The 56,265-nt window shown below is 63.4% G+C and carries 53 protein-coding genes and 4 pseudogenes (1 of these 57 only partly in view); 32 read left to right on the top strand and 25 right to left on the bottom strand.

Features of this window, described 5'->3' with window-relative positions:
• The 3 genes from DLM46_RS30340 to DLM46_RS30330 all read right to left on the bottom strand — a co-directional run.
• Nucleotides 1-749, bottom strand: the 5' end (the start) of a protein-coding gene (locus DLM46_RS30340; RefSeq protein WP_115106847.1) for a sensor histidine kinase. 1,066 nt of this gene lie to the left of the window's left edge; the window shows 749 of its 1,815 coding nt (coding positions 1-749); the start codon lies at nt 747-749; the stop codon falls past the left edge of the window.
• On the bottom strand, nt 749-1,861 hold the full coding sequence (locus DLM46_RS30335) for an ABC transporter substrate-binding protein (RefSeq protein ID WP_115106846.1): 1,113 nt from the start codon (nt 1,859-1,861) through the stop codon (nt 749-751). Before DLM46_RS30335 ends, DLM46_RS30340 begins: the two co-directional genes overlap by 1 nt.
• Before the next feature lie 250 nt (nt 1,862-2,111).
• Nucleotides 2,112-2,591: an SET domain-containing protein gene (locus DLM46_RS30330; RefSeq protein WP_115106845.1), complete on the bottom strand. Its 480-nt coding sequence runs from the start codon at nt 2,589-2,591 to the stop codon at nt 2,112-2,114.
• A gap of 320 nt (nt 2,592-2,911) precedes the next feature.
• Between DLM46_RS30330 and DLM46_RS30325 the strand changes: the two genes are divergently transcribed.
• Together DLM46_RS30325 and DLM46_RS30320 are read left to right on the top strand one after the other, a co-directional pair.
• A complete protein-coding gene (locus DLM46_RS30325; protein WP_115106844.1) occupies nt 2,912-3,196 on the top strand; it encodes a hypothetical protein in 285 nt (94 codons plus the stop codon).
• Nucleotides 3,197-3,626: 430 nt separating this feature from the next.
• Nucleotides 3,627-5,636 (top strand): putative bifunctional diguanylate cyclase/phosphodiesterase, encoded by a 2,010-nt coding sequence (locus DLM46_RS30320; protein WP_115106843.1) that lies wholly within the window; start codon nt 3,627-3,629, stop codon nt 5,634-5,636.
• A gap of 216 nt (nt 5,637-5,852) precedes the next feature.
• On the opposite strand, the gene DLM46_RS41440 is transcribed toward DLM46_RS30320, so the two are convergent.
• Nucleotides 5,853-6,149 carry a CppA family protein gene (locus DLM46_RS41440; protein ID WP_482811937.1) on the bottom strand — a complete coding sequence of 99 codons (297 nt, stop codon included), beginning with the start codon at nt 6,147-6,149 and terminating at the stop codon, nt 5,853-5,855.
• A gap of 341 nt (nt 6,150-6,490) precedes the next feature.
• On the opposite strand from DLM46_RS41440, the gene DLM46_RS30310 reads away from it, so the two are divergent.
• Together DLM46_RS30310 and DLM46_RS30305 are read left to right on the top strand one after the other, a co-directional pair.
• Entirely contained in the window at nt 6,491-7,549 is a 1,059-nt protein-coding gene (locus DLM46_RS30310) for a type IV toxin-antitoxin system AbiEi family antitoxin (protein WP_115106841.1), read from the top strand.
• Nucleotides 7,524-8,420: a nucleotidyl transferase AbiEii/AbiGii toxin family protein gene (locus DLM46_RS30305; protein WP_115106840.1), complete on the top strand. Its 897-nt coding sequence runs from the start codon at nt 7,524-7,526 to the stop codon at nt 8,418-8,420. Before DLM46_RS30310 ends, DLM46_RS30305 begins: the two co-directional genes overlap by 26 nt.
• A 68-nt stretch (nt 8,421-8,488) precedes the next feature.
• Here the strand turns inward: DLM46_RS30305 and DLM46_RS40600 are convergent.
• Nucleotides 8,489-8,602 (bottom strand): annotated as a pseudogene (locus DLM46_RS40600) (MFS transporter); the annotation flags it as partial.
• 158 nt (nt 8,603-8,760) lie between these two features.
• Here DLM46_RS40600 and DLM46_RS30295 point away from each other — a divergent pair.
• The gene (locus DLM46_RS30295; RefSeq protein ID WP_115106839.1) at nt 8,761-9,417 is read left to right on the top strand and encodes a GntR family transcriptional regulator; all 657 of its coding nucleotides are present in this window, start codon (nt 8,761-8,763) and stop codon (nt 9,415-9,417) included.
• 18 nt (nt 9,418-9,435) lie between these two features.
• Here the strand turns inward: DLM46_RS30295 and DLM46_RS30290 are convergent, their stop codons facing one another.
• The 4 genes from DLM46_RS30290 to DLM46_RS30275 all read right to left on the bottom strand — a co-directional run bounded on the left by DLM46_RS30290 (nt 9,436) and on the right by DLM46_RS30275 (nt 12,445).
• On the bottom strand, nt 9,436-10,173 hold the full coding sequence (locus DLM46_RS30290) for an amino acid ABC transporter ATP-binding protein (RefSeq protein WP_115106838.1): 738 nt from the start codon (nt 10,171-10,173) through the stop codon (nt 9,436-9,438).
• Nucleotides 10,151-10,840 carry an amino acid ABC transporter permease gene (locus DLM46_RS30285; protein WP_115106837.1) on the bottom strand — a complete coding sequence of 230 codons (690 nt, stop codon included), beginning with the start codon at nt 10,838-10,840 and terminating at the stop codon, nt 10,151-10,153. The genes DLM46_RS30290 and DLM46_RS30285 overlap by 23 nt, the downstream gene beginning before the upstream one ends.
• The gene (locus DLM46_RS30280; RefSeq protein ID WP_115106836.1) at nt 10,840-11,508 is read right to left on the bottom strand and encodes an amino acid ABC transporter permease; all 669 of its coding nucleotides are present in this window, start codon (nt 11,506-11,508) and stop codon (nt 10,840-10,842) included. The genes DLM46_RS30285 and DLM46_RS30280 overlap by 1 nt, the downstream gene beginning before the upstream one ends.
• A gap of 109 nt (nt 11,509-11,617) precedes the next feature.
• The gene (locus DLM46_RS30275) at nt 11,618-12,445 is read right to left on the bottom strand and encodes a transporter substrate-binding domain-containing protein (RefSeq protein WP_115106835.1); all 828 of its coding nucleotides are present in this window, start codon (nt 12,443-12,445) and stop codon (nt 11,618-11,620) included.
• Between the two features lie 172 nt (nt 12,446-12,617).
• Between DLM46_RS30275 and DLM46_RS30270 the strand changes: the two genes are divergently transcribed.
• The 7 genes from DLM46_RS30270 (at nt 12,618) to treA (ending at nt 20,062) form a co-directional block, all read left to right on the top strand.
• The gene (locus DLM46_RS30270) at nt 12,618-12,905 is read left to right on the top strand and encodes a (2Fe-2S)-binding protein (protein ID WP_115106885.1); all 288 of its coding nucleotides are present in this window, start codon (nt 12,618-12,620) and stop codon (nt 12,903-12,905) included.
• On the top strand, nt 12,898-14,322 hold the full coding sequence (locus DLM46_RS30265) for a (2Fe-2S)-binding protein (RefSeq protein ID WP_115106834.1): 1,425 nt from the start codon (nt 12,898-12,900) through the stop codon (nt 14,320-14,322). Before DLM46_RS30270 ends, DLM46_RS30265 begins: the two co-directional genes overlap by 8 nt.
• The gene (locus DLM46_RS30260; RefSeq protein ID WP_115106833.1) at nt 14,319-15,521 is read left to right on the top strand and encodes an NAD(P)/FAD-dependent oxidoreductase; all 1,203 of its coding nucleotides are present in this window, start codon (nt 14,319-14,321) and stop codon (nt 15,519-15,521) included. The genes DLM46_RS30265 and DLM46_RS30260 overlap by 4 nt, the downstream gene beginning before the upstream one ends.
• Nucleotides 15,518-16,468 carry a dihydrodipicolinate synthase family protein gene (locus DLM46_RS30255; protein WP_115106831.1) on the top strand — a complete coding sequence of 317 codons (951 nt, stop codon included), beginning with the start codon at nt 15,518-15,520 and terminating at the stop codon, nt 16,466-16,468. Before DLM46_RS30260 ends, DLM46_RS30255 begins: the two co-directional genes overlap by 4 nt.
• The gene (hydA, locus tag DLM46_RS30250; RefSeq protein ID WP_115106829.1) at nt 16,465-17,892 is read left to right on the top strand and encodes a dihydropyrimidinase; all 1,428 of its coding nucleotides are present in this window, start codon (nt 16,465-16,467) and stop codon (nt 17,890-17,892) included. The genes DLM46_RS30255 and hydA overlap by 4 nt, the downstream gene beginning before the upstream one ends.
• Nucleotides 17,893-17,907: 15 nt before the next feature.
• A complete protein-coding gene (locus tag DLM46_RS41340; protein WP_115106827.1) occupies nt 17,908-18,126 on the top strand; it encodes an FmdB family zinc ribbon protein in 219 nt (72 codons plus the stop codon).
• Nucleotides 18,127-18,388: 262 nt separating this feature from the next.
• A complete protein-coding gene (gene treA, locus DLM46_RS30240) occupies nt 18,389-20,062 on the top strand; it encodes an alpha,alpha-trehalase TreA (protein ID WP_115106825.1) in 1,674 nt (557 codons plus the stop codon).
• Nucleotides 20,063-20,149: 87 nt separating this feature from the next.
• On the opposite strand, the gene DLM46_RS30235 is transcribed toward treA, so the two are convergent.
• Entirely contained in the window at nt 20,150-22,699 is a 2,550-nt protein-coding gene (locus DLM46_RS30235) for a penicillin-binding protein 1A (protein ID WP_115106822.1), read from the bottom strand.
• Between the two features lie 98 nt (nt 22,700-22,797).
• Entirely contained in the window at nt 22,798-23,679 is an 882-nt protein-coding gene (locus DLM46_RS30230) for a class I SAM-dependent methyltransferase (protein WP_115106820.1), read from the bottom strand.
• Between the two features lie 74 nt (nt 23,680-23,753).
• On the opposite strand from DLM46_RS30230, the gene DLM46_RS30225 reads away from it, so the two are divergent.
• The 4 genes from DLM46_RS30225 (at nt 23,754) to DLM46_RS30210 (ending at nt 27,586) form a co-directional block, all read left to right on the top strand.
• Nucleotides 23,754-24,191, top strand: a complete 438-nt coding sequence (locus tag DLM46_RS30225) for a helix-turn-helix domain-containing protein (RefSeq protein WP_115106818.1) — start codon at nt 23,754-23,756, stop codon at nt 24,189-24,191.
• A gap of 101 nt (nt 24,192-24,292) precedes the next feature.
• Entirely contained in the window at nt 24,293-25,489 is a 1,197-nt protein-coding gene (gene fabV, locus DLM46_RS30220) for an enoyl-ACP reductase FabV (RefSeq protein WP_115106816.1), read from the top strand.
• A 623-nt stretch (nt 25,490-26,112) separates the two neighbouring features.
• Complete coding sequence (locus tag DLM46_RS30215) at nt 26,113-26,406, top strand: hypothetical protein (protein WP_115106814.1); 294 nt, start codon at nt 26,113-26,115, stop codon at nt 26,404-26,406.
• A gap of 256 nt (nt 26,407-26,662) precedes the next feature.
• Nucleotides 26,663-27,586 (top strand): transporter, encoded by a 924-nt coding sequence (locus DLM46_RS30210; protein ID WP_115106812.1) that lies wholly within the window; start codon nt 26,663-26,665, stop codon nt 27,584-27,586.
• A 469-nt stretch (nt 27,587-28,055) separates the two neighbouring features.
• Here the strand turns inward: DLM46_RS30210 and DLM46_RS40595 are convergent, their stop codons facing one another.
• Both DLM46_RS40595 and DLM46_RS30200 read right to left on the bottom strand, forming a co-directional pair.
• Nucleotides 28,056-28,481 (bottom strand): hypothetical protein, encoded by a 426-nt coding sequence (locus tag DLM46_RS40595; RefSeq protein ID WP_115106810.1) that lies wholly within the window; start codon nt 28,479-28,481, stop codon nt 28,056-28,058.
• A 30-nt stretch (nt 28,482-28,511) separates the two neighbouring features.
• Nucleotides 28,512-28,946 (bottom strand): nuclear transport factor 2 family protein, encoded by a 435-nt coding sequence (locus DLM46_RS30200; protein WP_115106808.1) that lies wholly within the window; start codon nt 28,944-28,946, stop codon nt 28,512-28,514.
• A 75-nt stretch (nt 28,947-29,021) separates the two neighbouring features.
• Here DLM46_RS30200 and DLM46_RS30195 point away from each other — a divergent pair, with 75 nt between their 5' ends.
• Nucleotides 29,022-29,690, top strand: coding sequence for a TetR/AcrR family transcriptional regulator (locus DLM46_RS30195; protein ID WP_115106807.1), 669 nt, complete (start codon nt 29,022-29,024; stop codon nt 29,688-29,690).
• Nucleotides 29,691-30,224: 534 nt separating this feature from the next.
• Here DLM46_RS30195 and DLM46_RS30190 read toward each other — a convergent pair.
• Nucleotides 30,225-31,127, bottom strand: a complete 903-nt coding sequence (locus DLM46_RS30190; protein WP_115106805.1) for a LysR family transcriptional regulator — start codon at nt 31,125-31,127, stop codon at nt 30,225-30,227.
• 196 nt (nt 31,128-31,323) lie between these two features.
• Between DLM46_RS30190 and DLM46_RS30185 the strand changes: the two genes are divergently transcribed.
• Entirely contained in the window at nt 31,324-31,461 is a 138-nt protein-coding gene (locus DLM46_RS30185) for a DUF3563 family protein (RefSeq protein ID WP_115106803.1), read from the top strand.
• Nucleotides 31,462-31,835: 374 nt separating this feature from the next.
• Here DLM46_RS30185 and DLM46_RS30180 read toward each other — a convergent pair whose 3' ends face one another.
• Complete coding sequence (locus tag DLM46_RS30180; RefSeq protein ID WP_115106801.1) at nt 31,836-32,348, bottom strand: LysR family transcriptional regulator; 513 nt, start codon at nt 32,346-32,348, stop codon at nt 31,836-31,838.
• Nucleotides 32,349-32,568: 220 nt separating this feature from the next.
• On the opposite strand from DLM46_RS30180, the gene catA reads away from it, so the two are divergent.
• The 6 genes and pseudogenes from catA to DLM46_RS30150 all read left to right on the top strand — a co-directional run bounded on the left by catA (nt 32,569) and on the right by DLM46_RS30150 (nt 38,828).
• A complete protein-coding gene (gene catA / locus DLM46_RS30175; protein ID WP_115106799.1) occupies nt 32,569-33,489 on the top strand; it encodes a catechol 1,2-dioxygenase in 921 nt (306 codons plus the stop codon).
• Nucleotides 33,490-33,691: 202 nt separating this feature from the next.
• A pseudogene (gene benA, locus DLM46_RS30170) lies at nt 33,692-35,082 on the top strand (benzoate 1,2-dioxygenase large subunit).
• Entirely contained in the window at nt 35,079-35,570 is a 492-nt protein-coding gene (benB, locus tag DLM46_RS30165; protein WP_115106797.1) for a benzoate 1,2-dioxygenase small subunit, read from the top strand. The pseudogene benA and the gene benB overlap by 4 nt, the downstream one beginning before the upstream one ends.
• Nucleotides 35,571-35,652: 82 nt before the next feature.
• On the top strand, nt 35,653-36,672 hold the full coding sequence (gene benC, locus DLM46_RS30160) for a benzoate 1,2-dioxygenase electron transfer component BenC (protein ID WP_115106795.1): 1,020 nt from the start codon (nt 35,653-35,655) through the stop codon (nt 36,670-36,672).
• Nucleotides 36,673-36,677: 5 nt separating this feature from the next.
• Nucleotides 36,678-37,466, top strand: a pseudogene (locus DLM46_RS30155) (1,6-dihydroxycyclohexa-2,4-diene-1-carboxylate dehydrogenase).
• A 207-nt stretch (nt 37,467-37,673) separates the two neighbouring features.
• Nucleotides 37,674-38,828, top strand: coding sequence for an epoxide hydrolase family protein (locus DLM46_RS30150; protein WP_115106793.1), 1,155 nt, complete (start codon nt 37,674-37,676; stop codon nt 38,826-38,828).
• A 25-nt stretch (nt 38,829-38,853) separates the two neighbouring features.
• Here DLM46_RS30150 and DLM46_RS30145 read toward each other — a convergent pair.
• Nucleotides 38,854-39,024 (bottom strand): annotated as a pseudogene (locus DLM46_RS30145) (histone deacetylase family protein); the annotation flags it as partial.
• Nucleotides 39,025-39,156: 132 nt separating this feature from the next.
• Here DLM46_RS30145 and DLM46_RS30140 point away from each other — a divergent pair.
• The 4 genes from DLM46_RS30140 to DLM46_RS30125 all read left to right on the top strand — a co-directional run bounded on the left by DLM46_RS30140 (nt 39,157) and on the right by DLM46_RS30125 (nt 43,251).
• The gene (locus tag DLM46_RS30140) at nt 39,157-40,506 is read left to right on the top strand and encodes a glutamine synthetase family protein (protein ID WP_115106791.1); all 1,350 of its coding nucleotides are present in this window, start codon (nt 39,157-39,159) and stop codon (nt 40,504-40,506) included.
• A gap of 165 nt (nt 40,507-40,671) precedes the next feature.
• Entirely contained in the window at nt 40,672-42,030 is a 1,359-nt protein-coding gene (locus DLM46_RS30135; RefSeq protein ID WP_115106789.1) for an aspartate aminotransferase family protein, read from the top strand.
• Between the two features lie 64 nt (nt 42,031-42,094).
• Nucleotides 42,095-42,742, top strand: a complete 648-nt coding sequence (locus tag DLM46_RS30130; protein WP_115106787.1) for a GntR family transcriptional regulator — start codon at nt 42,095-42,097, stop codon at nt 42,740-42,742.
• Nucleotides 42,743-42,885: 143 nt separating this feature from the next.
• A complete protein-coding gene (locus DLM46_RS30125; protein WP_115106884.1) occupies nt 42,886-43,251 on the top strand; it encodes a hypothetical protein in 366 nt (121 codons plus the stop codon).
• Between the two features lie 105 nt (nt 43,252-43,356).
• On the opposite strand, the gene DLM46_RS30120 is transcribed toward DLM46_RS30125, so the two are convergent.
• Nucleotides 43,357-43,644, bottom strand: coding sequence for a copper resistance protein CopC (locus tag DLM46_RS30120; protein ID WP_279635238.1), 288 nt, complete (start codon nt 43,642-43,644; stop codon nt 43,357-43,359).
• Nucleotides 43,645-43,720: 76 nt separating this feature from the next.
• Here DLM46_RS30120 and DLM46_RS30115 point away from each other — a divergent pair, with 76 nt between their 5' ends.
• The gene (locus DLM46_RS30115; protein WP_115106785.1) at nt 43,721-45,079 is read left to right on the top strand and encodes a TAXI family TRAP transporter solute-binding subunit; all 1,359 of its coding nucleotides are present in this window, start codon (nt 43,721-43,723) and stop codon (nt 45,077-45,079) included.
• 112 nt (nt 45,080-45,191) lie between these two features.
• Here the strand turns inward: DLM46_RS30115 and DLM46_RS30110 are convergent, their stop codons facing one another.
• The 4 genes from DLM46_RS30110 to DLM46_RS40590 all read right to left on the bottom strand — a co-directional run bounded on the left by DLM46_RS30110 (nt 45,192) and on the right by DLM46_RS40590 (nt 48,223).
• Nucleotides 45,192-45,848, bottom strand: a complete 657-nt coding sequence (locus DLM46_RS30110) for a ProQ/FinO family protein (protein WP_115106882.1) — start codon at nt 45,846-45,848, stop codon at nt 45,192-45,194.
• Nucleotides 45,849-45,973: 125 nt separating this feature from the next.
• Nucleotides 45,974-47,314 carry an ATP-binding protein gene (locus tag DLM46_RS30105; protein ID WP_115106783.1) on the bottom strand — a complete coding sequence of 447 codons (1,341 nt, stop codon included), beginning with the start codon at nt 47,312-47,314 and terminating at the stop codon, nt 45,974-45,976.
• Nucleotides 47,311-47,973, bottom strand: a complete 663-nt coding sequence (locus DLM46_RS30100; RefSeq protein ID WP_115106782.1) for a response regulator — start codon at nt 47,971-47,973, stop codon at nt 47,311-47,313. Before DLM46_RS30100 ends, DLM46_RS30105 begins: the two co-directional genes overlap by 4 nt.
• Nucleotides 47,974-48,079: 106 nt before the next feature.
• Nucleotides 48,080-48,223 (bottom strand): hypothetical protein, encoded by a 144-nt coding sequence (locus tag DLM46_RS40590; RefSeq protein WP_244306420.1) that lies wholly within the window; start codon nt 48,221-48,223, stop codon nt 48,080-48,082.
• Between the two features lie 131 nt (nt 48,224-48,354).
• On the opposite strand from DLM46_RS40590, the gene DLM46_RS30090 reads away from it, so the two are divergent.
• Complete coding sequence (locus tag DLM46_RS30090; RefSeq protein WP_425274029.1) at nt 48,355-48,774, top strand: efflux RND transporter permease subunit; 420 nt, start codon at nt 48,355-48,357, stop codon at nt 48,772-48,774.
• 241 nt (nt 48,775-49,015) lie between these two features.
• Here DLM46_RS30090 and hpnI (DLM46_RS30085) read toward each other — a convergent pair whose 3' ends face one another.
• A complete protein-coding gene (gene hpnI, locus DLM46_RS30085) occupies nt 49,016-50,254 on the bottom strand; it encodes a bacteriohopanetetrol glucosamine biosynthesis glycosyltransferase HpnI (RefSeq protein WP_115106780.1) in 1,239 nt (412 codons plus the stop codon).
• A gap of 12 nt (nt 50,255-50,266) precedes the next feature.
• Nucleotides 50,267-50,617, bottom strand: coding sequence for a hypothetical protein (locus tag DLM46_RS30080; RefSeq protein ID WP_115106778.1), 351 nt, complete (start codon nt 50,615-50,617; stop codon nt 50,267-50,269).
• Between the two features lie 326 nt (nt 50,618-50,943).
• Between DLM46_RS30080 and DLM46_RS30075 the strand changes: the two genes are divergently transcribed.
• Nucleotides 50,944-51,603 (top strand): response regulator, encoded by a 660-nt coding sequence (locus DLM46_RS30075; RefSeq protein ID WP_115106776.1) that lies wholly within the window; start codon nt 50,944-50,946, stop codon nt 51,601-51,603.
• Nucleotides 51,603-53,000: an ATP-binding protein gene (locus DLM46_RS30070; protein ID WP_115106773.1), complete on the top strand. Its 1,398-nt coding sequence runs from the start codon at nt 51,603-51,605 to the stop codon at nt 52,998-53,000. Before DLM46_RS30075 ends, DLM46_RS30070 begins: the two co-directional genes overlap by 1 nt.
• Before the next feature lie 92 nt (nt 53,001-53,092).
• On the opposite strand, the gene DLM46_RS30065 is transcribed toward DLM46_RS30070, so the two are convergent.
• Nucleotides 53,093-54,124, bottom strand: a complete 1,032-nt coding sequence (locus tag DLM46_RS30065; RefSeq protein WP_115106772.1) for a lysylphosphatidylglycerol synthase domain-containing protein — start codon at nt 54,122-54,124, stop codon at nt 53,093-53,095.
• Nucleotides 54,125-54,986: 862 nt separating this feature from the next.
• Nucleotides 54,987-56,147 (bottom strand): bacteriohopanetetrol glucosamine biosynthesis glycosyltransferase HpnI, encoded by a 1,161-nt coding sequence (gene hpnI, locus DLM46_RS30060; protein WP_115106770.1) that lies wholly within the window; start codon nt 56,145-56,147, stop codon nt 54,987-54,989.
• Between the last annotated feature and the right edge of the window lie 118 nt (nt 56,148-56,265).

The following is a 56,265-nucleotide window of genomic DNA, read 5'->3' as shown; positions in this document are numbered from 1 at the left end:
CCTTCGAGCGAATTCTCCACGATGCTGCGGTACTTTCTTTCGCTCTCGCGCAGGCACGCCGTCGATTCGCGCAGCCGGTCTGCCATGACATTCACGCGCGTGGCAAGCCGCCCCAATTCATCTCCGGATTCCACTACGCAGCGCGCGTCAAGATCGCCGCCGGCGATCCGGTCGACCATTTCTTCCAGGCGATTGATCGGGCTGCGCACCATCCGCTTGAGCAGGATGAAAGTCGCGGCATAGAGTGCGGCGAGAACCGTCGCCATCGTCGCGAGAATGACCCGGCGGGCGCGCCCGAACGCCTGCTCGGCGACCGCCTTCGTCAGGACGACGCGGATCTCGCCGATCTTTTCCAGCGGCGCCGCGCCGGGCGGATCAAATTCGATCGACCTGATGCGCACCACGCTGTCGCCCGGGTCAGGATGAGGTGCGCCCTTGACGGAGGACACCGTGCCGTAATTCGCCGCCGTCACCGTGAATTCCGCGACCTCGGGATTGGGCGCAAGCGCGGCAAGCTGGCTGTCGATTGCGCCACGATCGACATTCCACAAAGGTTGCGCCAGCGAGCGGCTGTACAGATCGGCGATCCGTGTGGCTCGCTCCTCCAGCTCGACGAGCCGTCGCTCCCGCTCGTGTTCGACCAGACTGTACGAGGAGGTGCCGACCACCAGCGCGACGAGCACGACGAGGGCGAGCATCAGCTTGGTGTGCAGACTGAGCGAGCGCGCAAGCCGTGGAGACAGACGCATCAGGAATCCTTCGGTGCGGTGTTCAGGAGCCGTTCCAGGCCGAAGTCGTATGGGCCGGCACGTGGATACAGGTATTTGGAGTACGGAGCGAAGTCGAGCGTATTATGGCCGCGCCCAAAAAAGGCCTCATTGTACCGAGCGACGTTGTCATGGTGGATGACGCTCAGGTAGTCGAGCTTTTGCCAAACACCTCCGGACGCGGCAAAGTCCTTGCCGTGATGGTAGTCGTGCAGCAGGACCATGGCCCAGGCGCCGATGAAATAGTCCCCTGCCACCATGGCCGCCAGGCCGCCGTCGGCTACATTGGCCAGCGCCCCTTTCAGGGCTCCCACGCCGCCAACGAGGACGCGAGCGTTGCGCGCCTTGACCGCGTTCAACGCCCCGAGCGCCATCGAGTCGTTCGCGGCCCAGATCACATTGGCCTCCGGATACCGGGCAAGCAGCACGCCGGTCTTTTGATTGCTGTCGGCGTAGCTCCAGTCGCTGAAAACCAGTTGGCTGGTTCGCGCATTCGGCGTCTGGGCGAGGAACGTCTCGACACCGGCGGCACGCTCCTGCGAGACTGGCGTTTGGGGGTCTCCTGTAATGCCGATCACCTGCGCCCTGTTCTCGCCAAGCCGGTGGTACAGATACTCCATCAGCCGGTATGTGCCAAGCGCGGCGTTTGCCGTCGCCGTTCCGATCCAGTTCCGGATCTGCTGCCGTTCATTGCCGATCTCGCGCCGCTGCCCTGGCGTCAGATCGTTGTGAATGAGCAGCACCTTCGCCGGTGAACGCGCCAGCGTCTTCAGCATCTGCTGCGCCGCCATCTTTTCGTTGACGATCACGACATAGTCCGGCGCATCCGGACGTAGCGCGACCTCCTCGGCTTGCCGCAGCATCAACAGGTGATCGCGCTCCGCGTAAAGAACCTCCAGTTGCATATCGAAGGTCTTCGCTGCGACGGCCATGAATTGGGCGGTCAGTTGCCAATGCCGGCCGGTGCCACGTTCGACGGCCTCGCCCGGATTGAGAAATACCACACGAGGCGAAGGCCTGGAGGCAAAAGTGGGGCGCGTCATGCACAGCAGGCCGGCATGCGCGCAGGCGAGCAATGCTTTTCTGCGATTCATGAGACGATTCACTCGGTTACCACTGTGGGGCGCTGGGTGCTCGTCGTGCTGGGATCACGCTGGGACCGCTGGGATCACGTTGAGACCATGCTCGGACCATGGTTACGCGGCGGACACGCCCGCGTTCATTTTACGTGTGATCCGGGCGTGGACAATATTCGCCGCGCGAAATCGACGTGCCGTCGCGCCGGCGGTGTGGCCGGCGAAAGGAAGCTGCAATGTGCCTGACTCGGCTGCGGCAGCTACTGCCTTACCTGCGCCCGGGCTGACGCTCGCTGCGAGCTGTTTTCCTGGCGTGGCCTAGCATCGAGCCACGGCAGCCGGCCGCGCCGCACAGACAGCGGTAAGCCGCCCGCACTGCTTCGGTCCGGCGCCCTTCGACGCTCAGTTGATAGTCGATGAACAACTCGTCGCCCGTGCTGATATCCGCGGCAGCGATCACAAAAACCCGTTGCCCCTCCTCAACCGTTTCGCAGTTGGGGACACAGGCATGGTTCAGCCAGCGCGCACTATTGCCGCCGCGTTCGCCATCGATGACGCGCCCGTCGGACAAACCAAAGAAGAAGGTATGCCCGTCAGCGCGACCGTCACGCTGGTAGCGTTTGACCGCTCGATCCCACATAGTGACTTCACCCTTGTATTCGAGGATCCGTTCGCCGGCCTTGATCGTCCTCAGCGCAAATACGCCTTTGCCGTGCACCGGAGACCTTCGCACCACCACGCTACGCATGTTCGCTGGCTCAATGAAAGAGTAAAAATGAATAGGCCGATGCTCGCATGCCAAAATTCCTGCCGATGCCCGGCGACGTTCGGCGTGGTCTATCCGCGCTGTCCGGCTCACATCGACCTGGATAAAGGTGCTGCAAGCGTGGGTACGCCGTGGACTCGTCATTCGACGAGGAAATCACCGCCGTCAACTCAAACCTCAGCAGGATTTCCTGACAGACGGATCAGGTCATTCGACCGGTAATTTCCACCGCTCCTGACAGGAGCCCCACGATTGTTCCCCTACCATCGCAATCTTACTGTCCTCCCGAGTGTTGTAGCGTTATGTGTGCAGTTCCCTCTGAAGGCGTAAGTGACGCAGATCACATCGAGACGATTTGCCTGATTCTATTCGACGACTGGTGCGCCACGCGCAGCATCATTCCGCTTATCTACCTGATGCAATGCTGGCCTCTGCTGGACAGGAAGGTTGGGCGGATCAGTCTGCTGAGCAGCACGCTCGCCGAATTGCTGAAGTATCACGCCGACGCGCTCACACCTGAGCAAACCAGACTGCTGGGCGAATTGATTTATTACGCCAACAACCTGCTCATGCACATCACGCCCTAGCCGACGCGGCGCGACTGGCGCGCCGTCCGATTGCGTCCGATGGCTTCTTGACTTCGGCAAGCAAGCCGGCTTCAATTGCGCGCCAGGCATATCCTTACAAAGAACTCGGCAAATGCTGACAAGGGCGATCGAGACACGTCCACGCCCGCCCTCTTCCCAACCGATTGCCGCTCACGACCGCCAGGTTATGCCAGGGTGAGTCCTGGTTGAGCAGCAGCGACCACCGATTCTTTGATGGATCGCGGATTTCGTCCTTCAGTAATGACCAGGACTGCCGTATACCCATAATGAATGCGCGGTGCAACGCAGCCCGATCTTGCGAAACAGCCGCTACGGGAGACCCGACGTCCCCCGCTGTCAGCGAGACTGCGCGGACGATTGCCCACGTCCCCACATTCACGCGCATACCGGAATTCGCCAGCAAGGCATCATGACAAGTCGTCAACTTCATCGCCCGTGGTTCATTCGCAGCAAAGAGTTCTTCCGATCCGGCATCGGGCTATTTGCGGTATCGGTAGAAAACGAGGAGCTGAACCGATCGCAGTCGGTCGCCCTGTCTACTCAGATCCCGCTGCTGTACTTCATCCTCGTGACGAACAGCGTCGCATTGGCACTCACGCATCTTGCTTCCGCTCCACTCTTTCTGAGCGCCGTCGTACCGGCCGTACTGTCCGTCATTTGCCTCGTCCGTCTCGTCTGGTGGCGGCGCACCCGCCACGTCGACGCCGATGCCGCCACCCTTGCGAGGCGGCTGCGGATCACCGCGCGGCTCGTGCCCCTGCTCGGCGTGGTGTTTACGGCGTGGGCTCTGAGTCTGTACCGATACGGCGATGCCTACGCCAAGGTCCACGTCGCGTTCTACATGTCGATCACGGTGATCGGCTGCATCTTCTGCCTGATGCACCTGCGCGCTGCAGCGTTAACGCTGGCAGTCGTCGTGATCGTGCCGTTCTCGATCTTCTTTTCGTTGACCGGCAATGCGGTGCTTGTGCTGATCGCGGTGAACCTGTTGCTCGTATCGATCGCGATGACTGTCGTGCTGTTCGTGCACTACCGGCATTTTGCGCGATTGATCGAGTCATCGGCCGACCTGAAGATGAAGCAACTGGAGACGCAGCGTCTGAGCGACGAAAATTTCCAGCTGGCGAATCTCGACTCGCTGACCGGGCTGCCGAACCGGCGGGCGTTCCTCTCCTGCATCGCCGCTTCGACGCTGGCTGGTGAAAGCCGTGTGGCAATCGGGCTCATCGACCTCGACGACTTCAAGCTCGTCAACGATGCTTACGGTCATGCGACAGGGGATCGAGTGCTCGCCGAAGCGGGGCGCCGTCTCGTCGAGTTCAGGCAACCCGAGATATTCTTTGCGCGTCTCGGCGGAGACGAGTTCGGCATGCTGATTCGCGGCGATCTCTCCGCTGACGAACTGATGCGGTGCGGCGGGACAATCTGCCGGTTGCTTCGACAACCGTATCAAGTGGCGGATCTCACACTCAGATTATCCGCGTCGATCGGGTTCGCCGTATCGGATGCCGACACTGTGAGCTTCGAACTTCCGTTTGAACGTGCGGATCATGCGCTATACCACGCAAAGCAAAACGCACGGGGAGAACCCGTCATCTTTTCGCACGCGCACGAAAGCGAAAGGCGCCGCACGGCGCTGGTCGAGCAGGCGCTCGCCCATGCCAACCTCGAACGCGAACTCTTTGTCGTGTTTCAACCGATCGTCGAATTGCCTGACCAACGCATCGTGGGATTCGAGGCGCTTGCACGCTGGACACATGACAAGCTCGGTATCGTTTCGCCGGCGGAATTCATCAAGTGCGCAGAGCGGTCGAACCGGATCCTGCCGATGAGCGAAATCCTGCTGTGGAAAACGCTCAGGCACGCCAAACAGTGGCGAAACGCCACGTGCGTGTCGTTCAATCTGTCGGCTCGCGACATCGGCTCACTCGATGCGATCCAGCGCATTATCCGGATCGTCCTTGCGAGTGGTATGCCGCCACACCGTATCGAAATGGAAATCACCGAAACCGCGCTCGTGAGCGATTTCGGGGTGGCGAGCGAATCGCTTCGCTTGCTCAAGCAACTCGGCGTTCGCATTGCGCTGGACGATTTCGGCACTGGATTCTCGAGCCTTACGTACGTGCACCGTTTGCCGCTCGACAAGATCAAGATCGATCGCAGCTTCGTCAGGGATATTGTTGAGAATGTAGCCGGGCAAAAGGTCGTCAAGTCCATCATCGACCTGTGCCGCAATCTCGATCTCGACTGCGTGGTGGAAGGCGCGGAAGCCGAGGAGCAGGTGCAGATCCTCCATGAACTGGGTTGCAGCAAGATGCAAGGCTATCTGTTCGGCAAGCCCATGTCCGCCGAAGCCGTACTTGCTCTGGCCGCTGACGAACAGCATTCGGCACGGCCCGCGGCGCTGCGAACGGTATAACGGCGCAGACCAGCGTCATTGCGGTGACTACGATTGCGCATCCGGCTGGACGACACAGCTGGCGTACAGCCAAAGTCAGCGTCGATAGGCGTTAAAACGCCGAACCCGATACTCGGATCCAGCTGACCCTGGCGATTCACCCAAACGGTGCCAGCCTCGATGCCTCGGGACACCGTGCCGGCCACAGGCCTGAAGCTTTTAATGCCCCTCGATGTTTCACACGCTCCTGCCGCCGGCATATTGGCCGGAAGTGCGCCCTGCGGGCATTGCAGCCAGAATTTCGCGGATTGACGCGAGCGACTGTTCGGCGGTCGCAGTCGGTACGTGCGGGCTGTGCGTTCGAGATGCCCTGAATTCCGGAGGGCGCAGCCCGAGGCACCGGCAAACTTGCGACACGTAGGGCTTGGTCGGTCCGCTGCACCGCCTGGCGGCCTCAGACAGCGACGCATCGCTGACCTGCTGCCGCAACCAGGCCAGCGTCCGGCGGTCCCGGTCGTTAAGAACACGAACCATATGCTCCATATCGCCTCCAGTACTGTATGCATAAACAGTACTGTTAATATATACAGTAGTTGTGCCGGGTTCAAGGAGGATTTTGAGACGGCGATCAGGCGCCGGGAACTTGAATCGGGTACAGGATCGCGTCGCCTCCTTGCTGCGGGAAAAGAGGCTTTTGCGTTTTGCGTTTGGTGAGACGAGGCCGAGAGAAACGAACGCCTCAAAAAATCAGACAGCGAACGCCATGCTGTTCGAATTTTTCTCGACGCGAGTAGAGATGGCTATATGTTTGTACGATTTTTGACTGATGTACGATTTTTTCATACACTGTCTATAAATCGTACACGAGAAGTCAGATGCCACGTACTCTCTCTCTCAACGAGCAGCAGCTTCTCGAAGACGCATGCGCAGCTTTCGGGCGCTCGACGCGCATCTTCAAAGCCATACCCGGTCGCGCGCGGCGCGCATCGGACGGCCTGACCGACGGCACGATCCGGTTCGAACTCGCCGGAAAGAAGTTCGAGATGCCCGTTTTCATCAAGACCCGGGCTGATGCCTCAGGCATCCTTCTCGCGCAACATCGCCTGTATGCCACTAAACCGGGTGAGCATCGGCGCCGGCTCATGCTGGTCGCGCCGTACATCGGTTCCGAACTTGCCGCCCGTCTCATCGACGGGAACGTCCCGTTTCTGGACGCTGCCGGCAACGCGTTTATCAGCGAACCCGAGGGCACGGTCATGGTCACCGGCCGCGCCAAACCGCAGCTTCTGCACAGCGCTCCGACAGCGCGCGCCACCACGCGCAAAGGTCTGCAGGTGATGTTCGCCATCGCAACTCAACCAGGGCTCGTGTCACAGCCCTATCGAGCCATTGCTCAAGCATCGGGCGTGGCGTTGAGCACGGTGAACCAGGTCATCGACGACCTGCAGTCGCGGGGACTCGTCGCGCTCAGGAGCAACGGCGAGCGCATTTTCACGGACTGGCCAAAGCTGGTTCAAGAATGGATAAGCCTCTACCCTTCCCGCCTGCGCCCAAAGCTTGGCGCCAGACGATTCGCGAGCGCAACAGCAGACTGGTGGCGAACCTTTGACTTCGCTCAATTCAAGGGCCTGCTCGGCAGTGAAGCAGCCGCCGATGTCCTGACGCACGCGCTGAAGGCGGCCAGCGTCACAATCTACAGTCAGACGGCGCTGGACAGTCAGTTCATGCTGAAGGCCCGGCTTCGCCCGGATCCGCGGGGCGACGTCGAAATCCTCGAAGCATTCTGGCCCGGGACGACGGCGTCCGGCTGGCAGGCCGGCGATCCACCACTCGTGCACCCGCTTCTTATTTACGCCGATCTCGTCGCGTCGGGCGATGATCGCAACCTCTCTGCTGCGCAAAGGATCTATGAGCAGTACCTCTCCCAACCCTAACGCCAAGGTCAGCGAGGAACGGCCCGTTCATCCGGCCACCATCGCATTGCTGCGTCACGTTCGGGACGCAGCGGATCGGCGCGGCACTGATTTCGTGGTGGCGGGCGCGACCGCCCGCGACATCGTGCTCTGGCATGTACACGGTGTTCGCGCGGAGCGCGCAACCCGGGACATCGACGTCGCGGTTTGCGCGATCAGCTGGGAAGCTCATGGCGACCTCGTCGGGGAGCTCGAGGCAACCGGTCTCTTCAAGGCTGATAGCAAAGCGCAGCAGACATTGGTGTTCAGAGATCCGGCCGATGGCTGGGCCCTTCCGTTAGACCTAGTTCCCTTCGGTGATCTCGAAGCGCCAGCCGGATCGATCGCATGGCCGCCGAAAGGCGACTTTGTGATGAACGTGCTCGGTTTCCGCGAGGCCGTCGATCATGCGATCGCGATCGACCTCGGGGACAACCTCGCGGTACCCGTAGTGACGCTGCCGGCGCTCACGTTACTGAAGGTCCTCGCCTGGCACGATCGTCGCACGCGAAAGAATACAGATGCATCGGACCTCCTGCTCGTCCTCCGGAGCTACTTCAGGGCGGCAAACGAAGAGCGCATCTGGGAGGCCGCGGCCGATCTGCTGGTGGAGTACGGATACAACGTCGACCTCGCGGCGTCGGCATTGCTCGGCCGGGAGGCACGCCAGATAGCATTGCCTGCCACGCTCGACGCAGTCACGGCAATCCTCGCGGACGAGGCAAGTTACGAGACACTCAGGCGTGACATGTTGGCGCGCGCGGCCGCGCAGTTGCTGGACGATTTTGCGGACGCGTCCGATAAGACGCTTGCTGCATTCCGGCACGGTTTTTTGGCCACTTCGGCTCGCTAAATCTACGAGGCGACTGCCCGCACCTCACGCCGGCATCGTCGGCACGTCGTCCATCAGCCACGCCGAAGTACCATCGTGCTGCGAATTCTTCGCGGCGAGTACTCGGACATTTGCGCCACGACGGTCGGCATCACGCCGCCTATGCCAGGTCCGGCGACGAACTGGAAAGCACCGAACGTCACCGCTCATGTTCGAGACAGGGGCTAACGGCGTGCGCAAGTCGCGCGGGTACTGGGGGTCCTGAAAGGATCTGCGCCAACCGGCCCGAAATCGCGAGGGAGCAAGGCTTGCGCATCCGCATACAGTTCGTATACTTCGCATATAACTTTTGCGAGACAGCGTGAACACAACCTCCCCTGCCAGCGCCGAAAAACTGGGCGAACTGGCGTATCAGACCCTGCGCCGCATGATTCTCGACAAGGCGCTGCGCAGCGGCGGCCCGGTCGTTGAAGGACGGCTTGCCGAAGAACTCAACATCTCCCGCACCCCCATGCGCGAGGCCTTGCTGCGTCTCGAAGGCGAAGGCCTGCTGGTGCGCGCCGGCGCACGCTCCTATTCCGTGCGCTTCGTCAGTGCCCAGGAATACTTTCAGGCCATGAAAGTGCGCGAACTGCTGGAGCCCGAAGCGATCGCGCTCGCCATCGGCAAGATCGACAAGAAGCAAGTTCAGCAGTTGATCAAGAAGATCAAGGCGCTAAGCAGCGGCCAGCAGGAACAGGCGCACTGGCAGATCGACGACCAGGTCCATACGATGATGGCTCGCGCAAGCGGCAACGACGTGCTGGCCCGCACGATCGACGTGGTCCGCACCAACAGCCGCCTGTTCGAACTGGTGACACCGTTCAACCGCATCGAGGAAGATCGCGCGGAGCATCTCGCGATCCTCGAAGCCTATGCGGCCGACGACGCCGACGCGGCGCGCGCCGCGGTGCGCACCCATCTGCAAAACCTTCGCCGCTTCGTACTCGAGCGGCTCAGCGAAGGCACCTACATCTGACTTTGCGCAACAGCCGCGTCAGTGACGCAGTATCTTGCCGACGAATTCGCGCGTACGTGCTTCCTGCGGCGCGTCGAACACCTGTTTCGGCGTGCCGGTCTCGATCACGTGGCCGCCCGCCATGAAAACCACTTTCGACGACACCTCGCGCACGAAGCTCATCTCATGCGACACGATGAACATCGTGATGCCATCCGAGGCGAGCGCGCGAATCGTATCGAGCACTTCGTTCACGAGTTCAGGATCGAGCGCGGCCGTGACTTCGTCGAGCAACAGCACCTTCGGCTTCAACGCCAGCGCGCGTGCAATCGCCACCCGCTGTTGCTGGCCACCCGAGAGCTCGTCGGGATAGGCACGCAACCGGTGCGCAAGACCGACACGCGTCAGCAGCCTGATGGCGTCTTCCTCGACTTCCTTGCGCGGCCAGCCCTTGATTCTGGTCGGCGTGATCATGACGTTGTCGAGCACCGTCATGTTCTGGAACAGGTTGTACTGCTGGAACACGATCGCGATATCCGAGCGCAGCGCGCGCACCGCGGCCTTGTCGGCATAATTTACGGCCGCGCCGTTCAGATGCACGCTGCCGTGCGCCGGCGGGAGCAGCCCCATCAACACGCGCAGCAAGGTGCTCTTACCCGATCCTGACGGCCCGATCAGACTGACTATCTCGCCCTTTTCGACGCAGAGGTTGATTCTTTCCAGCACCGTGTGCGGCCCATACGACGCCTTCAGGTCAACGATTTCGAGTTGCGGCAAGTTTCCTCTCCATGCGCTTACCGAAGCGCGACAGCGGATACGACATCAGAAAATAGAGCGCCAGAATCGACCCGTAAACGATCCACGCGGAAAAGCCCTTGTTGTTGAGCACTTTCCCGGCCGACGTGAGTTCCATCACACCGATCTGCGAGGCCAGCGCGGTGTCCTTGATGAACATCACGAAGAAGCCGAAAGTGGGCGGTACGATTACGCGCCATGCCTGCGGCACGATCACGTAGCGCAGCGTCTGAACATAACTGAAGTTCAGCGTGCCGGCCGCTTCCCATTGATTGACGTGAACCGACTCGAGGCCGCTTCGCACGATCTCGCCGAGATAGGCCGACGCGATCAGACACACGCTGACGAGCGCCACCGCGAAGGTGGGCAGATTGGCGCTCAGCGCCTGGCTCGCGAAAAACACCAGCATCAGCGTGACGAGAAACGGTATGCGCCGGAACAGTGCGCAGTAGACGAACATGATTGCGCGCACCGGCGCCATGGCACGCGAACGCGTCACCCTCAGCACCGCGACGAGAAAACCCGCAACGAATCCCGCGAAACAACCGATCGACGACAGCACGAAGGTGGCGGCGAAACCTTCGAGCAACAGCAACAGGTTGTAGTACGAAAACAGCTGGGTGAGTTGAGCCATGGACGAAGCGAACATCAGAACACCTTTATCTTCGCGCGGCAGACATGGCGCCCGAACATCGCCAGCGCGAAGGTGGCCAGCACCGTCACCGCGATGTACATGAGCGCGGCTACGCTGAACGCTTCGACCGACAGATAGGTCTGCGAGCTGATGTTATACGTGCGCCCGGTCAGCTCCTCCACGCCGAAGATCGCCGCCATCGAGGTGCCGAGCGTCATCACGATGAACTGGTTCGACAGCGGCGGAAACATCACCTTCATCACGTGCGGAAAAATCACATGACGTACGATTTGCGGCGTCGAAAAACCCAGCACTTCGGCGGCTTCGAGCTCTGCCCATCGAACCGACGCGAAGCCGGCGCGCTGGATCTCGCACAGGTAAGCACCCGCATTGAAGGTCGCGCCCAGCACCACCGCGGTGAGCGGCGAGAGCGTGATGCCGATCTCCGGCAACGCGAAGAACAGAAAGAAGATCTGGACGAGCTGCGGCGTATTGGTCGCGAACGTGACATAGGCTTTGACCACGCGCTGCAACGCGCCCGGCCCATAGCGCAGGATCGCGGCGCAAACGAGGCCGATCAGCATGCCGAGGCCGAATGCGAGCACCGCGATCTGCAAGCTGAGCCACGCGCCGCCGAGCAGATACGGCCATTGCTCGAGGACGGGCCCGAAGTGAAGCGTCATCGAAACAGGCCTCCTTGCGGCGAAATTGCGGGGCGCCCATCGCCCGCTTGCGGCGCGCCGCGCTGCGTTCGTTCGATCACGCCTCGCCGGTCACGGTCATGAGTCACGCTCACTGGGCGGCGGCCATCGGCGGAGCCGCAGTCGGATCGTGCAGCATCGGACTGCCGAACCATTGCTTCCAGCGCGCCGCGACGAAACCGCTCTTGTGCAGTGTCGCAATCTCCTTGTTCAGCCGCTCGGTGAGCGCGGCGTTGCCCTTTTTCACGCCGATACAGTCGTAATCGACCTCGATCGGCTCATCGACCACCCGCCATTTCGTCGAATAGTTCTTCGTATAACTGAGCATGAAATCGAGTACGTCGATCAGCGCGTCGGCGCGCCCCTGCGCAATCGTGCGCACGGCGTCCGGATAGTTGTCGAGCAGCAGCAACTGCGCCTTCGGCAACTTCTCCTGAATCAGCTTGACCGGTGTCGTGCCGCGCACCTGAACCAGCCGCACCGACGAATCGTTCAACTGTGTCCAGTCTTTATAGGGTTTGTCCTGGGTCGTCAACACGCCGAGCACTTCCGTATTGACCGGGTCGGTGAAGTCGATGACCTTGAGACGGTCGGCGTTGCGCGTCATGCCGCCCATCACCGCGTCGATCTTGTCGGTCATCAGGAACGGCACGCGATCGTTCGAGCCGACCGGCACGATTTCCAGTTTCACGCCGAGCGAGTCCGCGATCTTCCTCGCGATATTGACGTCGAAACCGTCGATATTGTTCTTTGCGTCGTAGCTGCCGAGCGGCGGCAGATTCGGATTGATGCCGAATACGATCTTCTTCGACGCCAGAATCTCGTCCAGCGTGCGTGCGCCGGCATCGAGTGAACCGAGCAGTGCGCATGCCGCAAAACCAGCGGCGAGCATGCGGCCCAGGATGATCGAGAGTTTCATTCGTGGACTCCGTAAGCGTTACATGATGAAGGTTTGAAGCATCCGGACGAGGCCTTCGCAAAGCCGGTCCTTTTTTGGCGACTTTGCGTATACGTATCGTATACGTTAGTATCAAAACATCGCCTAAATTACTTGTCAAGCGAGGTTGGGACCGATGTCCGGAGAACACGCCATGCGTATCGACAGTGCGGAAAGCTCGCCCACGGTCGAGCTTTTTCTTGATGGTCAGCGCCTCCCGGCGCGCACCGGCGAGAGTGTGGCCGCGGCCCTGTTTGCTTGCGGCAGGAAGGCGCTGCGCGTGAGCCCTCGCCTGCATCAGGCGCGCGGCATGTTCTGCCTGATGGGTTCCTGCCAGGAGTGTCTCGTGATGGTGAACGGCCGCCGCGTGCTGGCCTGCCAGACGCGTGTCGTCGACGGCCTGCGTGTCGAAACTGTTCCGGAGACTGGCGCCGATGTCTGAGTTCGACGTGGCGGTGCTCGGCGGCGGCCCGGCCGGCGCCCATGCGGCGATGGCGGCTGCGGCTGCGGGACTGAGCGTCGCGCTGTTCGACGAGAACCCGGCCGCGGGCGGTCAGGTGTACCGGGCACCGGTCGAAGGCGCCGCGGCGTCCGGCGGAGCGGATCAGGAGGCCGGCAACACTCTGCGCCGCGAGCTGGCCGCAAGCGGCGTCACGACATTCTTCGGCCATTCCGTATGGGCCGTCACCGGCGACTATCGCATCGACGCAACCGGCCCGCACGGCGCGGCGCATTACACCGCACGCGCACTGATCGCCGCAGCCGGCACGACCGAGCGGGTCGTGCCATTCGAAGGGTGGACCACGCCTGGTGTAATCGGTCTGGCTGCCGCCACCATCCTGTTGAAGTCGCAGCACATGCTGCCTGGCCAGTCGACGCTCGTCGCCGGCTGCGGTCCGCTGCTCGCGGCCGTGGCGGCCAAAACGATCGAAGGCGGCGGCAGGGTCGAGGCCATCGCGGATCTCGCCGGCATCGGCGACTGGTTGCGCACCGTGCCCGCCCTGCTCGCGCGTCCCGATCTGTTGCGCCAGGGTCTGCGCTGGTGGAACACGATCCGCCGTGCAGGCACACGCCGATATGCGCGTCATACGATCGTGCGGGTCGAGGCGGCCGGCGCTCAGCTGCGCGCGACCCTCGCCCCTTGTGATGCAAGCGGGCGTCCCGTCGAAGGAAAGCGCAAAACCGTGATGGCCGATTGCGTCGCCGTCGGTCACGGGCTCACGCCGTCTACCGAGGTGACGCGTCTGTTGCGCGCACAACATCGCTACTCGCGCGAAGCGGGCGGCTGGATTGCCGTCGCCGACCAGGACGGGCGTACTTCGCGCCCCCGTCTCTATGTCGCGGGCGACGGCGCCGGGATCGCCGGCGCAGCCGCCGCCGCGAAGCACGGCACGCTGGCCGGTCTCGCCTGTGCGCTCGATCTCGGTGCGCAAGCGCCTGCACGACTGCAAAGCCTCGTCGAGACGGCGCGCGACGAATTTCTCCAGGCTGCGCGTGCCGGTCACGCGATGGCGAATCTGATGGCCCTGCGCCCCGGACACGTGGACAGCATTGGCCCCAGCACCATCGTCTGCCGCTGCGAGGACGTGACACGCGCCGAAATCGACGCGGCCTTCGACTCGGGCGCTCATGACGTCAACCAGCTCAAGGCATGGACGCGATGCGGCATGGGCCCCTGCCAGGGGCGCACCTGCGGCGATATTGCGGGCGAATTGCTCGCCCGCCACGCTGCCGATGCATCGCGCGAGCGCGTCGGCTGCTTTTCCGCGCGCACGCCACTGCGCCCGGTGACGGTCGAAGCGCTCTCCGGCGACTACACCTACGACAGCATCCCGATCCCCAAGGCGGCGCCGCTATGAACGCACCGTCTGAAGCGTTGCACGGACCTTTCGATGTCGCCGTGGTCGGCGGCGGCGTGATGGGCTGCACGAGCGCATTGTTCCTTGCACGCGCCGGCATGCGGGTGGCCGTGATCGAGCGCGGCGCGCTGTGCCGCGCCGCTTCCGGCGTGAACGCCGGCACGCTGACTCTGCACATGACGCGGGCGGCGCTCGTGCCCTACGCGATCCGCGCATGGAAGATGTGGATGGAGACGGACCAGTGGCTCGGTCAAGGCGTGCTGGCAACCGCCGCGCCGGGTCTCTCGCTCGCCTTCACCGAAGCCGAACGGGAACTGCTCCGGGCTCGCGCCGCTGCCCGCCGCGAATACGGCGCGCAGATCGACCTGCTCGAGCGCGACGCCGCACTCGCCGTCGAGCCCGGACTTAATCCTGCGATGCTGGAGGCCGCGTTCTGCGCGACCGACGGTTTCGCGAGTGCTTACCTGACCGGCCGCGCCTATCACGCGGCATTGCGCGAAGCCGGCGTGCGGATTGTCGAGCAGACGCCGGTCACGCGGATCGATCGGGTGAACGGACGCTATCGCGTATTTGGCCAGGCGCGCGATCCTGAAAGCGGCCCTGAAAGCGCCGCCGCTTCGCTTCGCATCGACGCGAAGCGGCTCGTCATGGCCGGCGGCGTATGGCTCGAGCCGCTGCTGGCGATGCTCGACGTGCACATTCCCGTGAAGACGCTCGTCAACCAGCTGATCGTCACCGAACGCATGCCGCCCATCATGCGTTCGGTGCTGAGCATTGCGAACGGGCTGCTCTCGATGAAGCAATTCGCCAACGGCAGCGTGCTGATCGGTGGCGGCTGGCAAGGCGTCGGCGATCGTATTCGAGGCCCCGTCGAAACCATTCCGCAGAACCTGACCGGCAATCTTCGGCTGGCGCAGCACGTGATCCCGGCGCTCGCCAAAGCGCGCGTGGCGCGCATCTGGCTGGGACTCGAAGCCGAAACCGCCGACGCTATGCCGATGCTCGGCGCGCTGCCCGGTCTCACGGATGCCTGGGTCATCGGCTGCGTGCACTCCGGCTACACCAGCGGCCCCTATATGGGAAAACTGCTGGCCCAGACGATGCTCGGCGAGGCGCCCGAGTTGCCCTTATTCGATCCGGCGCGGCTCGTGGTTCAAGCCGCCGCGCCCGCCCTTACTCCTCGAGAAAACACTGAATGATTCCCTCACACGACGCCCCCTTCAACGGCATCTATGCCGCCACCCTTTGTCCGCTCGACGCGCAGGGCCGTCGTCTGGACGAAGCCGCGCTCGCCCGCCATCTGGAGGACGTCGCCGCAGTCGACGGTATTGTCGGCTTGCTGATCAACGGCCACGCCGGCGAGAACTTCGTGTTCTCGCGCGACGAAAAGCGGCGCGTGGTGGAGATCGCGCACAGCGTGTGCGGCGAGCGCTCGATCATCGTGGCCGGCGTGAATTCCGAAGACAGCTACGAAGCACAGGCGCATACCGACGACGCAAAACGTGCGGGCGCCGACGCGATGCTGCTTTTTCCGCCTTTCTCATGGGCGCTCTCGACAGATCTCGACACTGTCGTCGCGCATCACCGGATCGCCAATGCCAACGCGCGCCTGCCCATGATGCTGTACCAGGCGGGCGTGAGCACCGGAGCCATGGCCTACACGGAGCCCATGCTGCGTGCGCTGATCGGACTGCCGGAGGTCGTGGCCATCAAGGAAGGCAGTTGGGAGACCGCGGCCTATGAGGGAAACCGGCGCTTCGTCAAATCGACGGCGCCGCACGTCGCCGTCATGGCATCCGGCGACGAGCACCTGTTCACGTGCTTTGCCGTCGGCACCGAAGGCAGCCTCGTGAGTCTCGCCGCCGTCGTGCCGGAGTTGATCGTGGCGCTCTATCGCGCGGTCCTGCGCGGCGACCTGGCCGAAGCGCAGCGGCTTCATGCCCGCATCTATCCGCTCGCCAAGGCCATTTACGGCACCGCGCCGGGATCGCATGCGAGCGCCCGGCTCAAGGCCTGTCTTCATCTGCTCGGAAAATTTCCGCACGCGTCGATGCGCCCGCCGATTCCGCCGCTGTCCGCCGCGGAAACCGGCCGCCTTGAAAGCGCGCTCTCGATTGCCCTCGAACACGACCGGAGCCCCTCATGACTCACAGCACGACCCGCACGCTTATCCGCGGCGGCCGCCTGATCACCGCGGTGGACGACTACAGCGCCGACATCATGATCGAAGGCGAACGCATTGTCTGTATCGGGCAGCAGCTGGAAGCCGGTCCGGACACGTTGGTGATCGACGCGAGCGGCCTGCTGGTGTTTCCCGGCGGCGTCGATTGCCATACGCATATGGAGAATACGTTCGGGCCGTCGGTGACCTGCGACAACTTTGCCTCCGGCACACGCTCGGCCGCTTTCGGCGGCACCACGACGATCGTCGATTTCGCGTTGCAGAATGCCGGAACCAGTCCGCTCGACGCCATCGCGAGAGCGCAGTCGAAGGCGGGCTCAGCGGCCAGCATCGACTATGGTTTCCACGTGATCGTTACGCACGTCGACGAAGACGTGCTGGCCGACATGCAATACGCGATCCGCCACGAGGGCGTGTCGAGCTTCAAGATGTTCATGGCGTATCCGGGCACCGTCATGTCCGACGACGCCACGATTTTTCGGGCGATGCGGATGGTCGGGCAGCACGGCGGCATGATCGCGCTGCACGCCGAGAACGGCACGGTCATCGACCTGCTGATTCGCGAGGCGCTCGCGCAAGGGCACACCTCGCCCCGCCATCACGCGCTGACGCGGCCCGCGATCATGGAAGGCGAAGCCACGCATCGCGGCATCAAGCTCGCCGAGCTGGCCGAGGCTCCCGTGTACTTCGTTCACCTGTCGGCGAAGGAAGCGCTCAAGCATGTCATCGAGGCACGCGATCTCGGCATTCCGGTATTCGCCGAAACCTGCCCGCATTACCTGTTCTTCGACGAATCCGCGTATGCCGACGACAGCTTCGATCTCGCGCGCTATGTCATGAGTCCGCCGCTGCGCTCGAAGGACGCCCAGAACGCGTTATGGACCGCGCTCAAGACCGACGACCTGCAGCTGATATCGACCGATCATTGCCCGTACTGCATGAAGGAAGGCCATCTCGGCAAAGTGAACCAGAAGCCGCTCGGGCGTGATGACTTTTCGAAGATTCCGAACGGCGTGCCGGGCGTCGAAACGCGCATGACGGTGGTGTACGACGGTGGCGTACGGAGCGGACGCATTTCGTTGAACCGCTTCGTAGAATTGACGTCGACCGCGCCCGCGAAACTGTTCGGGTTGTTCCCAAAGAAAGGCACGCTCGCTATCGGCAGCGACGCGGATATCGTGCTATTCGATCCCGACGAACCGCACACGATCAGCGCCCGGACACAACACAGCGACTGTGACTTCACGCTGTTCGAAGGCCATCAGGTGACGGGCCGTGTGAAGAAGGTGCTGCTGCGGGGTGAACTGCTGATCGACGGCGGCGCATGGGTCGGCCGTACCGGACAGGGCCAATTCGTCGCGCGCGGCGAGCTAGGTGCGTACTGGTAACACCGGCCACGCGCGATGCCGATCTACGACTACCAGTGCACGCAGTGCGGCGCGTTCGACCAGATGCAAAGCGTGGCGGCTCGCCACAGCGCGCTTTGCCCTCGGTGCGGCGAGCCTGCGCCCCGGATCCGGAGCGGGTTGCCCGTGGTATTGACGCATACCCACAACACACCGCCGGCGGAAGACGCGGCTGCTTCGTCCAGCGGACGATACCGGTGCGCTTGCTGCCGCTGACCTGCCGCTGACCTGCCGCTGACTTTCCGCTGACCATGTTGCCCGGGCAAACCGTGCGGCAAGCGTTCCGCGCTAACCGGCAAATGGTGCTGTGCGGCAAACGTGCGCAGAGGCAGACAAAGGCAGGCATGCCTATTGCGTCGCGTGCAATCGTTTGAAACGCGCCGGCTTTTATGCGATGCTTCCTCCGCCTCAGCATCCATCAGAAGAATGCGAGGCCGCGCCGGAGACCAATCCTGTTGTCCACTTCTCAGGAGGAGACATGATTGAGCCGTCGCAAGTCCGTCGCAAGATTGCCATCCCGCTGATCTCGCCCCGCCGCGCAGCCGGCACGCTTCGGCATCGAAGCGTTCATCGGGCGGCCCTTGCAAGTTTTGTGTTCGTAGCCAGCGCCGCCAGCGTCTGCTTCGCGGACACTCAGGTCGGCGCAACGCTGCCGCCTGCGCCGAGCGTGCTGTACGGCGACCTGTTCGTCGCGGTGCAAACGGCGCAGATCTATCCCGATCAGAAGACCTTCGTCGACGCCACGCCGAATGCGGACCCTGCCGCGATCGTGCAACTGTATGAGCAGCAGAAGAACAATCCAGGCTTTTCGCTGGCGAGCTTCGTCAACCAGTACTTCACGCCACCGAGCGAGCCGGTCATCACGCCGCCGGCGAATCAGACGCTGCGCGAGCATATCAACTGGCTGTGGCCCGCGCTCACGCGCACCACGACGAGCGCGCCGCCGAACAGTTCGCTGATTCCCTTGCCGAAGCCCTATGTCGTGCCGGGAGGACGCTTCCGCGAAGGCTACTACTGGGACACCTGGTTCACGATGCTGGGGCTCCAGGAGGCCGGCCGCGAAGACCTCGTCGACAACATGCTCGATAACTTCGCGTATGAGATCGACACCTTCGGCCACATCCCGAACGGCAATCGCACGTATTACCTGGATCGCTCGCAGCCGCCGTTTTTCTCGTACATGGTGACGCTCGCGGCGAAGGTCGAAGGCGGCAAGGTCTACCAGAAATATCTGCCCGCCCTGCGCAAGGAGTACGCGTACTGGATGCAAGGCGCGGACTCGACCAAACCGGGCGACGCGACGCGCAACGTCGTGGTGATGCCGGACCATACGGTGCTCAACCGCTATTGGGACGAACTCGACACGCCGCGTGACGAGTCGTATCTCGAGGACGTGAAGACCGCGCAGCAGGCCACGGGGCGCTCGCCAAACGAGGTCTACCGAGAACTGCGCGCGACCGCGGAGAGCGGCTGGGATTTCAGCTCGCGCTGGTTCGGCGACAACATGACGCTGGCGACGGTGCGCACCACGTCGATCATTCCGGTCGATCTGAACAGCCTGATGTTTCACCTCGAAACGACCATCGCCAGAGGCTGTGGCGAGACCCGCGATGTCCGCTGCGTGGGCGAGTTCGCCGAACGCGCGGCGAAACGCGCGATGGGCATCAACCGGTATCTGTGGAATGCCAAGGGCTATTACGGGGACTACGACTGGCAACTCGCGAAGCCGCGCGAGAACAAAACGGCGGCGATGCTGTATCCGCTATTCGTGGGAGCGGCGTGGCCGGAACGTGCACGCAAAACGGCCCGGCAGGTGCAATCGACGCTTCTGCAACCCGGCGGCCTCGTGACGACCACCTACAACACGACGCAGCAGTGGGACGCGCCGAACGGCTGGGCGCCGTTGCACTGGATCGCGGTCGAGGGTCTGAAGCGCTATGGACACGACGCGCTCGCGCAGCAGATCGGCACGCGCTTTCTGGCCGACGTCAAGGGCGTCTACGCGTCCGACAGGAAGCTGGTCGAGAAGTACGTTGTCGAAGGCGCGGGAACCGGTGGCGGAGGCGGTGGCGAGTATCCGTTGCAGGACGGCTTCGGTTGGACCAACGGCGTGACGCTCAAGCTGCTCGATCTGTATAGCCCGGGCGAGTAGCGTTCGGACCAACGTCCCGGCATGGCGCGGGGCGCACACGGTTGCGGCTGGCGTGTGCGCCTCTCGTGCATGCAACGGGATCGACCGTCAAGGCGACGTGCCGGTACTTGCCGGCGCGTTCACGGGATCGTTAGCCGTGCTGTTAGCCGCGCTGTTAGCCGCACTGCCTGCGTCGGCCGGCGTGATGTCGTCCGGCGTGGGCGTCGGCGCGGAGGCCGGCACGCCGCCCGCGGGCGCCTGCCCGTCGACGTGCTCGCTGGCCGGCTGCGGCGCAGAGGCCGGCGCCGGGGCAATGAGCGGCGGCTGCGGCAGCGGTTGCAGTTCAATCGCGGCAGTGGAAGCAGTGGAAGCAGTGGAAGCAGTGGAAGCAGCAGAAGCAACGGAAGCGACTGAGGCAGCCGGCGCACGCCGCGTCGCATCACGGCTTGCGCTCGGCGCCTCGGGCCTCACCGGCGACGCAAACAGATGCTCGAACCACGCGCGGATCTTGCCCGACAGTTCGGCGAACCTGCCCGGTTCCTGCTCCGTCGCGAACCTGGCGCGAACGTCGACCAGCCTCGAGCGCTGCGCACGCTGGAAAAAATCGCCGACGATCGGCAAGGCACTGTGCGCCCCCTGCCCCCAATAGTCGCTGCGCAACGTCACGCGGCTGTCGTTGAAGCCGACCCAGGCGCCGGCCACGAGTTGCGGATGGATGAGAATGAACCAGCCGTCCGCGTAACCCTGCGTCGTGCCCGTCTTGCCGGCGACATCGCCGCGCACGCCGAAGCGGCTGCGAATGCTCGAACCCGTCCCCCGGCTGACCACGTCGCGCATCACGTCCACCAGCGTTCGAGCGGTGTCGGCCGGCAATTCCTGTCTCGGCGGCACCGGCGCGAACTCCGCCAGCACTTCGCCGTTGCGATCCTCGATGCGCGTGACCATCACCGGCTCCACATAGCCGCCGAGGTTGGCAATCGTGCCGTACGCCGAGACCATTTCCTTCAGCGTCACGGGGCTCGTGCCCAGCGCCAGCGACGGCACCGGATTGAGCTCGCTGTCGCGCACGCCCATCGCGCGAGCGAGCCGCGCAACCTTGGCCGGACCGACTGTCTCCATCAACTGCGCCGTAATGCGGTTGCGCGAATAAGCGAGACCGTCGCGCAGGCTGATGGCGCGCCCGCTCGGTTCGTCTTCGTCGCTCGGGCGCCAGATTTCGCCGCCGGCCAGCGGGATTTCGATGGGTTTGTCCACGAACGTATCGGCCGGTTTGGCGCCGCCTTCGAATGCCGCGGCATAGACGAACGGCTTGAAAGTCGAGCCCGGCTGGCGGCGCGCCTGCTGGACGTGGTCGAACGGATCCTGGCTGAAGTCGCGGCTGCCGACCCATGCCTTGATCTGTCCGTTGCGCGGATCCAGCGCGAGGAAATCCGCCTGCACCCGGGTCTTGCTCTCACACACCGTCTGCACCAGATTGCGATCGGACGACAGCCGTTTCAACGCTTCGCTGTCCGTCAGACCCGAGTCTTTCGCCGCGCGATAGTCAGGCGTCTCGCGCAGGAAGACCTGCAACAGGTCACGGCCGTTCGCGCAACCCGCACGTGCTCCCCATGCCGAGTTCGCGATGCCCTGCAACTGGTTGCCCTGCCACACCACGGCCTGGGTCGCCATGGCCTGCAAGCGGGAATCGATGGTGGTGCGCACCACCAGTCCATCGGAGTAGATGTTGTAGTCGTTGCGATCCGCCCATGCGGCGAGCCATTTGCGCAGTTGCTGCGCGAAGTGCGGCGCGGGTCCGGGCGGCTCGGTTTGCCGCTCGAAATCGATGCGCAGCGGACGGCGCTTCAGCGTCTCGTAGGCCGCGGGTGTCAGCTTGCCGTACTTGACCATCTGGGCCAGAACGATGTTGCGCCGCTGCACGGCGCGCTCCGGGTTGAGCACCGGGTTGTAGTAGCTGTTGCCCTTCAGCATGCCGGCCAGCGTCGCGCTTTCCAGCACGTTCAGCTCGGCGGCCGATTTATCGAAATAGGTACGCGCCGCCATTTCGATGCCATAGGCGTTGTAGAGGAACGGCACCGTGTTCAGATACGTCTCGAGAATCTCGCTCTTGGTGTAGAGCGCCTCGATCTTGAAGGCGGTGATCGCCTCCTTCAGCTTGCGGGTCAGCGTGGGAGCGCGGCCGATTTCGTCGGGATACAGGTTACGGGCCAATTGCTGCGTGATGGTCGAGCCACCCTGGCGGTCGCCGGAAAACGTATGCAGCGCGGCCGATGCCGTACGCCGCCAGTCGAGGCCGAAATGCTGGTAGAAGCGATGGTCTTCCGTGGCGATCAAGGCGTCCACCACGTGCGGCGAGATATCCGCGAGCTTCACCCACTCGCGGTTGGACGGCTTGAATTCGGCAAGCAATTTGCCGTCCGCCGAGAGTATCTGAGCGGGCTGCTCCACCTTCGCCTTGCGGATGTCGCCGATACTCGGGGTGAACGGAATCAGGATCAGCACGTAAAGGAACAGCAGCGCAGGCAGAGCGGCGCAGGTCAGCGCCACGCCGCGCCGCGTGGGGCGGCGCACGCGCCGCAGCGCGGCGGCGGCGACTGGCCGGAGCTCGGCCAGCCTTCCTGCACAGAACTCGAAAAATTGCGTGATGAGGCGTTTCACACTGGCATTCCATCAACCGGAAAGCCAGCATCGTACCAAGACGGGAAACGGGTCACTAAACGGGTCACTAAAGAGCGCTCATCAGATAGTCCGTTGCGTCACTCATGGGCTGCCTCCTTCGACACGGCTGACGCGGACGGCGCCCGGGCGCAGATCATCCAGCAGGCAGCGGTGTAGCGAACTTCGGTTCCATGCACATAGGGAGCAAAGGCCGCGCGGACCGTTTCGATGACTTGCGTGCGCGTCCGCTGGTCCGCCTCCTGAAGGATCCGGCCGACAGGGCCGAGCCGGGCGAAGTAGCCGACCAGCTCCTTCTCGGGCATGGTGCACTCCACATCGAGCGGCCGGATGTCGATCCCGGCCCAGCCGCTTGCTTCCAGGATGGACGACACGCGCTGCCGGTCTGCGAAGGAGAACTGCCCCGGCTCGCCCGGCCGGCGCGCGGGCAGATTCGGCAGCAGCGGCGCGGCGGCGCGCTCGGCGGTGGTCATGAAGGGATTGTCCGCGGCACTCCGCCAGACGATGCAGTGCAGTTCGGCGCCGTCGCTGGCGGCGCGCCGCAGGTTTGCGAAGGCCAGGACCGGATCGTCGAAGAACATCACGCCGAAGCGCGACATGATTGCTTCGAAGCTCGCCGGCTCGAAAGCATGGATCTGCAAGTCGGCACGAACGAAGCTTGCCGTCGAACCCTCCCGCTCGGCGCGCGCCTGGGCGGCGGCGATCATCGGAGCCGACACATCGGCGCCGATGCAATGGCCCTTCGCGCCGAGCCGCCGCGCGAGAGCCAGCGTCGTGGCGCCCGTGCCGCAACCGACGTCGAGCACGCGGCGCCCGGAGCCGGCGCAAATCATGTCGGCGAGCAGGTCTTCGAACGGCTTGTACATCTGGTCGAGCATCTCCTGCGCCGCCACCCAGGCGCGTCCGGCGCTGCCGTTCCAGAGCGCCGCCTGCTCGTTTTCGGTCCCGCGTGTGAGATCCATGGTCGTTGTCCTTTGCTTGCCCCCGGGGAGCGGAAGCTAAACTATGCAAGTTCAAGTCGACTTGAGGTCAAGAGGTGATCAAGCTGGACATCGCCGAGGTGGCGCAGCGATCGGGCATTCCCGCATCGACGCTGCGCTTTTACGAGGAAAAGGGGCTGATTGCCTCTACCGGCAGGCGAGGACTGCGCCGCCTGTTCGATGCGGGCGTGCTGGACCGGTTGGCGCTGATCGCGCTGGGGCGTGCCGCCGGTTTCTCGCTGGATGAGATTGCCCTGATGTTCGGGCCGGAGGATCAGCCGCGCATCGACCGGCAGATGCTCGCGGCCAAGGCGGAGGAACTGGACAGGACGATCCGCAAACTGAGCGCGATGCGCGACGGCCTGCGGCACGCCGCTGCCTGCCCTGCGCCGAGCCATATGGAATGCCCTACCTTCCGCCGCATCCTGCGGGCCGCCGCGTCCGGCGCGATAGGAACGAGAAGCAGGAGCGTTCCGCTGCCGCCAGGGAAGTAGTTGCGGGTACATCGATATCGTACATATCGTACGTTTAAGCCCATTTCCGGCGATCGTCGGCTCCCAATATAATCGCGGAATCTCAAACAACAGGGGGCTTCATGATCATCAAACCGCGCGTGCGTGGCTTCATCTGCGTGACTACGCATCCTGTCGGCTGCGAGGCCAACGTCAGGGAACAGATCGACTACGTCACCGCACGCGGTCCCATCGCCCATGGTCCGAAGAAAGTACTGGTGATCGGTGCATCGACGGGCTACGGCCTGGCCGCGCGCATCAGCGCCGCGTTCGGTTCGGACGCTGCCACGCTCGGCGTGTTTTTCGAGCGCGCCGGCAGTGAGACCAAGCCGGGCACCGCGGGCTGGTACAACACCGCGGCTTTCGAGAAATTCGCCGCGGCCAAGGGTCTGTACGCGACGGGCATCAATGGCGACGCGTTCTCGGACGAGATCAAGCAGCGCACCATCGAGGTCATCAAACGCGATCTCGGTCAGGTCGATCTGGTGGTCTACAGTCTGGCCGCGCCGAAGCGCACGCACCCCAAAACCGGCGAGGTGTTCAGCTCGACGCTGAAGCCGGTCGGCAAGGCCGTCAACCTGCGCGGCATCGACACCGACAAGGAAGTCGTCAAGGAAACCGTTCTGGAGCCCGCGACGCAAGACGAAATCGACCACACCGTCGCGGTGATGGGCGGCGAAGACTGGCAGATGTGGATCGACGCCCTGCTCGACGCCGGCGTGCTGGCCGAAGGCGCGAAGACCACCGCCTTCACCTATCTCGGCGAAAAGATCACGCACGATATCTACTGGAACGGCTCCATCGGCGCGGCCAAGAAGGATCTGGACCGCAAGGTGCTCGGCATCCGCGAGAAACTGGCGGCGCGAGGCGGCGACGCACGCGTCTCGGTGCTCAAGGCGGTCGTCACCCAGGCGAGCTCCGCGATTCCGATGATGCCGCTGTATCTGTCGCTGCTCTTCAAGGTCATGAAGGAGAAAGGCACGCACGAAGGCTGCATCGAGCAGGTCTACGGGCTCTACAAAGACAGCCTCTACGGCGCGGCGCCGCTCGTGGATGACGAAGGCCGTCTGCGTGCGGACTACAAGGAACTCGACCCGGATGTGCAAGCCCGCGTCCAGCAACTCTGGAATCAGGTCACCAGCGACAACATCTACGAACTCACCGACTTCAGCGGCTACAAGACGGAATTTCTGCGCCTGTTCGGCTTCGAGATCGCAGGGGTGGACTATGAGGCGGACGTGAATCCCGACGTGCAGATTCCCAACCTCGTTCAGGCCTGACTCCGCGCGTGAGTGCAGTCGATAAGCGTTGCCGTCCACGTTCATCGACTGCGCCGCGCAGCCATCAGTCGCAATCATATTCTTGCACCGGTCTCATGACGCGATAGCGGGCGCGCCTCAACACCCAAAGCCGGTCAAGCAAACAAATCGTCGACACCCATTAGCGGGCCTCCCCACCGCCGCCCTGACGGGCGACGGTGGGGAGGCCCGCTACGTTGAATGATCCCGCTTGGCCTTGGCCCTGATTTTTCTCCTGCAGGGCGCTGAATCGACGGAAGCGTATCAGCGGCGCAGTGCGAGAGCCAACGCTCAAAGACCATCCGGTGCCCATCACGCGCCACCTGTCGTCGGTCAACTTCGGGGCTTCTTGTGGGCTATTCTGCTTTCGGATTCGAACTGGGAGGGACTGCAACCGAATCTGATCCTGAACCCGAAAACACGCGTATAAACGGCGCAGTCCGCTGGATCTGCCTCTGCGGCACACGACCGACTACGTCGAGGAGCAAGCGACGACCACGAGGCGCCCGTGCGCAGAACGTCTCACAGTGCTCCCCACGCGTCGAGAAATGACGGCCTATGCTGTTACTCAGGGAACAGACCGCCGTACGGCGGGAGGAGCGATCATGAAAGCGAAAGCCCTGGCAATGCTGCTATGCGCGCTGCTTTCTTCGAGCGGCTTTGCAGCTCAGTGCACGACGAACGCACGCGGAACGACCACATGCGGCAACGGCGAAAACGCAGTGCGCTATAACCCGAACACGGGCAACGCAGTGAAGGCGCAAACGAACTCCGTGGGCGTGACCACAGTGCAGACGGGTCACGGCGGTGAAGTGAAGATGAAAAACGGCAAAGGCGTCTATAAGGCCCCGAACGGGCAGACGTGTTACAAAACGGCGAACAGCCAGGGTTGCCGCTAGCCCGGTAGCCGGTCCGGTGGTACTCATTTCGGCGTGGTGTCAAAGAGTGCGACCACGCCGTCATCGATGCGGCAATGCAGGGCCCCGCAAGCGTATGCCGATGCCATGGCATTCGAAACGAAAGGCAGAATGAGGCGGAGGATGCGGAACATATGAGCCGGTATCGGGTGTCAATATGAGAGTCGCCCGGAACATCGCGCCTTCTCGCCTCGCGGCTCTACGCCATGCGTCAGCACCGTGCCCTGGTTGACCGACGATGAGGTGTCCGCCCTCGGCCCGGACACTTCTGCCCGCGTGCCTGCTCTTCCTCCTGCCTGCAGCGCCCAGCGCCTTCGCCCAGGAACTGGAGCCGCGGACGTACTCGGCGTCGCCGGTCGGCACCCATTTTCTCGCCGCGACCTATGCGTTCCTGACTGGCGACGTGCTGACCGACCCGTCGCTGCCCATCACCAACGTTCACGCAAACCTCAACTTTTTTACGCTCGGCTATGTGCAAACCTTCGGCATCGCGGGTCACGCGGCGTCATTCGGTCTAGCCATGCCATTCGCCCGCGGCAACCTCAGCGGGAATGTAGTGGACGCCCCGCAGGAAATCCATCGCGCGGGTCTCGGCGATCTGCGACTGCGCTTCGCATTCAACCTGATCGGCGGTCCCGCTTTATCACCCGAAGAGTTCGCGCGCCGCGCGCCTGCCACCTCCGTCGGCGTGAGCCTGACCGTGACCGCGCCTACCGGACAATACGTGGACTCGCACCTCGTCAACGTAGGTGCCAACCGGTGGTCGGTCAAACCGGAGATTGGCATCTCACAGCCGGTCGGCAACTGGTTTTATGAAGTGTCCGCCGGAATCTGGTTCTTTACGGACAATTCGGACTTCTTCCTCGCCCACACGCGAGGTCAGGCGCCGCTTTGCACCGTGCAGTTGCATGCGGGCTACAACTTCCGGGCCGGGCTATGGCTGGCCGGCGATGTCGGCTATTTCGCCGGCGGACGCACCTCGGTCGACGGCCGGGAAAATCAGGACCGGCAGGCCAATACGCGTTTCGGACTGACGCTTTCGGTGCCCTTTGCGCGCGGCTGGTCCGCGAAGCTGGCCGCGTCGAAGGGACTCGTCGCGCGGGTGGGCGGCGACTACAAGGCTATCTCGCTCACCATCCAGTACCGCTGGTTCGACCGATGACCTGCCGTTCGCGGAGCCCCGCTTGCTTGCGACTGCGCCGCTGCGGATCCACCAGCAAGACACCCTGGTACTCTTGCGGCACATACCTGCACGCATGGTCGGGTTCACGGTACCCTTTCGCCTTCTGTCGTCGCGGCAACGTCGCTTTGGGCCGCGCAATCGTTACTGATGAGGCCGATGAAGTTGCCTGTCGGCGCGTGAATCCGCCGCCCGCATCGCGTCCGCTCTGTGCGACACGCTGGCTCTGCATCGCGCCTCTTTTAGCGGATGACTTGCCGGCGAGCCCCAGCGAGCGGATGTCCGTTACATCCCGGAAGCGGTCGCATAGACTGCACAGCGTCGATCGGCCGCAGTGGGGTCGACAAGCGAAGTAGGGGGCTGAGTCTCCGGCGACGCAATCGTCGCCGGCTTCGAACTTCCGGGTTCGGCCAGTCCTCCCCTGCTCTTCCTACACCAGCAGGCGACTGACCTAAGCGGCGCCGCGTCGTTGGCCGGCAGGCTGCGCCGACCGGCTCTGCCCGCCGATGCGCGTGAATACAAGCCAGGCGAACAGCAGCGCGCTCAACCCCACGATGATGGACGCGACGCCGATCATCGGCTCGGCGGCCTCGGTGCCCTTGAGCCTGAGCGTCAGCGCACCGAGCATCACCGGCACGCCGACGTTGTGCATCCAGAATTGCGCGCAGGCGACGCGTCCTACGCTGACCGACGGGTAGGCCGTGCCGATCAGTCCGAACAGCGCCATCGAGACCCAGCCGAGCAGGTTGATGTGGGCGTGCACCGGGAACAGCGAATGGTCGCCCGAGGCGCCCATCACCACGCCGAGAGTCACCCCGACGGCGAAGTAAACGGCTGCCAGCCGGAGCCAGGCGCGAGCGCGCGGGTTGTCGTTCATGTCATTGCTCCTCGATGGTCCATGCCGGTCTCAGGTGGTCTGCGGCGCGTTGAGCTGCTGCAGGATCGACGCGAAATCGAGCCACACGTTCTCGCGCCTGATCTGCCCGTCGGGCGCCATCTCGAACACGTGCAGCAGGCGGAAACTCAGGTTGCGTCCGTGGCCGGGAATGCCGAACGGCGCACCGGGTGCGGTCCCTTCCCACAGGCTCTCGTCGACCACGAAGTCCGGCCCGTAGTAACGCCGCAGCGTGGTCACCTTCTCGCCCGACAGGTCGGCGAACAAGGTGTCGTAGAAGCCACGAGCGGCAGTCTTACCGCGCAGCGGGCCGGGGGGATAGCCGACAACGTCGTGCTCGACATCGTCGACCATTGTGCTCAAAACGCCATCGACGTCGTCTTCGGCCTCGAAACGGAAGTGGCGGTCGATCATGCGATCGAAGGTCTGCTGCGATGCGGCGTCCATAGATTCCCCTTGGGTGGACAAGCGTCTATAATGAGAATTCAGTCACTTCATAAGACACATGTCTCATTATTTTTCATGCCCAACAGAAAGTCAAGCCGCCGCGCGGATGACGTCGAGACCGACGGCCGCGCGAACCAGAAGCGCCGCACGCGCCAGGCACTGATCGACGCCGCGCTGGCGCTTCGCGACGAAGGGCGCAACCCTACGTTCGCCGAGGTGGCCGAGCGCGCGCTGGTGTCACGCGCCACCGCCTATCGCTATTTCTCGTCGGTCGAAGCGCTGGTTAGCGAGACAGCCACCGAACGTGGGATGCTGCCGCTGGAGCGCTTCTGGCGCTCTGGCGACAACCCGGCGGAAGGCATCTCGCGCGCCGCGCGCGAAATGATGAAGCTGTTGCTCGATGACGAAGTCGGCCTGCACATGATGGAGCGCTCGTTCATGGCCGTATGGCTCGAAAACGACCCGAGCGTGCGGCCGCCGCGGCCCGGCCGGCGAATGAAATACATCGAGCCGATCGTCGAGTCGCTGAAAGGCGAGCTGGCGCCGTCGGCGCGCAGACGCCTCGCGCACGCGCTGTCGATGGTGATGGGCAGCGAGGCCGCGCTGGCGGTCCGCGACATCGGTGGCGCGAGCGTCGACGAGGCGCTCACCGCCGCTGCGTGGGCAGCGCAGGCGCTGGTGAGCCAGGCATGCGCCGAAACTGCGGAGGCGCGTCGCAAGCGAGCCGCGGCGCGGACGGCGTGACCGACATGCACGAACTGCACCACGCAGTCGAATTGGCCAGCCCAGCACACGGAATGGACGATCGACAATGATGCGGCAGACCAGCTTTGCAGAAGCGGAAGGCGCGGGCAGATTTTCGCGTTGTCGACGCCTCTGTATCCAAACTGATCGCCCGCATATTTTCTGGAAACGCCGGCGTCGATCCTTGAACTTCAGGTCAGGTTGCTTATCCTGCCGCGCTCAAACCGTCACCGTGCTGAGCGTCCGCTTTCGGGATACGTAAAGGTCGGCTTGGGGTCTATTGTGTTGAAAAACTCGCCGCGCGCCGCTTTCGAACTGCCCGTAAAAAAATCGACCTCTCAGATCGGTCTACAAACCGCTCGCGAGTATCGGCTAAGGGTAAGACGACCCTGAAAACCTCGCTAGACCGATCATCAACGAGTTTTTCAACACGATAGGCCAATGTCGGTCATTCAGCCCAGCGTTAAGACAGCCACTCGAAGGTCGGCTCCATTCGACTAACAGACGCTTGGCGGCGCGATCATCGCGATTCAGCTAACCGAGGAGTCTCGATGCCGTCCGGACGATTTCCTCGACGAACACTTTGACCATTGGATGGTTGCGCTCGCCGCGTCGATAAGCGACGTAGATTTTGCGGCGAACCTCTGGCCTCAGCTTTACCCATGCCACGCCGCGCGGCGAGCGTAGCCTCCTGAGTCCGGGGACGATTGACACCGAGCAGCCGGAGGCCACCATCGCTTCGATCATCTCAGATCCACGGCATATGGCGTTGGTCCGAGGCTCGTACCCGGCGCGGCGGCATAAATCGACGACGAAGCTGCCGAAGGGCCCCCCCCTCGATTCGATCGCCCAGGTTTCGTCCGTGAGATCGGCTAGGCTAAGCGACGGTTTTTTGCTCAGCGGGTGGTCAGTCGAGACTGTCACGTACCACACGTCCTCGGCCAGCGGCACAATCGCGACGTTTTCCCGATTATCGCCCGCGACGATTGAGAGATCGTCAATCAAGGCGATGTCCGTTCTCCAGGACCGCAATGCCGCGACCCCGTCAATCGCCTCCAATTCTTCAATTGCGATCCCCAGGCGCGGATACGCGTGCTGCAGCGCCTTGACCGTGTCAGGGAGTACAACCGAAGCGATCGACGGAAACGCGGCGACGCGCAGCTCGCCGGCTATTTCACGCCGAAGCTCTGCCATTTCCGAGCGAGCCTCGTCCAGCACAACCATCAGCCGCTCGGCGTACCCCACCAACGCGTGGCCGGCGGGAGTAAGCCTGACCCCGCGGCCGATGCGCTCCGTAAGCTTGACGCCGGCCTCCTCTTCCAGTTGTGCGATCTGCTGTGACACCGCCGAGGGCGTCAGGAACAGAGCCTCAGCGGCGGCGGCCATCGTGCCACACCGCGCCAGCTCCAGGAGCGCCCGCAGTCGACCGACTTCCAAAGTAGGTGCCTCGTGAAAAAGCAGGTTGATTCAACAAAATGAGTAATGTATTGCATAAGAAACGATAAGTATACGTAAGCATATTTGCCGTCTACGATTGAATCGTCGAACAGTGCCAGCGAACAGCCGCGAGACACATGCGTTGCGCCGCGTCCGGCCAACTGCGTCACTGGTAAGCAATTTCTTGGAGATTATTATGTTTGCCTTCCTTCTCACACAGATTGGCCGCTGGTTTGACCGCGCCGAACAACGCCGCAATGATGAGTACCTTGCGGGCGCGCGAGACCTTGCCGAGCTCGAACGGCGCATGCGCTCGCTGGAAAGCTGCTGCTGACTGAGGTAATGCTTCCGCGATCAAAGGACCAAAGAGTACGCCGCATCAATATTTGTGATCACCGACGATTCTCCTGTCCGTCGTAATCCGCAAGCTGCCGTTCGCGCGATGAGGCGGTGGCCGTCCGCTTCGCGTCGATCACGGCCTTTCGCCAATGCGAAAGTGGCCCTGAGACGACGGAGTACGCAAACAAGAAAACCGACGCCTGGCCGGCTTCGTAAAGCATATCGTTGCACTTTGTCCGTAAAGCATATCTTTGCACTCGGTGCAGCAATATTCATTTTGGTTTCAGGACATTCGCGCACTGCGTTGGCTTCCTGAACGCCGCGCGCTTCAACGCAACGCGACACGCCCCGATCCGGCGGGCTCGACCATCATCGATCGTGCGGCGGCAAATACTCCATCTGCTCTTCGACATAGAGCGCGTAGATCAGCTTGAGCATCGCGGAGATGTCTTCGGACTCGTCGAGCATGCGTATGCTCATGATGATCGGCGACACCAGGTTCGCGTCGTCCAGACCGATATAGCTGACATCGTCGCGTTTCAATCCGTAGACGCTGCTGGGTACGATCGAAATGCCCTCGCCCGCTGCGACGAGGCCGAGCGCGATCTGCAGTTCACGCGTTTCGTAAATGCGCCTCGTCATCGACTCCAGATCGGCCGACTGGGCGAGCAGCTGCACCGCGTGCGAATAGAAGAAGCGCCCCGTATCGGTCAGTTTGAGCGGGCGCGCAGTGCGTTCGAACAGCTGCACGCCGAGCGAATCCTCGAGTTGCTGAATCTGCCGGCTGAGCGGCGGCTGCGCGATATGCAGCCGCTCGGCGGCACGCGTGAAATTGCGCTCCTCCGCGACCGCAACGAAATAACGCAAATGGCGCAATTCCATAACCATACCTTCTAGATATAGATCTGATACTAAATCGGTGTTGGACGTGCCAAATCGGCAGCCACTATCCTGCATCTACGCCTGAAGCCTTCAAAAATTATACCTTTCAGGCATTACAACCAAAACAATCAGATTGCAGCGGCAGCGTTGCACGGCCGCACGGCGACGCGCGCGGCACACCGCCTTGCGCCCCCCAGAGATCAGAGAACTGGAGCAGACAATGAAGCATTCCGACATCGAGACCCTCGTGAAAGGGTTCATCGCAGACAGCGCGACGGGTGACGTCGATGCACGCGTGCAGCAGGTGGTGGTGCGCCTGACAAGCGACCTGTTCAAGGCGATCGAGGACCTCGATCTGAGCCCGAGCGAGGTCTGGAAAGGCATCGAATATTTCGCCGAAGCGGGCGCCACGCAGGAACTCGGCCTGCTGGCCGCCGGCCTCGGGCTCGAACGCTTCCTCGATATCCGCATGGACGAGGCCGACGCCGAAGCCGGCCTGACCGGCGCCACGCCGCGCACCATCGAGGGTCCGCTGTACGTGGCCGGCGCGCCGGCAAGCGAAGGCTTCGCGCGGCTCGACGACGGCACCGAAGCGGATGCCGGCGACGTGCTCTTCATGCAGGGCACGGTCTTCGATGCGGCGGGCAAGCCGCTGCCCGGCGCCCAGGTCGAGGTCTGGCACGCGAATCTGCTCGGCAACTACTCGTTCTTCGACAAGACCCAGCCGGCGTTCAATCTGCGGCGCACGATCATCGCCGACCGCGACGGCCGCTATCGATTCCGCAGCATCGTGCCGGTGGGCTACGGCTGCCCGCCGCAAGGCACCACGCAACGCCTGCTCGACAAACTCGGCCGCCATGGCCGCCGGCCCGCGCATATCCACTTTTTCGTCTCGGCGCCCGGCCATCGCAAGCTCACGACGCAGATCAACATCGACGGCGACGAGTACCTGTGGGACGACTTCGCGTTCGCGAGCCGTGAGGGCCTGGTCCCGCCGGTCGAGCGCGTCTCGTCACCTGAGCAGATCAGACAGCAGGGCGTCGGCAAACCGTTCGTGTCAATCGACTTCGACTTCCGGCTCAACGCCGACAGCGCGGCCGCCCCCGCGGTGGAAGTCGAGCGCATTCGCGCGGCTGCATAAGACGCACCGCCGCGCACACCGCACACCGCTGTACACAGCCGCACCTCGCACGGCACGCACGCGCCGCGCGGTCTGCGCGCGGCCACGATTCAGCTTTGCATGGGACCAGAGTAAGCGCTGAAGCACTAACCCTGGTCGACCGCTTTGCATGGGACCAGAGTAAGCGCTGAAGCGCTAACTCTGGTCGACACAGGAGACAAACATGATTCCGATTTATCCCGACCGCACACCGCGCCTGACCCGCATCGACGATTTCCTGGTGGAAGACAAAGCGCGCGGCGACTACCGCCTGCACCGCAGCGCGTTCACCGATCAGGCGCTGTTCGAGCTCGAGATGCAGCATATCTTCGAGGGCAACTGGATCTATCTCGCGCACGAAAGCCAGATCCCGAACAACAACGACTACTACACCACGCACATGGGCCGTCAGCCGGTCGTGATCGCGCGCAACCGGCAAGGCGAACTCAACGCGTTCATCAATGCGTGCACGCACCGCGGCGCGATGCTCTGCCGTCACAAACGCGGCAACAAGGCCACTTATACCTGCCCGTTCCACGGCTGGACCTTCAACAACAGCGGCAAGCTGCTGAAGGTCAAGGATCCTGACGACGCCGGCTATCCCGACTGCTTCAACAAGGAAGGCTCGCACGACCTCGGGAAGATCGCGCGCTTCGAAAGCTATCGCGGCTTCCTGTTCGGCAGCCTGAATGACGATGTTCTGCCTCTCAGCGAATTTCTCGGCGAGGCCGCACGGATCATCGACATGATCGTCGACCAGTCGGAAGACGGGCTCGAAGTGCTGCGCGGCGCGTCCACGTATACGAGGGCAACTGGAAACTGCAGACCGAAAACGGCGCCGACGGCTATCACGTGTCGGCGGTGCACTGGAACTACGCCGCGACGACCAACCATCGCAAGCAGGAGAACGCTCGCGAAGACAAGGTCCGGGCGATGGACGCGGGCAACTGGGGACGGCAAGGCGGCGGCTTCTACGCGTTCGAACACGGCCACATGCTGCTGTGGTCGCGCTGGGCGAATCCGCAAGACCGTCCGAACTTCAGTCAGCGCGACGCCTTTGCCGCGCGCTGCGGCAGCGAGACGGCCGACTGGATGATCCAGAACTCGCGCAATTTGTGCCTCTATCCGAACGTGTATCTGATGGACCAGTTCGGCTCGCAGATTCGCCTGCTGCGCCCGCTCGCCGTCGACAGGACCGAGGTGACGATTTACTGCATCGCACCCAAGGGCGAATCCGCCGAAGCGCGGGCGCGCCGCATCCGTCAATACGAGGACTTTTTCAACGTGAGCGGCATGGCGACGCCCGACGATCTCGAAGAGTTTCGCGCCTGCCAGCAAGGCTATGCAGGCCGCTCGCTCGAATGGAACGACATGTGCCGCGGCTCGCAGCATTGGATCGACGGTCCCGATGAAGCGGCGCACAGGATCGGCCTGAAACCGGTGATGAGCGGCGTCAAGACCGAAGACGAAGGACTCTACACCGTCCAGCACCGCTATTGGGTGGAGACGATGAAACAGGCGCTGAAACAGACGACCCAGGAAGAAGCACGGCCCACGCAAGGAGACCACGCATGAAGACGCTCACGATCGCCGATCTCCAGGCATTCCTCTATCGCGAAGCGCGACTGCTCGACGACGAGCAATGGGATGAATGGCTCGACTGTTACCACACCGACGCGGTGTTCTGGATGCCGTCATGGGATGACGAAGACAAGCTCGTCACCGACCCGCAAACCGAGATTTCGCTGATCTACTACCCCAACCGCCAGGGGCTCGAAGACCGCGTGTTCCGCATCAAGACCGAGCGTTCGAGCGCGACGATGCCCGACACGCGCACGATCCACAACATCAGCAACGTGGAACTGGAAAGCGAACAGAACGGCGTTCATACGGTGCGCTTCAACTGGCACACGCTGAGCCATCGCTACAAGACGAACTACAGCTACTTCGGCATGTCGCGCTATGTGATCGATTTTTCGGGCGAGCAGCCGCAAATCCAGAACAAGTATGTCGTGCTGAAGAACGACTACATCAATCAGGTTATCGACATCTACCACATCTGAGCGGAGTGGTTCAGGCGCAGCAGCTTCAGGGCAGACTCGAAACAGACGCGGAGCAGCCTCGAAGCAGTTTCAGGAGCAGAAAATGGAACATAGCATTGCACTTCAATTCGAAGACGGCGTGACCCGCTTCATCACCTGCCGCGACAACGAAACGCTGTCCGACGCCGCCTACCGGCAACAGGTCAATATCCCGCTGGACTGCCGCGACGGCGCCTGCGGAACCTGCCGCAACTTCTGCGAATCGGGTGACTACGATCTGCCCGCTTCGAGCTATATCGACGACGCGCTTACCGCGGACGAAGCGGCCCAGGGCTACGTGCTCGCCTGCCAGACGCGTCCGCGCTCGGATTGCGTGATCCGCGTGCCGGCATCGTCGGCCGCGCGCAAGACAGGCGTGTCGCGGCACGAGGGGAAGCTCGCCACCATCGACAAGCTGACCGAATCGACCCTTCATTTCTCCATCGACGTCGATCAGCCGGGTCAGCTCGGCTTTCTTCCCGGCCAGTACGTGAACGTGGAAATCCCCGGCAGCGACGCCTCCCGTTCCTATTCGTTCAGCTCGGCGCCGGGCGCCGCGCGCGCCGCCTTCGTCGTGCGCAACGTGCCGGAAGGACGCATGAGCCGCTATCTGAGCGAGGAAGCGCAACCGGGGCAGCGCATCACGTTCTCCGGCCCCTATGGCAGCTTCTATTTGCGCGAACCGGTTCGGCCGGTTCTGTTTCTCGCGGGCGGCACCGGGATTGCGCCGTTCCTGTCGATGCTTCAGACGCTGAGCGCGAACGGCAGCACGCAGCCGGTGCGAATGGTGTATGGCGTGACCCACGACATCGACCTCGTCGCCACCGCTCAACTCGACGAAGCGCAACGCGCGCTCGCGCAGTTCGAATACCGCACGTGCGTGGCGGACGCCGCCAGCACTCATGCCCGCAAAGGCTACGTGACTGAACATGTCGATCCCGCCTGGCTGAACGACGGCGATGTCGACGTGTACCTGTGCGGACCGGTCGCGATGGTCGATGCCGTGCAGAACTGGCTGCGCGACAGCGGCATCACGCCTGCGCATTTCTACTACGAAAAATTTTCCGCGAGCAACGTCGCGTGATGGCCATGGACACTCGCAAACGCTTCAACGAAAAAATCGTCGTGGTGACTGGCGCGGCGCAAGGAATCGGTCGCGGTGTCGCGCTGCGCGCGGCGGCTGAAGGCGGCATCGTCGTGCTGACCGACCGCTCGGAACTCGTGCATGAAGTGGCGGCGGAGATTGCCGGCCTCGGCTGCGGGTCGCCGCCGCGGTGCTCGCCGATCTGGAAACCTACGCCGGAGCCTGCGCGATGACGCAGGCCGCGCTCGATGCCTTCGGCAGAATCGACGTGCTGATCAACAATGTCGGCGGGACGATCTGGGCGAAGCAATATCAGGAATACGAGGAAGCGCAGATCGAAGCCGAAGTGCGCCGCTCGCTTTTTCCCACCCTGTGGTGCTGCCGTGCGGTGCTGCCGGCGATGATCGAACGGCGGCGCGGTGCGATCGTCAACGTCTCGTCGATTGCGACACGCAGCATTTATCGTGTGCCGTATGCGGCGTCGAAAGGCGGCGTGAATGCGTTGACCGCGAGCCTCGCCTTCGAGCATGCGGAACACTGGCATCCGCGTGAACGCCGTCGCCACCGGGGGAACCGAGGCGCCGCCGCGCAAAGTGCCGCGCAACACCGTGCCGCAGAGCGAGCAGGAGGCGCGCTGGTATCAGGGCATCGTCGAGCAGACGATCTCGTCGACTTTGATGCGTCGCTATGGAACGATCGACGAACAGGTCGGCGCGATTCTGTTTCTCGCATCGGACGAGGCTTCGTATATCACCGGTACGGTGTTGGCTGTCGGCGGTGGCGATCTCGGCTGAGGTGTCGCGTCTTCGGTGTCGCGTCTTCGGTGTCGCGTCTTCGGTGTCGCGTCTTCGGTGCCGCCTCGAGGCACTGCTGCGCATCCGCTGAATGATCGCGGGTCGGCTGTAGTGAGCCGCCCTTCAGCGGAAATGTTGCTCAGAAGCTATTCTCGATCCTGTCGCGTGAACCCGGCAGCCGCCGCGTCGCACATCCGGAGAGAAAGCATGCGCGCCGAGCCATTTAGCATTGCCATCCCAGACGAAGACATCGCCGGCCTTCGCCAGCGCCTGCGCGAGACGCGCTGGACGCCCGCGGGACCGTATGAACCGTGGCAGCAAGGCGTCGATACCGGCTGGCTGCGCGAATTCGTGCAGTACTGGGCCGACGGTTTCGACTGGCGCACAGCCGAACGCCGCCTGAACCAGCAGCCGCAATTCATCGCGCAGGTCGACGCTCAGCGCGTGCATTTCGTGCATCGCCGGGGCGTCGGCCCGAAACCTTATCCCCTTGTGATCACGCATGGCTGGCCGGGATCGTTCTTCGAGTTTTACGGCCTGCTCGACCTGTTGTGCGACCCCGCCGCCTCCGGCGCGCAAGCGGAAGACGCATTCGATGTCGTCGTGCCGTCGCTGCCGGGTTTCGCCTTCTCGCAGGCGCCCGCAAAACCCGGCACCTCCGCGTTTCAGGTGGCGGACCTGTGGGCCGCGCTGATGCGAGGCCTCGGCTATGAACGCTTCGGCGCACAGGGCGGCGACCTCGGCGCCGGCGTATCGATCGCGCTCGCGCTTCGGCATCCGCAGGTTGTCGACGGCATCCACCTCAATTTCTTGCCGGGTACATACGAACCGTCACGCGCGGCAGGAGACGCGCCGCTCACCGAAGCCGAACAGGAATTTCTGCGCGCGAAGGATCAATGGGCGGCGCTCGAAGGCGGCTATGCGCATATGCACACCACTAAACCGGAGACACTCGCCCACTCGCTCAACGATTCGCCGGCGGGATTGGCCGCATGGATTGCGGAGAAGTTTCGCGCGTGGAGCGATTGCGACGGTCAGATCGAGCGGGTATTTTCGCGCGACGATCTTCTCACCAACATCTCGCTTTACTGGCACACGCAGAGCATGGGCTCCGCGATCCGGATGTACTGGGAGAACCGGCTGCAACCGCTGCGCTTCACGGCCGGCCAACGCGTGAGCCCGCCGGTCGGCTTTGCACGCTTCCCGAAGGAGATCAGTCGACCGCCTCGCTCGTGGCTCGAACGGACCTTCGACGTCGTGCAATGGACCGACATGCCGCGCGGCGGACACTTCGCGGCGATGGAAGCGCCCGCGTTGCTCGCCGCTGAAATCCGCAACTTCTTCCGGCCGCTGCGCCGGTAAAGGCGGCGTCGGCCAAATACGCCGGCCATGCCGAGCCCGGCGCCAACGGAAAATTGGCGTTGTAGCCGAGCCCGGCACCCGCGCCGGTCTCGTCGGAATAGCCCGGAAAGAACGGATATTCGAGGTGCGGATCGGCATGCAGGGACGCGAACAGCACGTCCGCGCGGTCATAAAAAATGCTCTGCGATTTGATCAAATTTCCCAAAAGGAAGATTCCGTGCGATGATTTGATCAAATCCCATCATGCAAAACGCCCAGCTTTCTCCGCCAGGCGGCTTGCCGCGCAGCAACGCGTCGCGCCGTCCTCATCAACCGACTGGAGTCAAACTTGCAAAGCGACCTACGCGACGACCTGCGCGAATTCCTGGAACATCATCGGATCCACGAAGTGGAATGCGTGATACCGGACATGACTGGCGTCGCGCGCGGCAAGATCGTGCCGAAGAATCTGTTTCTGTCGGAAGGCCGGATGCATATGTCGAACGCGCTGTTGATGATTACCGTCAACGGCGAGTTTGCGGATTTCGAGCGTTTCGTCGGGCCGAGCGACCCCGACATGGTGTGCATCCCCGACCCGAACACCGTGCGGCTCGTGCCGTGGGCCATCGAACAGGTGGCCGTGGTGATCCACGATTGCGTCGGTCTCGACGGCAAGCCGATCGGGATTTCGCCGCGTGCAGTGTTGCGCCGCGTGCTCGCGCTGTACGAGGAAAAGGGCTGGCGTCCGGTGGTCGCGCCGGAGATGGAGTTCTACCTGATCGCGCAGAACAAGAATCCGCATGAGCCGTTGCGCCCGCCGCTCGGCCGGGCGGGCCGTCACGAAGCCGGCCGCCAGTCGTTTTCGATCGACGCCGTCAACGAGTTCGATCCGTTCTTTCAGGACCTGTCGCGCTTCTGCGAGATGACGCAGCTCGGCGTCGAAACGCTCGTGCACGAAGTCGGCGCCGGGCAGATGGAGATCAACTTTTCTCACGGCGACGCGCTCGATCTCGCCGACCGTGTGTTCCTGTTCAAACGCGCGGTGCGTGAAACCGCCTTCCGTCACGGCATTTTCGCGACCTTCATGGCGAAACCCATGGAGCACGAACCGGGCAGCGCGATGCACATTCACCAGAGCATCGTCGACAGCAAAACTGGCGCGAACATCTTCTCGCTGCCCGACGGAACGGCCAGCCCGCTGTTTTTCAACTACATCGGCGGTTTGCAGAAGTACATGCCGCAAGCAATGCCGATGTTCGCCCCTTATGTGAATTCCTACCGCCGCCTGTCGCGTTTCACGGCCGCGCCGATCAACGTGCGCTGGGGCTACGACAACCGCACCTGCGGCATTCGCGTGCCGAACTCGGGGCCGGACGGGCGGCGGCTGGAAAACCGCGTTCCGGGCGTCGACGTGAATCCGTACCTCGCGATGGCGGCCACCCTCGCCTGCGGCTATCTCGGCATGGTCGAACAGCAGGAGGCGTCCGCGCCGATGGTCGAAAGCGCTTACGACCTCGAATACGAATTGCCGCGCGGTCTCGAAGACGCGCTCAAAGCGCTGTCCCAATGCACCGAACTCGCGGACGTGCTGGGCGATAACTTCGTGCAGGCCTATTGCGCGGTGAAGGAAAAGGAGTTCGAAACCTTCTCGCAAGGCATTACCGCGTGGGAACGCGAGCATCTGCAATTGCTCGTCTGAGCGCCGGCGTGGGCGTGGGCGTGGGCGTGGGCGTGAGTGTGAGTGTGAGCGTGACCGTGGGCGTTGGCGCGGGTCCAGGTGCGGATGCGGATGCGGATGCGGATGCGGATGCGGATGCAAGGTAAGCGCGAGCGTTTTATGAATCCATCAACTGAAGAGGCTCGATTGAATACCCGTTATGGCGTCAACTGGGAGCGGGCGCAGGCGCTGCTCGAACGCGAACGCAGCGCGTTCGCCGAGGCCATGCCGAAGTCGCGCGCGCTGTCGGTACGCGCGGCGCGCCATCTGCTGTTCGGCGTGCCGCTGCACTGGATGAACGACTGGTCGACGCCCTTCTCGCTGTACGTCGACGAGGCGCGCGGCGCCGCGTTTACGGACGTCGACGGCCATCGCTATGCGGATTTCTGCCTCGGCGACACCGGCGCGATGTTCGGCCATTCGCCCGCGCCGGTGGCGCGCGCGCTGGCGGCCCAGGCCGGGCGCGGCTTGACCACCATGCTGCCGGGCGAAGACGCCGCGTGGGTCGGCGAAGAGCTCGCGCGCCGCTTTGGCCTGCCGTACTGGCAGTTCGCGATGACCGCGAGCGACGCCAACCGTTTCGTGCTGCGCTGGGCGCGGGCGGCGACCGGCCGCAAGCAGATCGTCGTGTTCAACGGCTGCTATCACGGCACCGTCGACGACGTCTTCGTCGACCTGGTCGACGGCAAGCCGGTGCAGCGCGACAGCCTGATCGGCCAGGTACACGATCTGCTCGACTACACGCGCGTGATCGAATTCAACGACCTCGCCGCGCTGGAAAACGCGCTGAAAGACGGCGACGTGGCCTGCGTGCTGGCCGAACCCGCGATGACCAACATCGGCATGGTGCTGCCGGAAGCGGACTACTGGCGCGAGGCGCAGGCGCTGATGCGCCGCTACGGCACGCTGCTCGCGATCGACGAAACCCACACCATCAGCAGCAGCCCGGGCGGCTATTCGGCTGCACACGGCCTCGAGCCTGACCTGTTCATCCTCGGCAAGCCGGTCGGCGGCGGCGTGCCGTGCGCGGTGTACGGCTTTAGCGCCGAACTCGCGAGCCGCGCGCAGCAGGCCAAGCGCAGCGCGCCGCCGGGCCACTCCGGCATCGGCACGACGCTGACCGCGAACGCGCTGGCGATGAGCGCGATTCGTGCAACGCTCGCCGAGGTGATGACCGAGGCCGCCTACGAGCACATGTTCGCGCTTGCCGCGCGCATCGAAACCGGGCTCAAAAGCGTGATCGCGCGTCACGGTCTGGCGTGGTGCGTGACGCGCATCGGCGCCCGCACCGAATTCCAGTTCTCGGCGACGCCGCCGCGCAACGGCACCGAAGCCGGCCAGCAACTCGATCCTGAGCTCGAACATATCGTGCACCTGTACCTGCTCAACCGCGGCGTGCTGATCACGCCGTTTCACAACATGATTCTGGTGTGCCCCGACACGTCGGCGGCCGACGCCGACCAGCTGATCGCCGCCTTCGACGCCTGCCTGGCCGAGCTGACCTGAGCCCGCGAGCGGGCGCGAGCGGCGCTAGACTGTCGACCTTTTTTGCGATCATGTATCGAGTTTTATGAAAACATCGCGCCATCACACGTTGCAGGACGAGACGTACGAAACGCTGCGGCAGTGGCTGACGATCGGTCGCTTCGTGCCGGGCGAGCGCATCAAGATCCGTCACGTCGCGGCGGAACTCGGCGTGGGCGAGATGCCGGTGCGCTCCGCTTTGCAACGCCTCGCGGCCGAATCCGCGCTGGTGAACGTGCCCAATTGCGGCGTGACGGTGCCGCGTCTGTCGAAAGAGCAATTCGACGACGTGTTGCGTGTGCGGCTGATTCTCGAAGGCCAGGCCGCCGAACTGGGCGTCCCGCACCTCACGGAGCACGATCTCGCGACGCTGGAAAAACTGAACGAGGTGATGGCGCAGGCGCTGCGGGCGGGCGACGCCAAGGGCTACCTCGACGCCAACGAGGCGTTCCACCTGATTCTGTACCGTGCGAGTGGCTCACCGCTGTTGCTCGAACTGATCGAAACAGTATGGCTTCAGGTGGGGCCGATTTCGAACCTGCTGTTCGGCGACGCGCAATTTGCCGGCACGCTCAACGACGCGCACGACGACCTGCTGGAGGCGGCGAAAGCCCGTGATTCCGCGGGAGTACGCAGCGCCATCGAGCGCGATCTGAGTCATGCCGCGACGTGTTTGCGCGCGCAGTGCCTCTGATCCCGAACCGTATGATCGATTACCGTGAATTGGCGTGTTTACGGATATTCCGCAGCGCAACAGCACGTGATATTGTTTAATGAAGGTAGAGGGAGTTGCTCTGCCGTCCTGACCTGAAGCACTTTACCGCCGCGAGCGTCGCCATGAGTGATGTACGCCACCATTTAAGTCCACGGGACCGTTTGGAGCTGCTATGTTGGCTCACCTGCGGAATCCTTGGCGCTTATTACCTGAACGAGGAGTGGCCTGACGCCGCATTTCACGTGCAGGCTGCGCACAAATGGCTGGACCGCCGCATGCGGGAGGCGGACTGGCTGAGCGTGGCCAAGTTGTCGGCACTGGCGTTGGAGATTGCGCGCCGGCATGCAAAGTTTGTCGATACCGAGTGGGCACGGGACGCGGTCGAAGAGATCCTCGACACGGATGAGCTGGACCCGCAAGCGCGGCTGGTGAGGCAGGTTCTGGCCGATTGTCAGAATGCGCTTGCCGATAAGCGGGTAGCGGATTGATTGGGTTAATTAGCGTTGCCCCTGCACAGGGGGAACGCTAATTAACCCAATAACAAAAACAAAAGAAAAGAAAAACCAGCGCCGCAGGCAATAACCCATAACAGGCTATCTCGCATCAAACGCATCGCCCCCATGCGTGCGATGCCCATCTGCCGCCGCGGCCACCCAATGCACGATGTAACGGCCGGCCGCCATTGTCGGCAACATGACTGTCGTAGCCGCCGGCTGATGCGAATCCACCACCGCCTTCTCCGTGTCGATCTGCTTGCTGCCTGCATCGGTAACGGTCGGCGAACTGAATAGCGGCTCGAGCGGCCCGTCAACGATCATTCGGACCTGCGCCGGCGAGACCGCCGTGGCCTCCGCTCCCGGCGTTTTCCATTCGTCAGTCAATAGAGCACACTGCCGACGGCAAAGCCGCGGCGGACAGTGGAAAATGCATCATCCCGGCTACCGGCACGGAGTGCCCATGAAACCGCATCGCCCGCGTCCCCCGAATCTCACAGGCGATCAATCGCATGCCGAATGGCGGGATCACACCTTGCCGTATGCGATCGTCGCCGCGCTCGTGGTACTGGTGGTCACGCTGATCGTCTGGCTGGTCGATCCGGCGCCGCCAAAGACGATCACGATGAGCGCGGGTCCGCACGACAGTTCATTCCTCGTCGCCGCCGAGCAATACAAGAAAATTCTCGCCCACAACGGCATCACGCTGAAGGTGCTGGAATCCGATGGCTCCGTGCAAAACCTGCAGCGGCTGCTGGACCCGAAACAGCACGTCGATCTCGCTCTCGTGCAAGGCGGCGTGGCGGATGGGATGGACACCTCATCGCTGATGTCGCTCGGCAGCGTTTTCTATATACCGGTGGTGGTGTTCTATCGCGGGACAGGCGTGACCCAGCTTTCGCAACTGGAGGGCAAAAGGATTGCGGTAGGCCGCGAAGGCAGCGGCACCCGGTTGCTCGCGCTCAAGCTGCTGGAAGCAAACGGCATCGAGCCGGGCGGCGACACCGTGCTGGTGCCGAGCGACGGCCTGCAGGCCGCCACCCAACTCGTTGCGGGCGATGTCGACGCCGCGATCCTGAACGGCGACTCGGCGACCCGTGGCTTGATGCTCAGGCTCCTGAAGGTGCCCGGCATCTCGGTGATGAACTTCGACGAGGCGAGCGCTTATACACGTCTCTTTCCGTATCTCGACCAGCTCGACCTGCCGCCCGGCGTGCTGGATCTCAAGCACAGAATCCCGCCCGACACCGTCCACCTGGTCAGCCCGACTGTTGAAATCGTCGCCCGCACCAATCTGCACCCGGCCATCTCCGACCTCGTGATCGAAGCCGCGCAGGAAGTTCACGGCATGCCGGGGCTCCTGCAGCATGCAGGCGAATTCCCCAATCCGGTCGCCCGTGAATATCAGATCAGCGAAGACGCACAGCGCTACTACAAGACGGGAAAAAGTTTTCTGTATCGCAACCTGCCGTTCTGGCTGGCCAGTATCGGCGACCGCACGCTTGTTCTGCTGCTGCCGATGGCCGTGCTGCTATTCCCGGCGATGCGCCTGATACCCGCGCTGTACCAATGGCGCGTGCGCTCGCGCATCTATCGATATTACGGTGCGCTGATTGCGATCGAACGCGGCGCGCTCACCACCGACTCGAGCGATGACGAACGCAAAGCGCTCTTCGAGGAACTCGATCATATCGAGGAGTCGCTTAACCAGTTGCGCATGCCGCTTGCCTTTGCCGACGCTTTTTACGTGCTGCGCGAGCATGTCGGTTTTGTGCGCGCCCGGCTCGCGGCGTCGGCGTCGGGGCAAGGCAGCCCGCACTAGACGAGGTTCCGGCTGTCAGGCCTCTGAATCCGACCGCCAAGCCGGCCGTCGAGTCAGCTTGCTGTGCATCGGCCTTCATACCGACATGCGACTCGGTCCGCCGCTCGGCTTGTCAGTTGGTCTGCGGCTCGGTCTGCGCGTTGGTCTGCGGCTCGCCTTGTGACTCGGCTGCGTTGGTCTGCGAGTCGGCTTGCGCGTTGGCTTGCGAGTCGGCCGGCGACGTCGCCGTCGGGTTGGCTGCTTTAGGCGCGGCTTTAGCTGCCCGGTGCGCCTGCAGGCGTTGTGCGCCGGCGGCTTCCTGTGCCGTCACCTTTCCCGCTTCACTGCCGGTCAGATCGACGCGCGCGGCGCCTTCGACGAGGCACTTCCAGTAGCGGCTGCCGCGGCACCAGGTTTTGATCGCGTCGCGCAACTCGGCTTCGCTCAAAGACAATTCCTTCGCGTGAACGACGAGGTCCTCGAAGATGCCGACCTTCAGCGGGAGCTTGGGTGCCGGATTCTTTGGAAACGCAATGGGGAAGCGCTTTTGCAGCCTCCCGATCGTCTTGACCACCGGGTCAACGGGTTTCGCGTCCGGCGCCGGCGCAGGCGCAGCCCGGCGCTCTTGCGGCGGCTTGCGGGCGGGCCTCGCGCCAGCCTTTGCGGCGGGCTTCGCACCCGGCTTTGCAGCGGCCTTCGCACCAGGCTTCGCGGCAGGCGCGGCGGGGGCCGCTTCGGCCCGTGCCGCGGCAAGTTGCTTTTTCAGTTCAGCGAGTTGTTCGAAACCCATGGCGCACAGTCGATCGAGAAAGACGAGATTGTAGCAGCGAGTCTCCAGGTTCATGACGACGCCGGCAGCGGGCCGCAAAGGTTTGCCCGGCAATCGTTCTTCCGCAGTGAGATTACACGGGAATCTCAAGCCTCATACGCCGTGAGGCCGAACACATCCACACACAAGCCGCTACGCCCAGCGTTATTTCGCAATGCCAGCGTCATCTGATGCCTCTGCGCGATCCGCGAGACAATCGCCAACCCCAGGCCACTGCCCTCGCCCTGCGCCTCCTCGCCTCGATAGAACCGATCGAAAACCCGTTCGAGCTCGGGCTCGGGAATCCCGGACCCGCTATCCACCACCTCCACTCCCACCTGGTTTCCAGAGCGCTTCAACACCACGTCGACCTTGCCGCCGCGCGGCGTATGCCGAATCGCGTTATTGATCAGATTGCCCAGCAACACCGTCATCCCATGCGGCTCGGCCAGCACGGTATACGGGTCGCCGGGCGTGCGCGCCTGCTCGCACTCGAGCCCAAGATCGATCTCCTTGGTCTCGGCAAGCAGCGAAAAATCGCCCACCGCCTGCTCGCCGATCCGGCGCAAACTCACCGGCACCATCGACGTCACCGGATGCGCATCCTCGCGCGCCAGCGTCAGCAACTGCTGCACCAGATGGATGATCCGGTTGACCCGCTCCTCGACACGCTCCAGCGCCTGCCCCTCGCCCTTTAACGTGCCGTCGCGCGAGGCGGCCTGCAGTTGCAGCTTCAGCGCGGCCAGCGGCGAACGCAGCTCGTGCGCGGCATCGGCGATAAAAGTGCGCTGCGCCTGCGACGCAGTATTCAACCGCTTCAGCAAATCATTGAGTGCCTCGACCAGCGGCCGGATTTCGACCGGCACCGCACCGTCCAGACGCAGGGGTTCCAGCGAGTCGATCGAACGGGTCGCCAGTGCGCGGGACAAGCTGCCAATCGGCGCGAGCCCGCGCGCGACCACCAGCAGCACCAGCACGATCGTCACCGGCAGCAGCAAGCCAAGCGGCCACAGCGTATGCAGCGCCAGCGTCAGCGCGAGATCCTCACGCACCGACACCGGTTGCGCGACCTGGATATAGCGGTCCGGCTGCTGCAACCCGAACGCGCGCCAGTGATATTCGCCGCGCTCGACCGTGCTGTAACCTTCGCGCAGGCGCGCAAACATCGGCACTTGCATCGAGTGATAAACGAGCTTGCCGGCACGGTCCCAGATTTCGATCACGACGCGGTCGTCGGCGAGATCGCCCAGATCGGGGCTGCGATGCTCGACATCCGACGGGCCCTGGAGGTTCGACGGCAGCGACAGCGCCACCGTGCGCAGTTCGTAGTCGAACAGTTCGCTCGCCTCCTCCCGCGCCGTATGAAAGATGCCGTAGCCGGCCACACCCGAGGCTGCAGCCATGCCGAAAATCAGCCAGCCGAGCAGCCAGCGGCGAATCGACGTCATCCGCACCTCTTCAGGCGATAACCGACGCCGCGCACGGTCACCACCTGGTCCGCGCCGATCTTGCGCCGCAAGCTGTGCACATGCACCTCGATCGTGTTGCTGCCCACCTCCTCGCCCCAGCCGTACAGCTTTTCTTCGAGCTCGGCCTTGGTGAAGACGCGTGTGGGCTCCTCGATCAGCGCCTGCAGCAGCGCGAATTCGCGCGGCACGAGCGCCATCGGCTCGCCGTCTTTGGTCACCTCGTGCGCCGCCGGGTCGAGTGTGAGCTCGCCGTGCGCGTACACCGGCTGCTTCTGGCCGGTACGCCGCCGCAACAGCGCGCGCACCCGCGCGGCAAGCTCATCGAGATCGAATGGTTTGATCAGATAGTCGTCGGCGCCTGCGTCGAGGCCCCGAATCCGCTCGTCCACCGAGTCGCGCGCGGTCAGGATGATCACCGGTGCAGCGCCGCCGGCCTTGCGGTATGCATTCAGCACGTCGATGCCGTCTTTCTTCGGCAAGCCGAGATCCAGCAGCACGAGGTCGTACACGCCGTTGCCGAGCGACAACTCCGCAGTGCGGCCGTCTTCGGCCCAATCGATCGCGTAGCCCGCGCGGCGCATCGCGCCCAGTACGGTCTCCGCAATCATGTCGTCGTCTTCGACTAATAACAGCCGCATGGCCTCTCCTCTGTCCAGGTTGCCCGCATTGTTCCGTTCGTCAGCTTAACGTTTCCTTATGGAAAGCTTATGGGACGCTTAAACGCCGGTTAAGCCTCTCATAAGCTCATCCCATCCGCTTGAGATTGTCGCGGCTGATCTCCGGCTGGCCGGTCACGGCCACCTGCTCGGCCACGCGGTTGAGCGCGAACAGGTGACCGTCCGGCGCGTGGATCTGCAACTGGCCCAGCCGCGTATCGGTCAGCTTCATGGCTCCCCCCACGCGTACCCGTACGCCGACTGTCTTCGGCCTGCTCTGGAATTGCGTCGCGACGGTGCCTTCCACCAGGACCGAGACCGCCCGGGCGCGACGGCCGCGACCTCGGCTCGACGATTGCCGACGTGCAGAAAACGCTGGGCGACAGGAATCTGTTGCCGGACGGCGTTTACTACGAGTTGGGCGGCCTGTACCAGCAACAGCAGATCGCCTTCAAGGGACTCTCGACCGTGTTCGGCGCGGCCATCGCGCTGGTGTTCGGCTTGCTGCTGTTTCTCTACGAGCGCTTCCGCGTCGCGACGGCGGTCATGGCGATGCCGTTGCTGGCTGCGGGCGCGGTATTCATCGGCTTGTGGCTCACCGGCATCGAGTTGAACATCTCCGCGATGATGGGGATGACGATGATTATCGGTATCGTGACCGAGGTGGCGATTTTTTATGTATCGGAGTTGCAGGGCCTCCTGCGGGACGAGGGCATGAAGTTCGAAGAGGCGCTGATCGCGGCCGGAAGGAATCGGTTGCGGCCGATTGGCCGATTGCCATGACCACCATTGCCGCCATTCTGGCGCTGCTGCCGCTTGCTTTTGCCCTTGGGCAAGGGTCGGCTATACAGTAGCCGTTGGCTATCGCGATTATTTCCGGGCTGATCGTGCAGTTGCCATTGGTGTTGTTGTTATTGCCCGTGCTGTTGAAGTTGCTGATGAAACGGGTGATCTGATTTCTCCCTTTGCCTACTCGGCGCCATAAAAAAGCGCAGGTAGGCAAACCACGCCCATAGCGAAACACCTACCCTCCGTCAGACGTCTCCATCACCCTCAAGGCCGCCCTCCGCGCCGCGGGCGCAGAACCTCCGCCAACCGGCACTCGAGCGCCGCGCCAAACCACATGTGATCCGAACGCCCCGGCCAGCCACTGCGCGGCGAGCAACACATCCCGCAACGGCACAAGCGGCAAATCCCGCCAGAACCTGCGCTCATGCCGCGCGCTACGCAGATGAAGCAACATGCGCGCGGCAAATCCGGTCGCGGTGCAGACAGCACTCGCCAGCGCCACCCACAGATGCACGCCGTCGTAAGACCTCACCGCCAGGCTGCCGGTCAGCCACGCACCGGCCACAATCCACGGCGACGGAAACGTGATGAACAAAAAAGCAAACCCGAGCGGGTTCACGGAGCGAATCGTGCGCAGCCAACGCGTCTCACGCTGCCACAACGAGGCGAAAGTCGGCTCGATCACGTCGGTGGCCACCATCACACGCGACAAGACCGTCTGCAGCCCCAGTTCGCGCACATGTTCGGCGAGCCAGTAATCGTCGGCGAGACAATTTTTCAGCGCGTCGAAGCCGCCGATCTGCTCGAGCGTCTCGCGACGCAACGCCAGCGTCGCACCGAAGCCGAAGCGGCGCGACCCGGCCGCGTGCGCGACGCGCACCGAAGGCGCGAACCACTCGTTGATGAACAGCGCGCCGACGCGCGGCCAGAATCCGCCGACGCCTTGCGCCACGTAAAGGCACGTGACCACGCCTACGCGAGGATCGGCCAGCGGCGCAGCCACAGTGTCGAGATAGTCGGCTTCGACGGCGATGTCGCTGTCGGCAATCACGATCACGTCGTGACGCGCCCGCTCGGCCATGTTGATCAGATTGCTGACCTTGAGATTGCTGCCGTGCACCCGCGTATCCACCGCGAGTTCGATGTCGTGCAGCGGGTACGCAGCCTGCAGACGCCGCACCACGGCGATCGCGGGATCGTCGGGCGAGGACACGCCGAGCACCAGTTGAAAGTGCCCGTGACGCTGCTCGCAGAAGGTCCGGAGGTTTTCGTAGAGACGCGGCTCCGCGCCGCACAGCGGCTTGAGCACGCTCACGCCGACATTCGTGAAGGGATCGGTCTGGCACCCTGCGGCGCCGCCGCGGCGCGCCGCGAAGAAAGGCATGGCCACCGCCGCCAGCATCGCGTACAGCGAAGCCGCGCCACATCCGACGAGCAACAACCATTGGCAAACTGTCAATGTATGGGCCGCCATTGCCTGGTTCCGTTAGTGCTCGGCGAGCACGAACGGTCTGCCCGTAAAGCGCAGATGGAGAATGACGAGCCACCGCCGCGGGCAACTCGCCGCCACCGAGACGGGCCGCGCTGTCCAGCCGCGCGAGCTCGCGTGCCGGCTCCGGATCGCAAGCCCGAACGAAACCTGCGCGAAGTACCGCATCGCAACGACGCCGCCGATGATCGAGCCGAGCGCGAACAACCGGAACGGCGTGGAACTGAAGGCGTGCGGGGAAATCGGCAAGACCAGCAGCGCGAGCGACGCGAGGGCTTCGGCGCACATGGCCGTGAGCGAAGCCGCCATCAGATGGGCTCGCAGCATGTCGACGGTGACTGGCTTCATGGCTTGGTCTCGTGACCTGACGATATGCACGGCGCCAGGGATGCGCAAACAGGCGCCCGTCGTGCATGTCGTCGATGTGCTTACGATTGCATTGCGAAAATCCAGCAACGCGATGCCGCTCGCGCGCGCTCATGCCGAGCCGCGCGACAGCGGCCTGCTGAGGGGCGATAGTATCGATTCAAACTGAAGGAAACCTTAAGGAAGATGGCGGTATAAACCGGGTGCCGAACATCATCGTTACACTTCGCCATATGGCCCGGTGCTTGCTTGAAGGCGGCGCGGCGGGGCCGGATCAAGGCCGCACCCTGAACGGAATGAACTGACTCATGCGCATACTCCTCGTAGAAGACGACGACCTGATCGGCTGCGGTATCGAAGCGGGGCTGCGTCAGGCCGGTTTCACGGTCGACTGGGCGCGCGACGGTCACAAGGCCGATCTCGCGCTCGCCACGACGGCCTATGCGCTCGTGATACTGGATCTCGGCCTGCCCCGGGTGTCGGGCATGGAAATCCTGAAGCGCCTGCGCGAGGCGGGCAACGACGTGCCGCTGCTGGTGCTGACCGCGAAGGGCACGGTGATCGATCGCGTCGGCGGGCTCGAAGCCGGCGCCGACGACTACCTCGGCAAGCCGTTCGATCTGACCGAGCTGATCGCGCGTTGCCGGGCCTTGCTGCGCCGCGCGCAAGGGCGCAGCGTCGAGGTGATCCGCTATCGGGAGCTGACCGTCAACCCGGCCGCGCAAACGGTCGAGATCGGCGACACACGCGTGTTCCTCACCTCGCGCGAATGGGCGATCCTGATGCAGTTGCTGACCAATCAGGGTATTCCCCAGTCGCGTTCGCGCCTCGAAGAAAGCCTGTATGGATGGCAGGAAGAAATCGAAAGCAATGCCATCGAAGTGCATGTGTCGAATCTGCGCAAGAAGCTCGGCGCGAAACTGATCAGAACGGTTCGCAACATCGGCTACGTGGTGGAGAAAGCGTGATGTCGTCGATACGCCGTCGGCTGATGCTGCTGATACTGGCCTGCATCGCGCTGATCTGGGCCGTCGCGCTGGTATCGAGCTATCGTCAGGCGACCCGTGAAGTCAGCGAATGGGAAGACGCGCGCCTCGCCGAACTGGCCCAAATCCTCGCGCTGCTCGACGAGAGCAGTCTGATCACGCTCGCCAATGCGCGGATCGACGTGCGGGAGGAAGAACAAGGCGGCGACCCCGGCGCCAGCAACGAAGATGACGACGACAGCCTGCCGCGCGACGCGCTGTTCCAGGTGCGCAGCGCGAACGGCGAGGTGCTGGCGGGCAGCCCGCAATTGCGTGCGTTGCAGGCGTGGGATCTGCCGGTGCCGGCGGTCAGCGGCGCACAAACCATCACGCTGGGCGGCAAGGCGTGGCACTCGTTCACTCTGCGCAACACGGCGCTCGGCCACATCGTGCGCGTGTTCGAACCGGCCAATACGCGCAGCGATCTGGTGAGCGGCGTCGCGAACCGGATTGCCCGGCCCACGCTGCTTGCGCTGCCGGTGCTGGCCTTGCTGGTGTGGTTCAGCATCGGCTGGAGCCTGACGCCGCTCAAGATCCTGTCGGACGCGATCCGCGTGCGCGACATCAACCGGCTGGAACCGATCGACATCGGCCATTCGCCCACCGAGGTGCGGCCGCTGATCGATGCAATCAATCTGGTGTTGTCGCGCTTGCGGCGCTCGCTGGAGCGCGAACGCGCGTTTACCGCGGACGCCGCCCATGAACTGAAAACGCCGCTCGCGGCGATCAAGGTGCAGGCGCAAGTCGCGCTGGCCGAGCCGGACGCCGCATTGCAGCGGCTGGCGATGGAGCGCGTGGTGCAAGGGGTGGACCGCAGCGCGCGGCTCGCCGAGCAATTGCTGCTGCTCGCGCGGCTGGACGCGCACGAGAAACTCTCGAGCGCGCCGCTCAAGCCCGCTGCGGTCGCCAAAGACGCGCTGCTTGCCAACGAGCGCAATGCGCAGCAAAAAAACATTCACGTGACCCTGACCGGCGACCTGCGCGCCGAGATCAACGCGGAACCGGTGCTGATCGGCATCCTGCTCGACAATCTGCTCGACAACGCGATCAAGTACGGGCGCGCCGGCGGCCGCGTGGAGGTTGCCGTGCAGCACGCGCTCGACCGAGTGCGGCTCACGGTGCGTGACGACGGGCCTGGCGTCGCGTCCGCCGATCTCGTTCATCTGACGAATCGTTTCTATCGTGCGACTGGCAATCAGGCGACCGGCAGCGGCCTCGGCCTGTCGATCGTCGCGCGGATCGCGGAGCATTTCGATGCGAGCCTGCATCTAGGCACGGGTATCGGCGAGCGCGGGCTCGCCGTCGAAGTGTCGTTTCCGGCTTTTGGGGACGCGCGCTGAGGCTGGGTTGGGAGGCTGATCGCTGCTTGTGTTGGTTGTGCTGTTTCCGCCCGGCGCTCGCTGCTTCCGCCCGGCGCCCGGCGCGTACTCAATCAGCGCTGGCTCGCCTCGCGAACGCTCCCCTGCTCCGCAAGCTCCGAAAGCTCGGCCCGCCTGGGCGCGCGAGTCGACGACTCGGCGAACTGCCACGCAAAGAGTCCCGGCACGAAGATCAGCAGGTCGCGAATGCGCCGCGCGCCAGCCAGCGCGAGACAGATTGAAGGATCGAGGCCCAGCGCGCCGCCGATCAGAATGAAACCGCCCTCCTGCACGCCCAGCCCGCCCGGCACGAAGAACGCCGCGCTGCTGACCGCCTGAATCAGCGATTCGATCACCACCGCTTCGACAAGCGTGATCTGCACGCCGAGGAAATGCAGCGCGAGCCAGATCTCCAGCGAGGTCAGGAAGCACTGCAGCGGCTGCCAGAAGAACAGGTAGCGCAACACCACGCCGCGCCGGCGCCAGATCAGCTTGATGGCCTGATCGATCTGGGCGGATTGCCCGACCAGTGCGGCAAGCTTGCCGCTCGTCATGCGATTGAGCACGCGCGTGATGCGCTCGAAGGGATTGGCGTGCTGCACGAGTGCGAACAGCAGCAGCAGCGGGGTCAGCACCACCACGCCCCACGCCAGCTGTCCCGCCAGGCGCAGCGTATCCGAATGCGCGTGCGCGAACAGAAAGCCGATGCCGACCATCGTGAACAGCAGCTGGCTGATCACGGTGAGCTGCATGTCGACGATGATGCTGCCGACCGCCGTCGACGGACGCACACCCCAGCGCTTGAGTATCCGGAACGATACGACCTCGCCGCCGACGCGGGCGACCGGCAGCATGCAATTGACCGATTCGCGTACCCACACCAGATGCAGCATCGCGGCAAGGCTCGGCCGGTTCGCGCCCCGAATCAGCGAGCGCCAATCGGCGGCATTGGCGAGCATCGGCAGCACATGCGCGATGGCGGCCAGCAGCAGGCCGGCGCCTGCGGTGCGCAGCGCGCCGAGCACGGCGCCGGGGTTGCCTTGCCAGACCAGCCACAGCGAAACCAGCAAGCCGGCTAGCGCGGCCACGCGGCCGAGATGTTTCATCACGCGTGCACCTTTCGCTTGCGCTTCAAACCGCTTTCGCCACCGTTTTCGAAATAACTACGCTTCATTGCTGACCCAACCCGCTGTTCTGTCTATCCGTTCCGTTTCATTGGCCGTGCTTCATCTGCCGTGCTTCATCTGCCGTGCTTCATCTGCTGTGCTTCATCTGCTGTGCTTCATCCGCTGTGCTTCATCCGCTGTGCTTCATCCGCTGTGCTTCATCCGCTGTGCTTCATCCGCTGTGCTTCATCCGCTGTGCTTCATCCGCTGTGCTTCATCCGCTGTGCTTCATCCGCTGTGCTTCATCCGCTGTGCTTCATCCGCTGTGCTTCATCCGCTGTGCTTCATCCGCTGTGCTTCATCCGCTGTGCTTCATCCGCTGTGCTTCATCCGCTGTGCTTCATCCGCTGTGCTTCATCCGCTGTGCTTCATCCGCTGTGCTTCATCCGCTGTGCTTCATCCGCTGTGCTTCATCCGCTGTGCTTCATCCGCTGTGCTTCATCCGCTGTGCTTCATCCGCTGTGCTTCATCCGCTGTGCTTCATCCGCTGTGCTTCATCCGCTGTGCTTCATCCGCTGTGCTTCATCCGCTGTGCTTCATCCGCTGTGCTTCATCCGCTGTGCTTCATCCGCTGTGCTTCATCCGCTGTGCTTCATCCGCTGTGCTTCATCCGCTGTGCTTCATCCGCTGTGCTTCATCCGCTGTGCTTCATCCGCTGTGCTTCATCCGCTGTGCTTCATCCGCTGTGCTTCATCCGCTGTGCTTCATCCGCTGTGCTTCATCCGCTGTGCTTCATCCGCTGTGCTTCATCCGCCGTGCGCCATCCGCCGTGCGCCATCCGCCGTGCGCCATCCGCCGTGCGTCATTCGTCCTGAGCCGCCGACAGCAGGCCGTCGCCGTCAACCTTGAAGCTGAAACCGCGCCAGATCACGCGCGACGAGCAGAAGCTCGCCACAAAAATCGCAAACGACACGATATCCCACAATGGCAGCAGCCACAGGTCGCGATGCGCTTGCCGCAGCGCCCGATCGGACAGCAACTTCAGCATGAGCCGCGCGCACACGGCGACCAGCGCGAGCAGCCAGCCCCACTTGGCGCCCCCTGAGAAGGCAATCGCGAGCAACGCGAAGGCGAGCGGATGAACCAGCGCCGAGCCGAGATGACCAAGCGGATCGACGCTGCGGATCGTGCGGCTCCAGCGCAGTTCGTGAGCGACCAGTTGCGCCGCACTCGTTTCGACGCAGGCATGCGTGATCGTGAACGGCGGAATCATCACCTTTTCGCCGATCATCCGCACCGCTTCGCCGATCGCGTGATCTTCGGCCAGATGCCGGACGAACGGCGTGAAACCGCCGATCTTTTCGAGCGTGTCGCGGCGCATCGCGATGGTCTGCCCGAAACACGGGCGCGCTAGACCGAGCGCCAGCCCCATCACCACGCCCGGCAAAAACTGATAGTTGGTGGCCTTGGCGGACAGACGCGGCCAGAACCCCGGATCGGGCTGCCCGCGATAAGCGCAGGTCACGAGACCGACGTCCGGTTTTTGCAATTCGCCGATCACGTTGCGCAAATAGTCCGGCCCGACGCTCACGTCGCTGTCCGCGAAAACCAGCACGTCGTGCTGCGCCTGCGGCAGCATATTGAGGATGTTGCTGATTTTGCGATTGGGGCCGTACAGGCGCGCATCGGCGACCACGGTGATGTCCGCCTCGGGATGCAGACGCCGCAGTTCGTCGACGGTTTGCAAGGCGGGATCGGTCGATTCGTGCACGCCGAACAGAAATTGCACGGGGCCCGGATAGTCCTGCTGACAAAAGCTCGACAGGTTGGCGAGCAGCGCCCATTCAATGCCGTGCAAGGGTTTGACGACTGTGACCGGCGGGAAGCTGGTCGGCTCGGACACCGGCCGTGCGAAGAACCGGCCGATCAGCACGCCGGCCAGCACGGTGTAAACGATACCGAAGACCGCGCACGCCGCGCACGCGTAGGCCAGCGTGACGGCGAGCAGATGCGCGGCGATCACGCTTGGTGGGCGCGCAGGAAGCGGAAGAATTCGACGCCTTCGCGCAGGCGCCGTTTCATCATGTCCCAGCTCGTCAGCATCTCGCGCAGGATTTCCCAGATCTTCGACGGTCGGAAAT

Origin of the sequence: Paraburkholderia lacunae (assembly GCF_003353175.1) — a bacterium.
GTDB classification, from domain to species: Bacteria; Pseudomonadota; Gammaproteobacteria; order Burkholderiales; family Burkholderiaceae; genus Paraburkholderia; species Paraburkholderia lacunae.
This window is presented reverse-complemented; position numbering and strand designations above follow the sequence as displayed.

What these genes read in the sequence shown, in the direction of transcription:
- DLM46_RS30335 (WP_115106846.1), bottom strand. Translation starts at nt 1,861, where the DNA reads ATGAATCGCAGAAAAGCATTGCTCGCCTGCGCGCATGCCGGCCTGCTG.
- DLM46_RS30330 (WP_115106845.1), bottom strand. Translation starts at nt 2,591, where the DNA reads ATGCGTAGCGTGGTGGTGCGAAGGTCTCCGGTGCACGGCAAAGGCGTA.
- DLM46_RS30325 (WP_115106844.1), top strand. Translation starts at nt 2,912, where the DNA reads ATGTGTGCAGTTCCCTCTGAAGGCGTAAGTGACGCAGATCACATCGAG.
- DLM46_RS30320 (WP_115106843.1), top strand. Translation starts at nt 3,627, where the DNA reads ATGACAAGTCGTCAACTTCATCGCCCGTGGTTCATTCGCAGCAAAGAG.
- DLM46_RS41440 (WP_482811937.1), bottom strand. Translation starts at nt 6,149, where the DNA reads ATGGTTCGTGTTCTTAACGACCGGGACCGCCGGACGCTGGCCTGGTTG.
- DLM46_RS30310 (WP_115106841.1), top strand. Translation starts at nt 6,491, where the DNA reads ATGCCACGTACTCTCTCTCTCAACGAGCAGCAGCTTCTCGAAGACGCA.
- DLM46_RS30305 (WP_115106840.1), top strand. Translation starts at nt 7,524, where the DNA reads ATGAGCAGTACCTCTCCCAACCCTAACGCCAAGGTCAGCGAGGAACGG.
- DLM46_RS30285 (WP_115106837.1), bottom strand. Translation starts at nt 10,840, where the DNA reads ATGTTCGCTTCGTCCATGGCTCAACTCACCCAGCTGTTTTCGTACTAC.
- DLM46_RS30280 (WP_115106836.1), bottom strand. Translation starts at nt 11,508, where the DNA reads ATGACGCTTCACTTCGGGCCCGTCCTCGAGCAATGGCCGTATCTGCTC.
- DLM46_RS30275 (WP_115106835.1), bottom strand. Translation starts at nt 12,445, where the DNA reads ATGAAACTCTCGATCATCCTGGGCCGCATGCTCGCCGCTGGTTTTGCG.
- DLM46_RS30270 (WP_115106885.1), top strand. Translation starts at nt 12,618, where the DNA reads ATGCGTATCGACAGTGCGGAAAGCTCGCCCACGGTCGAGCTTTTTCTT.
- DLM46_RS30265 (WP_115106834.1), top strand. Translation starts at nt 12,898, where the DNA reads ATGTCTGAGTTCGACGTGGCGGTGCTCGGCGGCGGCCCGGCCGGCGCC.
- DLM46_RS30260 (WP_115106833.1), top strand. Translation starts at nt 14,319, where the DNA reads ATGAACGCACCGTCTGAAGCGTTGCACGGACCTTTCGATGTCGCCGTG.
- DLM46_RS30255 (WP_115106831.1), top strand. Translation starts at nt 15,518, where the DNA reads ATGATTCCCTCACACGACGCCCCCTTCAACGGCATCTATGCCGCCACC.
- hydA (WP_115106829.1), top strand. Translation starts at nt 16,465, where the DNA reads ATGACTCACAGCACGACCCGCACGCTTATCCGCGGCGGCCGCCTGATC.
- DLM46_RS41340 (WP_115106827.1), top strand. Translation starts at nt 17,908, where the DNA reads ATGCCGATCTACGACTACCAGTGCACGCAGTGCGGCGCGTTCGACCAG.
- treA (WP_115106825.1), top strand. Translation starts at nt 18,389, where the DNA reads ATGATTGAGCCGTCGCAAGTCCGTCGCAAGATTGCCATCCCGCTGATC.
- DLM46_RS30230 (WP_115106820.1), bottom strand. Translation starts at nt 23,679, where the DNA reads ATGGATCTCACACGCGGGACCGAAAACGAGCAGGCGGCGCTCTGGAAC.
- fabV (WP_115106816.1), top strand. Translation starts at nt 24,293, where the DNA reads ATGATCATCAAACCGCGCGTGCGTGGCTTCATCTGCGTGACTACGCAT.
- DLM46_RS30215 (WP_115106814.1), top strand. Translation starts at nt 26,113, where the DNA reads ATGAAAGCGAAAGCCCTGGCAATGCTGCTATGCGCGCTGCTTTCTTCG.
- DLM46_RS30210 (WP_115106812.1), top strand. Translation starts at nt 26,663, where the DNA reads ATGAGGTGTCCGCCCTCGGCCCGGACACTTCTGCCCGCGTGCCTGCTC.
- DLM46_RS40595 (WP_115106810.1), bottom strand. Translation starts at nt 28,481, where the DNA reads ATGAACGACAACCCGCGCGCTCGCGCCTGGCTCCGGCTGGCAGCCGTT.
- DLM46_RS30200 (WP_115106808.1), bottom strand. Translation starts at nt 28,946, where the DNA reads ATGGACGCCGCATCGCAGCAGACCTTCGATCGCATGATCGACCGCCAC.
- DLM46_RS30195 (WP_115106807.1), top strand. Translation starts at nt 29,022, where the DNA reads ATGCCCAACAGAAAGTCAAGCCGCCGCGCGGATGACGTCGAGACCGAC.
- DLM46_RS30185 (WP_115106803.1), top strand. Translation starts at nt 31,324, where the DNA reads ATGTTTGCCTTCCTTCTCACACAGATTGGCCGCTGGTTTGACCGCGCC.
- DLM46_RS30180 (WP_115106801.1), bottom strand. Translation starts at nt 32,348, where the DNA reads ATGGAATTGCGCCATTTGCGTTATTTCGTTGCGGTCGCGGAGGAGCGC.
- catA (WP_115106799.1), top strand. Translation starts at nt 32,569, where the DNA reads ATGAAGCATTCCGACATCGAGACCCTCGTGAAAGGGTTCATCGCAGAC.
- benB (WP_115106797.1), top strand. Translation starts at nt 35,079, where the DNA reads ATGAAGACGCTCACGATCGCCGATCTCCAGGCATTCCTCTATCGCGAA.
- benC (WP_115106795.1), top strand. Translation starts at nt 35,653, where the DNA reads ATGGAACATAGCATTGCACTTCAATTCGAAGACGGCGTGACCCGCTTC.
- DLM46_RS30150 (WP_115106793.1), top strand. Translation starts at nt 37,674, where the DNA reads ATGCGCGCCGAGCCATTTAGCATTGCCATCCCAGACGAAGACATCGCC.
- DLM46_RS30130 (WP_115106787.1), top strand. Translation starts at nt 42,095, where the DNA reads ATGAAAACATCGCGCCATCACACGTTGCAGGACGAGACGTACGAAACG.
- DLM46_RS30125 (WP_115106884.1), top strand. Translation starts at nt 42,886, where the DNA reads ATGAGTGATGTACGCCACCATTTAAGTCCACGGGACCGTTTGGAGCTG.
- DLM46_RS30115 (WP_115106785.1), top strand. Translation starts at nt 43,721, where the DNA reads ATGAAACCGCATCGCCCGCGTCCCCCGAATCTCACAGGCGATCAATCG.
- DLM46_RS30110 (WP_115106882.1), bottom strand. Translation starts at nt 45,848, where the DNA reads ATGGGTTTCGAACAACTCGCTGAACTGAAAAAGCAACTTGCCGCGGCA.
- DLM46_RS30105 (WP_115106783.1), bottom strand. Translation starts at nt 47,314, where the DNA reads ATGACGTCGATTCGCCGCTGGCTGCTCGGCTGGCTGATTTTCGGCATG.
- DLM46_RS30100 (WP_115106782.1), bottom strand. Translation starts at nt 47,973, where the DNA reads ATGCGGCTGTTATTAGTCGAAGACGACGACATGATTGCGGAGACCGTA.
- DLM46_RS40590 (WP_244306420.1), bottom strand. Translation starts at nt 48,223, where the DNA reads ATGAAGCTGACCGATACGCGGCTGGGCCAGTTGCAGATCCACGCGCCG.
- hpnI (WP_115106780.1), bottom strand. Translation starts at nt 50,254, where the DNA reads ATGGCGGCCCATACATTGACAGTTTGCCAATGGTTGTTGCTCGTCGGA.
- DLM46_RS30080 (WP_115106778.1), bottom strand. Translation starts at nt 50,617, where the DNA reads ATGAAGCCAGTCACCGTCGACATGCTGCGAGCCCATCTGATGGCGGCT.
- DLM46_RS30075 (WP_115106776.1), top strand. Translation starts at nt 50,944, where the DNA reads ATGCGCATACTCCTCGTAGAAGACGACGACCTGATCGGCTGCGGTATC.
- DLM46_RS30070 (WP_115106773.1), top strand. Translation starts at nt 51,603, where the DNA reads ATGTCGTCGATACGCCGTCGGCTGATGCTGCTGATACTGGCCTGCATC.
- DLM46_RS30065 (WP_115106772.1), bottom strand. Translation starts at nt 54,124, where the DNA reads ATGAAACATCTCGGCCGCGTGGCCGCGCTAGCCGGCTTGCTGGTTTCG.